Here is a 56,800-nt window from a genome sequence, read left to right as displayed (position 1 = left end):
TAGCAAAAGAGATAGGATTCCCTATCCTCATCAAGGCATCTGCCGGTGGAGGGGGTAAGGGAATGCGCATTGTTGAAAAGGAGAAGGACCTTGAAGATCAAATGAAGCGTGCCATTAGTGAAGCAGAATCTGCTTTTGGAGATGGCTCTGTTTTTATTGAAAAATATATTGGTTCCCCACGGCACATTGAGATACAGGTACTGGCAGATACCCATGGAAATATTCTTCACCTGTTCGAAAGGGAGTGCAGTATCCAAAGACGGCATCAAAAAGTAGTTGAAGAAGCCCCATCCTCCATACTGGATGATGCCTTACGGAAGGAAATGGGTGAGGCTGCCGTAAAAGTTGCAAGGGCTTGTGATTATGTGGGTGCAGGTACCGTAGAATTCCTGCTGGATGAGGACAGGAATTTTTACTTTCTTGAAATGAATACCCGCTTACAGGTCGAACACCCGGTAACCGAATTCATTACCGGCATAGACCTGGTAGAACAGCAGATAAATGTCGCAAGGGGGGAAGAATTGGATTTTACTCAAGAGGGCCTTACGATCAATGGTCATGCCATGGAACTCCGTGTATACGCAGAAGACCCTGAAGAGGATTTTATTCCAAGTGTGGGGACTTTGGAGGAGTATCGGGGACCTTCGGGAAAAGGAATTCGTCTGGACGACGGGTTTGAGGAAGGCATGGAAGTACCTATCTACTACGATCCTATGCTGGCCAAGCTTATTACTTACGGCAAAACCCGTGAGGAGGCGATCCAGCTTATGATATCGGCCATAGATAGCTATGTGGTCAAAGGAGTAAAAACAACTCTGCCCTTCGGGAAATTCGTATTTGAACATGAAGCCTTCCGAAGTGGGAATTTTGACACCCATTTCGTCAAAAAATATTATTCTGCAGAGAAGCTGCAGGAACAAAAGAGGGAAGAAGCCGAACTGGCAGCATTGATCGCCCTGAAACAATATTTGGAAGACCGGCAGCTGTTGAGGTTGCCAAATCACTAATTTCGATTACAACAGAATTTTCAATATGAGCGAAAATACCAGGAAATTACAGGATAAGATATCTCAGGCCCTTGTTGGGGGTGGGGAAAAAAGGATTGCAAAGCAACATGAACAAAAGAAACTTACTGCACGGGAGCGGGTGAATTACCTGCTGGATGAAGGCTCTTTTGAAGAGATCGGGATCCTGGTCACCCACCGCACCACAGATTTCGGAATGGAAGATCAGCTGTATTATGGTGACGGAGTGGTAACCGGATATGGCACCGTGAACGGTAGGCTGGTTTATGTTTTTGCCCAGGATTTTACCGTTTTTGGAGGATCTTTATCTGAAACCCATGCCGAAAAGATCTGCAAAGTAATGGATCATGCCATGAAAGTGGGGGCTCCTATCATTGGTCTTAATGATTCTGGCGGAGCACGCATCCAGGAAGGGGTAAGATCGCTGGGAGGATATGCCGATATTTTTTACCGTAATGTGCAGGCTTCCGGTGTCATTCCGCAGATATCGGCCATTATGGGGCCCTGTGCGGGAGGAGCAGTATATTCACCTGCCATGACAGATTTCACGATCATGGTACAGGATACCAGTTATATGTTCGTTACCGGTCCCAATGTGGTGAAGACGGTGACCAATGAAACTGTTACCTCAGAAGAGCTGGGAGGCGCAAGTACACACTCCACAAAATCGGGTGTGACCCATCTTACCGCTGCTAATGACCTGAGTTGCCTGGAAGAGATCAAGACCCTGTTGAGTTACCTCCCGCAGAATAATAAAGAAACTGCCCGGAAGCTCGATTATGAGATGGGGGACGAGATGCGTGACGTACTGGAAGGGATAGTTCCCGATAGTTCCAGCAAACCTTATGATATGCATGAGGTAATTACGGGAATTATTGATGAGGATTCCTTTTTTGAGATCCATAAAGATTATGCCAGTAATATTATCGTAGGATTTGCGAGGCTGGGCGGTCGAAGTATTGGTATCGTGGCTAACCAGCCTATGAGCCTTGCCGGAGTGCTGGATGTTGATTCCTCCAAAAAAGCAGCCCGTTTTACGAGGTTCTGCGATTGTTTTAATATTCCGTTGCTGGTGCTGGTAGATGTTCCGGGGTTCCTCCCGGGAACAGACCAGGAGTGGAACGGGATCATTTTACATGGAGCAAAATTGCTTTATGCCTTAAGTGAAGCCACTGTGCCCCGGGTAACCGTGATCACAAGAAAGGCTTATGGAGGCGCCTATGACGTGATGAATTCCAAACATATTGGCGCCGATCTTAACTTCGCCTGGCCAACTGCTGAAATTGCTGTGATGGGGGCTAAAGGTGCCAGCGAGATCATCTTCAGGAAAGAGATCCAGAAAGCAGAGAACCCCGAATTGAAACTTTCTGAAAAAGAAGCCGAATATGCCGAAAAATTCGCCAATCCATTCAAAGCAGCTCAACGAGGATTTATTGATGAGGTGATCATGCCGCGGGAAACGAGAAGAAAGTTGCTTAAGGCCTTTAGTATGCTCGAGAATAAAGAGGTGCTACGTATTGATCGCAAGCACGGAAATATCCCTCTTTAAGGTATAAGGATTAATGTTCACGGTTTACAGGTTTATATGGACAAAAACTGGTCTTTCAGCATCTTAAAAATCATAAGTAAGGGAAAACCGGACATCATGCCATAAACAGTAAATCTCACACCTCATTACTGCCTAACATCTCAGATCTGAAAACTAACGTCTAATAATGAAGTTCAAAAAGATAGTTTCTGTTGACCATACCAAGCTCCAGGACCGGGCACTGGAGGGACTTCAGCAATTAAGTGAACAAAAGATTGAAGTTTACGATGATTATCCTGATTCTGAAGAAGAGATCCTTAAAAGGATCGAAGGTGCCGATGCCGTATTAGTTTCCTGGCACACCAGGCTTGACGAAAATATTATTTCACAGTGTCCCGGGTTGAAATACATAGGAATGGCATGCAGCCTGTATGACGATTCTTCGGCTAATGTAGCTGTAAATTACGCCCGCGGAAAGGGTATAAAAGTGACCGGGATAAAGGACTACGGAGATCCCGGAGTAGCTGAATTTATAATTTCTGAAGTTATCAGGTTGCTTCACGGATTGGGAAAACATCAATGGCGGGAAATGCCGGAAGAACTCACAGGCAGGAAGATTGGAATTGTTGGATTAGGTACTACCGGAAAACTACTGGCTAAGTGCCTGCTTCCTTTTGGGCCAGATCTCTACTACTTTAGCCGTACCCGAAAAGAGGAGTGGGAGAAAAAAGGAGTAAAATACCTTCCTTTGCCCCAACTGCTGGAAAAGACAGAGATCATTTCTTTTCACCTCCCCAAAAATACGGTCCTGCTGGACAAACCCGAATTTTCAAAATTAGGAAAAGGAAAAATTCTTATTAATACTTCTCTGGGGCTACCCTTTAAAGAGGCTGCTTTTAAAGACTGGATCAAAGAACCGGGGAATTTCGCCATTTTTGACGCCGATGGTAAAAAACAACTCTCTGTGGAAGTTGAAAAATTTTTCAATGTGTTTATTTCGGATAAAAGTGCAGGCTGGTCTTCTGAAACTGAAAAAAGGCTATCTGAAAAAGTGATTAAAAATCTAAGAAATTATTTAGATCAATAAAGGCACGTAATTTGCCAATCGAATATCTGCTCTTCTAAAAAAGGATGCAGATTTTTATTTTTACAAAACCTAAGAAATGGAATCTATTTTTGATCCCTGGCCATGGTATATTTCAGGGCCATTAATTGCAATTGTCATGTTCCTGCTCATCCTGATGGGGAAGAAATTCGGGATGTCCTCCAACCTGGAGACCATGTGCGCCATGTGCGGAGCGGGCAGGCAATCGGATTATTTCAGGTTTGACTGGAAAGCCAACCGTTGGAATCTTATAGTGATCATTGGCGCTGCAATAGGAGGTTTTGCGGGGGCTCATGTTTTGTCTCATGATACTTCAGTCAACATAAACCCTGAAACTATAGAAAACCTTAACGAACTTGGATTTTCAAGTGCCGGGGAAGCATATTTGCCCGACCGCCTTTACGGGAATGAAGCTCTTACAGACCCTTTTGCTATTTCCATCTTGCTGATAGGCGGACTCCTTATAGGTTTTGGAGCAAGGTATGCTGCAGGTTGTACCTCGGGCCATGCCATTTCCGGACTGAGTAATTTACAACTACCTTCCCTTGTAGCAGTTACAGGATTCTTTATTGGGGGCCTCTTAATGGTCCATCTGTTATTTCCCCTAATTTTTTAAGTATGAGAACAACAGGATATCTTTTGATAGGAATAATTTTCGGGATCGTGATGTATAAATCTGAGGCAGCTTCGTGGTTCAGGATCTATGAAATGTTCAGGTTCGACTCGTTCCACATGTACGGGATAATGGGATCGGCTTTATTGGTGGGAGTGGGTGGTGTGCAAATCATTAAGCGAAAGAAAATAAGGTCATTCTCTGGCCAGCCGGTAAATATAGAGCCCAAAGATAAAGGATTTAAAAACTACCTCTTAGGAGGGATCATCTTTGGACTTGGATGGGCTTTGGCGGGGGCATGTCCCGGGCCTATCTATACTTTGATAGGCGCGGGATATGTGTCAATGCTGATTGTACTTGCCGGAGCATTGCTCGGGGCATTCCTGTACGGTTTGCTCCGGAAGAAGCTTCCGCATTAAAAATGTTCGATCAGCATGGCTTCAGAGTAGTCTACAGTGACTTCATAGATAACTCCTTCTTTCAGATCTTTCCCCATAATGAACCTGTTTTCAAGTTCCTTTTGCACGAAATAATTTACATCTTCATTTCCGGAGGCTACAGAGAGACACTGTATTTTATTATTTTCAGAGATTGAGAAGAAAATAGTAACGGTAAGGTCCTTGTCCAGGTTGTAATGGGATTCCTGAAGTATTTTTTCAATTTCCGAAGAAATAGAGCTCAGATCTGAAAAGGTATCAGATGGGTTGGCGAAAGATAAAGTGCTAAATGAAAAAGCACCTAAGAGCAAAAGCATTTTAAAAGTTTTCATAACCAAGAATTTAAATTGTTGAACTTTTTACCATGCGGGGGAAGATGGTTTGTTTACTATAAAGACTGCCTGGTTTTCAAAATGTTACACCAGGCACATAACTTTAACAAATAAATTTTTCATCTTCTGAAAGCACTTAAAAAAGCCTTTTTTGTATTCTAATTCTGACACAGCAAATTTTGCTCTTTAAGAGGTAGGAAACAATGACTTTAATCATGTAAATGAGGCATTTAACCTTGGTGGTCTTCCCCAGAGGAAAGGTAGAAGGAGGGGAGGGAAATATGATATTTTACCACAATAAGTCTTATGATGATCACTATTAATGAGGTTACAATATAGATGACATCTGTGTTTACACCCATTTCATAAAGGATCACGAAAGCAAGCCCTCCCATTATGGAGGCTGTGGCGTAGATCTCTTTTCTGAATATTACCGGGATCTCGTTACAAAGTATATCCCTTATCACACCTCCAAAGGTTCCTGTCATAGCTCCAATAGCGATGGAGATAATGGGATCCAGATTATTTTGTACGCCCAACTCTACACCGGTGATGGTAAACACGCCCAGCCCGATAGTATCGAAAAGGAAGAGTGATTTTTTCAGGTGATCCAGTTTATACCTGAAGACGATCGCAAAAAAGGTAACTACTCCTATAAGGTAGATGTATAAAGTATTTTCCATCCAGGTTACCGGGTTTCTTCCCAGAAGTATGTCCCTTAGAGTACCTCCTCCAATAGAAGTTACAAAAGCAATAATGAAGATCCCGAACAGGTCGAGCCGTCTGTTCATGGCTGCAAGGGCTCCAGAGATCGCGAAAGCTACCGTTCCCAGCAGGTCCAGAATATTAAATAGGGAAGGTTCGATCATGCAACAAAGGTAGAATTAAATAGGGTTTTGGTGAAATACACTTTTGTGCTTTTATTCCTGATTTGAAAGATTTTTGTTGTTTATAAACATATAACAAATCTATATCCTGTTTTCTGTAAGTTTTTATGGAAAGTTGCTACTTTTACAAGACATAAAAGTTATTACAATGAGCGAAAATACAGAAAGAGTAAAATGTCTTATTATAGGGTCTGGTCCCGCTGGTTATACGGCAGCCATTTATGCTGCCCGTGCAGATATGCATCCTGTGATGTACACCGGTCTTGAGCCCGGGGGACAACTTACAACTACTACGGAAGTAGATAACTTCCCGGGTTATCCCGATGGAATAGATGGACCGGCTTTAATGATAGACTTGCAGAAGCAGGCTGAAAGGTTTGGTACCCAGGTGAGAATGGGAATGGTGACTGAAGTGGAATTGAGTAAAGAAGTAGGAGGGATCCATAAAGCCTGTATTGATAATGCGACATGGATAGAAGCTGAAACAGTGATCATCTCGACAGGAGCGACTGCCAAGTATCTTGGTTTACCCAGTGAACAGCGGCTAAGAGGAGGTGGGGTTTCTGCCTGTGCAGTTTGTGACGGCTTCTTTTATAAAGGACAGGATGTAGCCATTGTTGGAGGGGGAGATACCGCCGCTGAAGAGGCTACCTATCTTGCAAACATTTGTAACAAGGTGACCATGCTGGTGAGGAAAGATGAAATGAAAGCTTCTAAAGCAATGCAGCACCGTGTGCTGAACACCGGGAATATAGAACTGCGATTCAATACTGAGGTTGATGAGGTATTGGGTGATCAGGTTGTTGAAGGTCTTAGAATGGTTAACAACCAGACCGGGGAAAAAGAAGAGATCGCTATTACGGGATTGTTCATCGCTATTGGACATAAACCAAATACCGAGATCTTTAAAGGACAGCTTGATATGGACTCTACCGGTTATTTGATCACTCAGGGAAAATCTACAAAGACCAATATCCCGGGAGTTTTTGCTTCTGGTGATGTTCAGGACAAGGAATACCGCCAGGCTATCACAGCAGCCGGTACAGGATGTATGGCTGCCCTTGATGCAGAACGTTACTTCACGACTATTGAAAGAAGTGAAGAAGTGACTACAAAATAAATAGAGACAGCTTTAAATAATACTGCCCGGAAAATCATTTTTCCGGGCAGTTCTTTTTGGGACCGTTTTAAACTTAAACGTGCTCCTTATTTTCACAATCCCCCTTCAAAGTTTCTGAAACCTGTTCAGTCTTTACTTTTTCAGGTGTTTGTTCCTTAACTTCCGGTTGGGGCGAAAGAAGTGCAGAGAACACAGTCGCGAGTAATATTTCATATAATATGCTCATGATTTCTGCAGTTTAAATTTAAGCGTGTCTTGATCTTATCTTAAGAACTTCCTTTTTTACCTCCACACCTTTTTTATTGATGTTCATTTCCTCTTCATTGAACTCTATTGAATCTTCTTCTACTTCCGGGGTAGGTTCAGTATCCCAATCCTCTTCCTCAGAATCACCCCATGGGTCTGCTTCATCTCCTTCTGAATCGCCCCAGGGGTCTGATTCATCCTCTTCGGGGCAATCCAGGCATTCTGTTCCGTTTCGTGTGATCAAAAGGTATTTTTCTTCATCTCCGTTGTGAAGAATGTCATTATACCAATCAGAATTACGGTGGAAGGAATAGGTGTTATCTGCTGCGTAAAGAACAGAACCTTCAGGAAGGAAAAGTGTTACCTGCACCTCCTGGTCACGATACTTATTTTGTGGGTCTGTGGTCAATTGACCTCCAAGTTCCAGTTTGTTGCCTGAAAAACCGGTAGTATAATTTATTTGCTCTGCCCGGCCTCTTGCCTCCTCAAAATTCTTTCCTTCTGCTTTTTTCAGGATCTCCATTCTTCCTATTGAATCGCTGGTTGATTTGACCACCAAACGAATATCTTCTGACCAGAGCACCTTCTGATTATTCTCATCATAGGAAACATGATAACTTCCCTGCCGGTATGGAGAGCTGTCGAGCAACGGGTTTCCTTTCATGGAAATATATAAAGTATCATTAGGTCGTACCTGAAGTGTTTCGGTGATGATCACTTCCCCGTCAACCGCTCTTTCAGTAGCCTGCTGTATTCCGAAGAAAATCAGGCCAAGAACAGAGATGATCCATACCCCCAGTAAAACCAGCTTGGCTGTACGGCCAATTGACTTTAATCCGGTCACCAGGATCTTAAGACCTAAAATGAACAGGAAGAAGAAAGGTATTCCTACTGCAAAGAACGTTAGTAGGGAAATGATCCATATACTGTTGGCATCGGGGCCCACCATTTCGAGATGATCTGTCCAGGGGGCTTCAATAATTCCGAAGGTGCCTATAGAAAACAATCCAATGAACAAGGCGATCAAAGTTGTTCCTGCGATCAAAAGTAAGAGTACCCCAATAAACTTAACGAACAGGTTCAACAGGAAGGTGATGACATCCCCAATGGCGGTAGCAGCAGAACTGGCACCGGCTTTGGCCTTGTATCCGTATTTTTCATAGTTGATGTCTTTTACCTTTCCCGAAACATCGTCGAACCCCTCTCTTATTTTTCGTTCAATGTTACTAATGGTGACCGGTTCCCCACGCATTGCCAGTTTGTCTGCAGTCGTTTTGGCTTCGGGAACAAAGATCCAAAGTGCAACATAAATCAGGATGAATGCACCTGTAGAAAAGATGGTTAACAAGATCCAGGCGAGACGTATCCATAAGGCATCTATGCCCGTATAATGCGCAAGCCCCGAAGACACACCTCCTACGTAGGAGTTCTCTGTATCCCTGAACAGTTTTTTTCCTTTGGTTCTGGTATACGAAGTTTCTTCTTCATAGAGTTCTTCATCAAGCATATAATCTTCCGGTTGCCCCATAACAGCTATCACCTCTTCTACTTCACGCATTCCTATCACCTGGCGTTCTGTCTTGATCTTTTCCCCGAATAGTTCAGCAATTCGTGCTTCAATGTCATTGATGATCTCATCCTTGCCATGAGTGTTGGTCAAGGAGCGTTTAATGGCTTCGAGGTAGTGTTGTAACTTGGCAAAAGCATCTTCATCAATATGAAAGAATATGCCTGCAAGGTTTATATTTACTGTTTTATTCATGATTCCTGGAATTTTGGGTGGTTACTATGGTTACTGCTGTTTGCAGTTCTTCCCAAGTATGGGTAAGCTCTTTTAGAAAAATTTTGCCCGTTTCTGTAAGGCCATAATATTTTCGTGGTGGTCCGCTGGTAGATTCCTCCCAGCGGTAATTGAGTAAACCTGCATTTTTTAACCGGGTGAGCAAAGGATAAATGGTTCCCTCCACTACCAGCAACTTTGCGCTCTTGAGGGTTTCAAGGATTTCGGCCACGTAGGCATCGTTATCCTTTAATACTGATAGGATACAGTATTCCAGGACACCTTTGCGCATTTGAGCCTTTGTATTTTCAATCTTCATGGCGTTGGGTTTTGTGTGTTGTTAAACTGTTCATTTTTTGATTGATTGATTCCGGAAGGATCCGGAGTGATGAAATTAATAGTTAATGGATACTGATAATATTTTCCTTCTGAAGCTTTGATGGTGGCCGAGATCACCCCGTATAGATTCAGGATGAAAAGGGAAAGCCCTAAAAGAAGGATGATCACAGCAAAAATTATGATCGGGATGGCCTCGGAAGGATCCCCGGTTAGGTTAAAATGCTCCCCAAAATAGAATGGCTTATCAAAGTCGAGGTTCAGTCCAATAAGAACTACCCCGGCCACACCTACTGTAAAGAGGAATACCATATAAAGGTAAAGGCTGATCTGAAAGTTGAGCGCCTGTTTTCCATGCTCATCCACGAAAGGATCATTCTTTTTAGCCATCCAAAGAATAAGGGGAAGAATGAAGTTCCCGAATGGAAAAAAGAACTGGGAGAAAGTAGACAGGTGAATGAGAGCTGCTACTGTTTTGTCTGGATTTTTTATTTCTGAGGTCATTTGAGAATTCCTTAATGGGTTCATATCATTTTTGATGAAAAGTTGCTTCTTCAACTTTGTTATCAGACTCATATATGGTCAGTGTTCGGGGATCTTCATTGTTGAAGCTGAAGCTAAGATCACGGTCTTTCGTGAAGAAAGTGTGTTCATCTTCAGGGTAAAGAATAAAAGTTTTTCCCAAGGCCCGGAGTTCAAGATTGCCCCCGTCGAATAGAACTGTTATGGGATCCTTGGAGTCGGTGAGATATTGGCCGGTCAATTCCAGCAATTTTTCCTTAGGTAATTCTACTACCTGTTTGGAAATCCCGAAGGTGGCGGGGCCGTGATCAAAACTATAAACCCTGTGCATTTTCCAGTCTCCAGGCTCCTTTAGCCATAAATGACTGAATTTCGCCTGTCCATCCAGTTTCTCTGAATCCTCTTCTATAATATAAAAGAGATGTTCCCCTGTTATTATTGCTCCATAAACAGAGTCTTTATCTTTAAGGGGATAGATCGAAACACTTCCGGGAACAGCTTCTCTACGTAAATAGTTCCTGCCGGTTTTGCACAATCCCTGTCTCAGGTCGTCGCTAAGGTCTTTTCTTCCATAGGTGATCCCGCCCTTATCATGGTAGAATTCCAGATCTTCGGAAAGATGCTTCTCCATTCCGGCTATGTCACAGGTGTTGTAAGCTTTCCAGAAAGACGCATCTTTTTTAGTGATAAGTTTCTGAAGCCCGGTATCCTGAGCCTGTGCAGCAGGAGATGAGACAAATATTATTGCTACCAGTAAAATGATCTTTTTAAAAAGCCTTTCAGGTTCCCGTGTAAATCGTTGTTGATGCATGTGATTGATTTTTTGATTGATTGTCTTATGCAAATATATATCTTAAAGATGGTATTATGCAAAACAAAGTACTATATTTTTTTTGCCAATTATTAATTTTAACATTTTACGATGTTTAAAAAATTGAATACATTTAGAAAAAATCCCCGGTACATATGGAAATCACGACCCGCAATCTTAATAGGTTTTTAATGTTCAAGCTACCCAGTGCCTGGCTTTGCGGGGTAAGAGTCAAAAAACTGACTGACAGAATTTGTGTCACAGGGGTGAAGCACCGGTGGATCAATCAGAATCCTTTCAACTCCCTCTATTTCGCTGTTCAGGCAATGGCTGCAGAATTGAGTACAGGTGCTTTGGTAATGGCCGGTATCAAAAAGAGCGGGAAAAATATCTCCATGCTGGTGGCGCAGAATAACTCCCGGTTCACTAAAAAAGCCACGGGAAGGATCACTTTCGAATGTGCAGACGGGGCAGTGATCAGTGAGGCTATTGAAAAGACAGTAGCCACAGGTGAAGGGCAGACCTTCTGGATGAAGTCTGTAGGACTCAATGAAGAAGGGCAGGAGGTTTCTGTTTTTGAATTTGAATGGACCATTAAATTAAAATCAGGAAGGAAAAAGATGGTTTCAGCTGAATCAGATATGTAAGGAAATTAATCAATAACATCAATAATTATGAACTCACACGAAATAGACTACGAGATCTTTGGGGAAGAGATGCAGTATGTAGAGCTGGAGCTTGATCCGCAGGAAGCAGTCATAGCTGAAGCCGGAAATTTCATGATGATGGATGACGGTATTAAAATGGATACCATCTTTGGTGACGGTTCAAAACAAAACGAAGGTTTCCTGGGGAAAGTCCTGGGAGCTGGGAAAAGATTATTGACTGGGGAAAGTTTGTTTATGACCATCTTCAGTAACCAGGTACAGGGCAAGAAAAAGATAAGTTTTGCTTCCCCTTATCCCGGAAAAGTGATCCCACTTGATCTTCGTGAGTACGGCGGGAAATTCATCTGCCAAAAAGATGCCTTTCTTTGCGCGGCTAAGGGAGTTTCAATAGGGGTGGAATTCAGCCGCAAACTGGGCCGGGGATTCTTTGGCGGAGAAGGTTTTATCATGCAGAAACTCGAGGGGGATGGTCTGGCTTTCGTGCATTCCGGAGGTACAACGGCGAAAAAATACCTGCAGCCAGGAGAAAAGCTAAAGGTGGATACCGGTTGTATTATTGGGTTCACTAAAGATGTAGATTACAATATTGAATTTATAGGAGGTATAAAGAACAGCCTGTTTGGAGGGGAAGGCCTGTTCTATGCAACCCTTACCGGACCGGGTACTGTTTTCATTCAATCCTTACCATTTAGCAGGCTCGCCGGCAGAATTCTTGCAGCAGCTCCACAGGGAGGAGGCAAAGATAAAGGCGAGGGCAGTATCCTTGGAGGCTTAGGTGATATGGTTAGGGGAGACAACAGATTTTAACAGTGTTAAAATTGGGTTTCTGTTCCTGAACAGGGAAAAAATTTGTACTTTTAAAAGGTCTAACGAAAACGTTTGCGCCTATAGAAAATCACTACTTTTTCTAACCAGGTTTCTTTAAATTTATTGTTATTATGGCGAGAGCGATGTTTGAATACACCAAAACAGTGCTTAATAAAGTGAGTTTTGATGTAACGCTTTTCTGCAAGGAGGTAAAAAAAGCTTTACAGCGGTTATTACCTTACGAGATCNAAAATAGAAAAGCGGCTGAAAAGCCGCTTTTTTTATTAGCTTCAGGACTGGTCCTTTTTATGTAAAGGACTTATGATCTTGACATTCTGAAAAGCTATAGCTCCTTTTATCACCCCTGCAATAGTAGAGCGCAAAGCTTCTATGATCTGCATCTTCAATTCACTTTTATTGTAGATAAGGCTTACCTCCCGTGCCGGGCTGGGTTCATTGAACATTCGTAAATTCTTTTTTTCTTCATTTGTTAGTTCCAGGGTATGGAGGTATGGCAAAAGGGTCATGCCTAAACCTTCATTTGCAAGTTTGATAAGGGTCTCGAAACTTCCGCTTTCAAGTTGAAAATGATCATTTCCCGTTACCCTGGTAGCTTTACACAGATTTAGGATACCTTCTTTAAAACAGTGGCCGTCTTCAAGTAACAGAATATCATCTAAGTCGAGATCGTCTACACCTAACGTGCTTTTTGAACTGAGGCGATGACCTTGTGGAATGTAACCCACAAAAGGTTCATAATAAAGTGGGGCTTCCTTTATATGAGACAATTCCAGCGGCGTTGCTGCAATGGCCGCATCGAGATGTCCTTCCTGCAACTTTTCTATTAAAGCCTCAGTGTGAAGTTCCTCGATCTTTAATTTAACCTTAGGGTATTTTTTGATGAAAGATTTTAAGAACATAGGTAACAGGGTAGGCATAATGGTAGGAATCACCCCTAAACGGAACAATCCACCTACAAAACCTTTTTGCTGATCAACAATATCCTGGATTCTGTCACTTTCATTAACTATGTTTCTTGCCTGTTGAACGATCTTCTTTCCCGTTTCGGTCAGTTCAATAGGTTTCTTACTTCGGTCAAAGATCAGCACATCAAGTTCATCTTCCAGTTTCTGAATCTGCATGGAGAGGGTTGGCTGGGTTACAAAAACTTTTTGTGCAGCTCTGGTGAAATTTTGATGCTCAGCAACGGCCAGAACATAATGTAATTGTGTGATGGTCATAGATCGTATTTTTCGGGAAACAAAAGTATCAATTTTTCTTATGAAAAAGATAAAAAAAACCCTGCTTATCTATTAGATAGCTTTTTCCATGACTTGTCGGTTTTAAAATAAAGATTAATATAAAACTGGTGGAGTTAAGGAGATAATGTTCAAAAAAAAGAGCCGGAAATTAGATTTCCGGCTCCTGTTTATTTTAAAATATTCAAGTTACCTGTCCAGAATACTGTTCAGGGTGGGGCTTGGCCTCATTGCCCGGCTTACTTTTTCTTCTTCAGGTTTATAGTAACCTCCAATATCAACAGGCGATCCCTGAGCATCTATAAGTTCCTGCAGAATCTTTTTCTCCGCAGACTTCAGGTCTTTTGCGATTGCATCGAAATGATCCTTCAGCTCACGGTCCCTGTCTTGTTCAGCAAGAGCCTGAGCCCAATATAGTGCGAGGAAATAGTGACTACCACGATTATCGAGCTCATTCACCTTTCTGGAGGGGGATTTATCATTTTCGAGGAATAATTCGGTCGCTTTATCCAATGCTTCAGACAGCACCAGAGCCTTTTGGTTACCGTACTTTTCGCCCAGGTGTTCCAGCGACACAGCAAGTGCCAGGAATTCCCCGAGGGAATCCCATCTTAGATGTCCTTCTTCCACGAACTGCTGTACATGTTTAGGTGCAGATCCCCCTGCGCCGGTCTCAAATAGACCACCGCCATTCATTAATGGAACGATAGACAACATTTTTGCACTCGTTCCCAATTCCAATATAGGGAACAGGTCTGTAAGGTAATCACGAAGCACGTTTCCGGTAACAGAAATGGTATCTTCTCCTTCCTTCAGGCGTTTTAAAGTAAATTCAGTGGCCTCTTCAGGAGACATGATCCTTATATCCAGATCTTCAGTGTCATGCTGGGGCAGGTATTGATTTACTTTTTTAATAATCTCAGCATCATGTGCGCGGCTGCGGTCCAACCAGAATATCGTAGGGATCCCAGTAGCGCGTGCTCTGTTTACGGCAAGCTTTACCCAATCCTGTACGGGAGCATCTTTGGTTTGACACATTCTCCAGATATCACCTTTTTCCACCTTGTGGTCCATAAGGACCTCTCCGTTTGCGGCGATCACCTGGACCGTTCCTTCTTCAGATATTTCAAAGGTCTTGTCGTGAGATCCATACTCTTCAGCTTTTTGAGCCATCAAGCCTACATTAGGAACAGTTCCCATAGTGGTAGGATCAAAAGCCCCGTATTTTTTACAGAATTCAATGGTTGTCTTATAAACTCCTGCATAACTACTGTCTGGGATCACTGCTTTGGTGTCCTGCGGTTTTCCATCTGAATTCCACATTTTCCCCGATGTTCTTATCATTGCCGGCATAGAAGCATCAATGATCACATCACTGGGCACATGCAGATTGGTGATCCCTTTGTCGCTGTTCACCATAGCGAGATCAGGACCGTTCTTTAGGTCAGCCTGAATGGCCGTTTCTATCTCTGTTCTCTTATCCTCGGGAAGTTTGCTGATTGCAGAGAGTACATCTCCAAGTCCGCTATTGGGATCAGCCCCTGCCTCTTCAAGAGTAGCAGAATACTTGTCAAAAATATCTTTAAAAAAGACTTTAACCGCATGTCCAAAAATGATAGGATCTGACACTTTCATCATGGTTGCTTTCATGTGCAGTGAGAACAGTAAATCTTTCTCTTTGGCATCCTTTACCTGTTCCTCCAGGAACTTTACCAGGGCCTTCCTGCTCATGAAGGTTGCGTCTATGACCTCACCAGCTAATAAATGCAAGTTGTCTTTCAGTATGGAGATATTTCCTTTGTTATTGACCAGCTGGATCTTTACATCCATCTCTTTGGGAACGGTGACAGATTTCTCATTAGAATAGAAATCGTCTTTTCCCATAGTAGCCACATGGCTTTTGGAATCTGCACTCCATTCGCCCATAGAGTGCGGATGTTTTTTAGCGTAGTTCTTTACTGCCCTTGGGGCCCGCCGATCTGAGTTCCCTTCACGAAGGACAGGGTTCACGGCACTCCCTTTTACCCTGTCATATTTTGCTTTTATTGCCTTTTCATCATCTCCTGACGGTTCATCGGGATAATTGGGAAGGTCATAACCCTTCTTTTGAAGTTCTTCAATGGCAGTTTTTAATTGAGGGACAGATGCACTTATATTGGGAAGTTTGATAATGTTGGCCTCCGGTTGTTTTGCAAGTTCCCCAAGTTCTCCCAGGTCATCAGAAACCCGTTGGTCTGCCGGTAATATGTCAGAAAACTGCGCCAGTATTCTTCCGGCAAGAGATATATCTTTGGTTTCAAGTGCAACGTTTGCAGGTTTTGTGAAAGTCTGGACAATAGGAAGAAACGAATAGGTAGCAAGGGCCGGTGCCTCATCTGTTTTGGTATAGATGATCTTTGTTTTCTGTGTCATATAATTGGGTTATTTATTGTTCTAGGTAAAGTGTGTGCAATTTACCATTTTTCAGCCTTTTTTCATAGATAATTGAGGTAAGAAGAGGAGAAAAGACAATAAAAAAAAGCCATTTCACTATAGCTTTATAATGAAATGGCTTCTAACGAAATAACAATGGTTGCTGAACTTTTACATTCAATTGCAAGATTTTTCATCATCTTACAGGCAAGTTGTTATTTCATCTGAAACAATTTACATGTCCCAAAAGAGTGTGTGTAAATTGCTCCTAACGTTTTTACCGAATTAAATTACTTTTTAAGGTAATTAAAAAAGGCAAAAACCTATGTAAAGATCGTTACTCTACAAGAACTTTAAAAGAAGAATTCCTTGCGACATTCTTTTACCTTTTAAAATCCATGTTTAAATTTAAGAAGAAAAAAAATATCGTGCAAGTAATTTGCAGACAATTGCTTGTGAAAAATAGCATAAAATTTCCGGACCTAAAGAACAGTTCAATACAGGTATTTATCAGGTGCGTATAAATGAAAAAACCTCCGGTAAGACCGGAGGTTTTAATACAATATCTGAAAAGATTATCTTCTTCTTTCTTTGATACGGGCTTTCTTACCGGTAAGTTCTCTAAAGTAGTAGATCCTTGCTCTACGTACTTTACCACGTTTGTTGACCTCGATCTTTTGAAACGCAGGAAGATTTAACGGGAAAATACGCTCCACACCTACAGTACCGCTCATTTTTCGAATGGTAAAGGTTTGGGAAGCCCCGGTTCCTCTTTTTTGAATAACTACCCCGCGAAAGAACTGTGTACGGGTTTTAGCACCCTCAGTAATTTCATAGTAAACAGTGATGGTGTCTCCGGCTGCAAATTCAGGAAAATCCTTCTTTGTAACAAACTCATCCTGTACAAATTTAACTAACGATTCCATGTTTATATGGTTTAAAAGTAAGTCTGAAGCAACATTTACGGTTTTCGCCAGAGGTTGGTCCAGAAACGTGTGCAAAATTATAAAATTAAATTAAATGAGAGACAGTCTTTGTAGATTTATTTTTCTTCTTCTGAAAGCAGATCCGGACGTAATTTTTTAGTACGTTCATATGCCTGATCCTCCCGCCATTCCTCGATCTTCTGAAAATTTCCTGAAGTGAGGATCTCAGGGACCTTCCATCCTTTGTATTCCGAAGGTCGCGTATAAATGGGAGGAGCCAGTAAATTATCCTGAAAAGAATCGGTGAGGGCAGAGGTTTCATTCCCCAAAACCCCCGGTAGTAATCTTATCACAGCATCGCACAAAACCGCAGCTCCCAGTTCGCCTCCCGAAAGTACATAATCACCAATAGAGATCTCCCTGGTGATAAAATGTTCACGCACCCGCTGGTCCACTCCTTTATAATGTCCGCAGAGAATAATTAGATTCTCTTTTAAAGATAGTTCGTTCGCCATACCTTGTTTCAAGGTGTGGCCGTCTGGGGTCATGTAGATGATCTCGTCATACTCCCGCTCAGCCTTTAGCGCTGTTATACATTTATCAATAGGCTCTATCATCATCACCATCCCTGCTCCGCCTCCAAACTGGTAATCATCTACCTGTTTGTAATTATCGGTAACATAATCCCGAAGGTTATGAAGATGGATCTCTACCAATCCTTTATCGATGGCCCGTTTCAGGATAGACGCTTCAAAAGGGCTTTTCAGAATATCAGGGACAACGGTGATTATATCTATTCGCATAAAAAGTGGATTGGAACGGGAAGATTGCTGCCCGAAATGCAAAAATAGTTTTTTTTAAAAGACCTATTTGGCCATCTTCATTTGCTTGTTCTTTTCATCCTGGAGCAGTCTTCCAAGACGCTGTTCTTTTTCCAGTGCTTTTACACGGAAAGCTTCAAACTCCTTCTCAGTTTCTGCCAGATTCTTTCGGGCTTCTTTGGTGTGGATATGACTTTTCTTGAAACGTACCACAAACAGGGCAAGTGCAAGAACCAATACTCCAACAATTCCCCACATCATACCTTTATATGAGGCTTTACTGAAAGGCATCCCCAAAAAGGCAAGGGCATCCTTTTCTGCCGTTACCGTTTCCAGGTTGGCCTGAAGGGTTTCCAGTTCTGCATTAAGTTTTGCGATCTTTTGTTTTTGGGCCAGGGCGGCTTCCTTGTTAGCAGCGATCTCTTCTTTTAGTTCTGCGATTCGATTAGAGGTAAGACCTTGCAGTCTTCTCAATTCCTCTGCATCAACCACCTTATAACCTTTAAAGTTATTGGAAGTGGTGATCAATTCAGAGAATTTTTCATCTATAGTTGATTCAGATGAAGTTTGGGCGGCTCCTGTTAAGACCAGGGAAAAAATGAAGAGGGAGGAAAATAGAAATTTTTTCATAGTAGATTTTTTATCACTACCAAAACGAGCATCAAAACCTGATATTGTGAAAAAATTATATTTTTTTTCAACACCTAACTTCCTGTTTATCTGCACTTGATTTGGTTAAGAGGCTGCAAAATTACGAATAAAAAAACCTTCCTGACCTCCTATAAAAATATATTTTGGAGATGGAAATTGTTAATCTTTTGACTCTTCCTGTGCTTCCTTAAAATTAATGTCTTCATCAACATCTGAGGTGAAAGCTTTAATCCAGGCATTCTTAAAAATATTCAGGATCGTAGGTAGAACTTCAGTATCTACGTTATTGAGATCACCTTCGAAGGGTGCTTTGGTGGCGAGGGTATCGGTTTTCTGGTTCTTTAAAAGGAATTTGAAGACCCCCACAAAACCCTCCCAGAGTTTTTCAAAAAAACCTTTATCTTCTTCCCCAATGAGCTTGGTATCAATGAACATGGGTTTTAAATATCCCTTCATGTAGCCATCTGCAATAGCGGCTTCTGCAAAAAGTTCAAAGGTACCGCGCTCAAAATCCACACCGACAAATTTCTTTGTCACAGCGTTCAGAGCCGTGACGTTTGCTTTCACCAGGGAGAATTCCATGTCCATATCAGGGATCCTTTTCATTAGGTTCATCCTACCTTTAAGGGTGGCAGAACCTTCTCCAAAAGAAACTGCAGTTGCAAGAAGGGTTGATGGAAGTGCTTCTTCAGTTTTGCGCACATTCCGCAGGTTGGTGGCCTGCAACATAATATGGCGTAAAACCAGATCGATATCAGGGTCTTCTGTGAATTGCACAAAATTTATTTTTCCTCCGTGCACTTCTAAATAGTTTATTTTAATGGGCACCAGGTCTGTTAGGGCATCTGTCCAGTCCTTCACCTTAGGTTTTCCCTCGGGGGTATCTTTCTTTTGGTCCTCTAAAATGTAATTCATTTCAGGCTCGTGAAGAATGATCTCACTTACGATCCTTCCTTTAAAGAGGGACTTCCATTCTATGGAAATATCAGCTTTCGGAAAATATAGGAAAGGTTTATCGAGATCTGCATTGATCTTGTCAAGATGCAAACCTTCTATCACGTAAGCCCCACGAATAAGAGCCACGTCCACATCTTCCACATAGCCTTCGTAGCCGGGAATATCATTAAGGGTTTTATTGACATATTTTTCAAGAAAATATGGCAGTAACAGCCTGGCTACAACAAGCAGCAGAACAATGAGAAGAAGAAGGCTCCTTTTCTTTTTCTTCATTAAATAAGGATTGAACCTTAAAATTCTAATTAAAAAGTTTGATCTTCAGTTAATAAAGTAATAAAAAACCCATCCTTTTGAGATGGGTTTTGAATCATTGAAAGTGGTCATTAATAATATGTGAACCTTCTTACTTTGGCAATGTATTTTGCAAGTCTTATCACCTGGTGACTGTAACCATATTCGTTGTCATACCATACATATAAAACCACATTCTTACCGTCTTTGGTGACAATGGTCGCATTGCTGTCATAGATAGATGGCTGGGCAGAACCAACAATGTCTGAAGAAACCAGCTCATTATCCAATGAATATTTTATTTGCTCTACCAGGTCGCCTTCAAGGGCATATTTTTTAATAATATTGTTTATACCCTCTTTAGATGTTGGTTTTTCCACCTCCAGATTTAATATGGCCAAAGAACCGTTAGGTACGGGAACCCTTATGGCGTTAGAGGTAAGTTTTCCTTCAAAGACGGGAAGGGCTTTTGAAACTGCCTGTCCTGCTCCTGTCTCTGTGATCACCATGTTAAGAGCGGCTGCACGGCCACGGCGGTACTTACTGTGCATGTTATCTACCAGATTCTGGTCATTGGTATATGCATGAATAGTCTCAAGATGACCATGTACCACGCCAAGTGAGTCCTGTACAGCTTTTAGAACAGGAGTAATGGCATTGGTAGTACAGGATGCTGCAGAGAAGATTGAAACTTCATCAGGATTATACTCCGTGTGATTCACTCCATGCACAATGTTGGGAACCCCTTTTCCGGGGGCAGTCAAAAGTACCTTGCTTGCTCCTTTTGAAGAAAGGTGCCGCGTTAATGCTTCCTTATCCCTGAAAGCACCTGTGTTGTCAATGATCAAAGCATCCTTAATGCCATAACTGGTGTAATCTATATCTTCCGGCTTGTTGGCAGAGATCATATGAACTGTGGTACCATTGATGACCAGGCACTTTTTTTCCTTGTTTACTGAAACGGTTCCTGAAAAATCCCCGTGAACTGAATCATTCTTTAGAAGGGAAGCCCTTTTTTCCAGTACGGTAGTATCGATCTTTCCGCGGGTAACAATAGCCCTTAGGCGCAACTGGCTACCCTTACCAGTTCTTGTCATTAACTCCCGTGCCAACAGGCGTCCAATCCTTCCGAAGCCATAAAGCACGACATCCTTAGGGGTAACTTCATCAAATTCTTTAGCCTCTCTCAGTTTATCTGAAACAAATGCAGTTGCATTGGCATACTTCTGGTCTTCCAGGTGATATTCAAAAGTAAGTTTTCCAATATCAAGTTTGGCAGGAGGAAAATCGAGATTCTTAATAGCCTCAGCGATCTCCACGGAGTCAAAGATGGAGATGGGTTTTTGAACAAATTCTCCCGCGTATTCGTGCAGGTCAAGAATGTCGCTAACGTTCCGGTCGATAAGCTGGTTTCTGAAAAGGACCAGTTCTATGGATTTGTCATACCAAAGATCACTAACGGTCTTGATAAATTGGACCGCAGCACGACGCCGGTCTGCCTGAAAGGCCAGTTCTTTTTCGTAAACTTCGTTTGAGTTCATTTTACAAGGTTGTGTTGTTTGTTAAAATCGGTGCAAAAATATATATTTCAAACGTTTTCGTAAAGGTATTGGGAAAAAAAAATCCCTGCCTTTTTTCTAAGGCAGGGATCGTAAATAATTTATTGGAAACTTATCTCCAGACGTATTTTTGTTTTTCCCCGTTTGGTGCCACAAAGGTCACGCTAATAGGATCTGATGGATCCCGCTGGGACATAACTCGTTTTACTTCTTCGATATTGTTAACAGGAATATTATCAATCGCTGTGATGATGGTTCCGGCAAGGCTTTCGCTCTGCATTTGGGGAGTTATTCCCCGGGTTATCTTCACGCCATTTTCGGTGTTGTTTTTCTTCAGGTCTTCAGGCGTAGCATTAGTCACCTCCAGGCCTATTGCTTTGATCTGAAAGGTCTCATATTTGGTGAGCCGAACATTGAGTTCTTTATCTTCCCCGTCTCTAAGGACCGTAACCTTCAATACGTCATCTGGCCTTTTGGAACCAATGTAACCTTTAAGATCGGAAAATTTCCTGATCTCTACATTGTCGATTTTTTTAATTATATCTCCTTTTCTCATACCGGCTTTTTCTGCACCGCTTCCCTGTTCCACTTCGCTTACATAAAAACCTTCAGTAGTGCTTACCTCAATCCCGGCAGGTAGCCTCGACACCTGGTCTCCGCGTATTCCCAGAATTCCCTGTTGCACATCCCCGAATTCCAGAATGTCTTCTACGATCTTACGGGCGTTATTGGAGGGTACGGCAAAGGCATACCCTACATAGGTTCCGGTCTGGGAAGTAATGGCAGTATTGATACCTATAAGTTCCCCTTGTACATTGACAAGGGCGCCTCCACTATTTCCGGGATTCACTGCGGCATCGGTTTGTATAAATGAAGATATGTTGGAATCCATTCCCAGATCTCTCGATTTGGCGCTTATGATCCCAGCTGTTACCGTTGAAGTAAGGTTGAAGGGATTGCCCACGGCCAGTACCCATTCCCCGATCTCTGCATTATTTGAATTTCCGAAGGGAAGATAATCCAGTTCCTCTGCTTCAATTTTGATTAGGGCAATATCGGTTGTAGGATCAGCACCTATGATCTCGGCCATGTAATTTTCATTGTTATTCAGAGTCACCTGGATCCTGCTGGCGTTTTGGATAACGTGATTATTCGTGACGATATACCCATCTGGTGAAATAATCACCCCAGATCCCGTTCCCTGCAAAGCGATTCCTGCCCGGGCATTTGAAAAAGGCGATTTTGTAATGGCCATATTCTTAACGTGAACTACAGAGTTCACCGACTTCCTGGCCGCTTCCCTGAAATCGGCCATAGTAGAGCCCGGAGTGGCCGTAAAATTAACCGGGGTATAAGCGGGAATACTTCCTTTTTCTTCTATCAATAGAGGCTCTTCTTCAAAGAACGCCAGGTAACTGCCCAGGGTAAGAAATCCTCCCAGGACAGAAACTATTAGTAAGCTTGCAAATTTTTTCATGATCCTTCTATGTTTCTTAAAATTAAACTGTTTTAAAAATTAATTTAGTATGTTGAATTCCATATTTAATCGGACTTTAACGTCCGCTCTTTTATGGGTTTTATTGTATCTTTGATCCCTTAATTTCACCTGATGGAACTTTCATTTTATAAATACCAGGGTACGGGGAATGACTTTATTATGGTTGATAACCGTACTAATAAATTATCCAAAAACAATACCAATCTTATCAACCGTCTTTGTGACAGAAAATTTGGCATAGGTGCTGACGGGCTAATTCTTCTTGAGGAGCCCGAAGCTGAAGGGGATGACTTTAAGATGGTATATTTTAATGCAGACGGTAACGAAAGTTCAATGTGCGGTAATGGTGGCAGGTGTATTGTGGCCTTTGCAGAATTTCTTGGAATTATAAAGAAGGAGGCCGCTTTTACAGCTATAGATGGATTTCATGAAGCGGTGATTGACAATGATCTTATTAGTTTAAAAATGAGCGATGTGGACAGAGTGGAGGAGAAGACAGATTCTTTTTTTCTCAATACCGGTTCTCCTCATCACGTGATCTTTACTGACAAGATTGATGAAATAGATATAAAAAAGGTAGGTGCAGCTATAAGATACTCAGAAGAGTATAACAGTATTGGGGGTACCAATGTCAATTTTGTGGAACAACTGGATAAAGTCTCATTTAAAGTGAGGACCTATGAAAGGGGTGTTGAAGATGAGACACTCTCTTGTGGTACAGGGGTGACAGCTGTTGCCCTGGCAGCTTTTGCCGCTGGTAAAGTGAATACCACTACAGTACACCTGAAAACTCCGGGGGGACGACTTGCCGTGTCTTTTGATAGTAGAGAGGTAAGTTTTCGAAATATCTGGTTAACAGGTCCCGCGGTACAGGTTTTTAAAGGAGTTATTGAATGCAAACTTTAAAGGGAGACATAGTTTACCTGAGGGCACTTGAACCTGAAGATCTCAGTTTTCTGTTCAGTGTAGAGAATGATGAGGAATTTTGGGAGGTAAGTTCCACCAGCACTCCATATTCCAGTTATATTCTTAAACAATACCTGGAAAATTCCCATAAAGATATCTACGAGGTCAAACAGCTGAGACTGGTGATCTGTGAAACAAACGGTGACCTGGCCGGTTTTATAGACCTTTTCGATTTTGACCCAAAAAATCGCAGGGCGGCCATTGGAATTATTATCAAGAATAAGAGGCATCGACATAAAGGTTATGGTAGTGAGGCCCTGTCTCTTCTTTGCGACTATTGCTTCACTCATCTCGGTCTGCATCAGGTTTATGCCAATGTTGGTATAGAAAATGCAGCGAGCAGGTTGTTGTTCGAGAAGGCAGGGTTTATACGAGCCGGTCAAAAAAAAGACTGGATCTTATCAAACGGGACATACAAAGACGAAATATTATACCAGTTGATCAACAAAAATGTACATTAAAAAAATATTAGTAGCGGTTGCTGTTTTAGGGATAATAGGTTTAGGAATCTTTTCCTATATCATTTATGACATGATCTTTTCTCCAAATACGGCATTTTCCGAAGAAAATGCCAGTGTCTACATCCCTACAGGAGCAGACTATACAGAAGTGAGGGAGCAGTTAAGCCCTTTGGTCAGGAACCTCGAGGAATTTGACCAGGTTGCAGAGAAAAAAGGTTATCATAATAATATAAAGGCGGGACATTTTATTATCGAACGAGGGATGAACAACAATGAGATCATCAATGCACTTCGAAGCCGGAATGTTCCGGTTTGGGTCGTTTTCAACAATCAGGAGCGGCTGGAGGATCTTGCAGGTCGTGTGGCAGGACAGATCGAAGCAGACAGTGCTGCTCTGATCAGGGTCATGAAGGATTCTGGGTATCTTGCTGAAAATCAATTTGAGGAGAGAAATGCCCTGGCTATGTATCTGCCTAATAAATATGAATTCTACTGGAATACCTCTGCGGAAGATTTCAGGGAGCGAATGAAGAAAGAGTATGACCGTTTCTGGACAGAAGACCGGTTAAAGAAAGCTTCAGAAATAGGCCTCACTCCCCTTGAGGTGATGGTAGTGGCTTCTATTGTTCAGAAGGAAACCGCTAAGGTAGATGAGAGAAGGCGTGTTGCAGGGGTATACATGAACAGGATAAAAAACGGGTGGAAACTTGATGCCGATCCCACTGTGATCTATGCTTTAAAAGATAGATACCAAAATTTTGATACCATTATAAAAAGGGTTTTATATAAGGATCTTACCCTTGATTCTCCTTATAATACTTATCTCTATAAAGAGCTACCGCCGGGACCCATTACCATGCCCGACATTTCTTCTATTGATGCCGTTCTTAATTATGAGGATCATGATTATTTCTATTTTGTTGCCGATGTTAAGAATTTTGGATATCATAAATTTTCCAAAACTTTAGCACAACATAATGCTAACAAAAGACAATATGTTAAATGGATCAATGAGCAAAAGATAAACAGGTAATTATCTGAGAATTTGTTTTTTACCCTCCCCCCGGTCTTATACTTATTTGCACTTTGGCACGTTCTATGCTTAAAACAACCTATCTGAAGCAAAAATTGCCTTAAGATTTGTTTAACATGCTGAAAATTAGATTATTAAAATTAATCTTATATTTGTCGGCCGAATTGGGATAATCTTTAGGATTATTTCAAAGCAAAAAACTAAATAGGATGAAAAAGAAAATTGCAAAATTTTCCGTTTTACCGGTTTTAGGAGCGTCTATATTTTTTTACAGCTTCTCCACCAAGAAAGCACTTGAAGCACAGAATATTTTGATATCAGAATTTTCTACAGTAGGACAGGAATTGTTCTATAATGTTCCCGAGGCACCTCTGATTACCATACCCGAACCCGAAGTTATTATCTATCCCGAACTTGGGAAATCTTATCTCGCATTTAAAGAAGCTCTTGGTTTTAAAGAATCAGGTGGGGATTACAAGATCATCAATGAGTTTGGGTACATGGGAAAATACCAGTTTGGAAGGGGAACCCTTAAAATGATTGGAATAAGGGATGCCAATCTTTTTTTGAATAACCCTGATCTTCAGGAAGCTGCTTTCTACGCTAATGCTTCCCGGAACAAATGGATCCTGAAAAGGGATATCGAACGTTTTAAGGATAAAGAGATCAACGGGATCAAGATCACAGAATCAGGTATCCTTGCTGCGGCCCACCTTGCAGGAGCCGGAAATGTGAAAAAATACCTTAGAAGCGGTGGTGCCAACAGTTTTAGTGATGGCTTCGGAACTTCTATAAAACACTACTTTAAAAAATTTGCGGGGTACGACACCTCTTTTGTGGTCCCCGACAAAAAAGCGAAGGTTAAATTTCCTTCTGCAGTATAAAAATAGTGGGTCTTTTATGAAGGTCCACTTTTGTTTTAGCCCATTCTGAAACAGGCTTTGTCAAAATGAATTCAGTAGGCAGGGTAATATCACAGGCGATACAGAGTCTGGTGGCAGGATGTAGTTGCTGTACCAGATCTTCAAGCATTTTATTGTTCCTGTATGGCGTTTCAATGAAAGACTGTGCCTGGCCCTTTTCATAGGAGATCCTTTCCAGGTTCTTCAGTTCAGTTTTCCTGGCCGCTTTGTCAATAGGCAAATACCCGTTAAATGCAAAGTTCTGACCGTTCATACCCGATGCCATCATGGCCAGTAAAATAGAGGAGGGGCCTACCATGGGGATTACCTGGATACCATCCCTGTGTGCGATCTTAACAACTTCTGCCCCCGGGTCTGCTACACCAGGACATCCTGCTTCGCTAAGCAATCCAACATCTGCTCCATTCTTACAGGGATCCAGGAAACCAGGAATATCTGCAGGGTCTGTATGCTTGTTAAGCAAAAAAAGTTTTAATGAGGGTTGTGACTTTTCAGGCACCAGCTTTTTTATAGCCCGTCTTGCCGTTTTTTCATTTTCAACAATGAAAGTTTCTAACCTCTCAACTTCTCGTTGAACAGAAGCAGGTAGAACCTCCATCGGGTCATTGTCACCAAGGGTCGTGGGGAGCAGGTAGAGTTTCCCGGAGTGTCGAAAAGGATTATTCACGATCTTCTTCCAGTTTTTTGGCAATGATCTCGCAAGCTTCATTCAGCATCTCATACACATTGTGAAACCCGTCATGTCCTCCATGGTAAGGATCGGGAACTTCGACGTTCTCGCCGGGAAAAACTTCGTTAAGGATAAGGGAAACTTTCTCACGGTCCTTTTCATTCCGCGCCAGCGAAAGCACATCGCGATAATTAGACATATCCATTACATAGATCTTGTCAAACTCATCAAAATCTTCTGCACGAAACTGCCTGCCTTGCTGATAAGTGATGTCGAGTTCGTTTTTTCTGGCGATAGCAACAGAGCGTTCATCGGGTGGGTCACCTACGTGGTAATTCCCCGTGCCGGCAGAATCAACATGTACTTTTTGAGGATCTACTTTAGATTTAAGAATGCCTTCGGCGAGGGGTGACCTGCAGATATTTCCAAGACACACCATCAAAACCCTGGTTTTCATAGGATCTTATCTTTAAAGCGTAAGTTTTTTATTGATGTCGTCCACAAATTTATTGAACTGCTTGTCTGTAGAGGCAAGGTTATCTACCGTTTTGCAGGCGTGGAGAACCGTTGCGTGATCTCTCTTGCCTATTTGTGAACCAATACTGGCCAATGAGGCTTTGGTGAATTTTTTCGCAAAGAACATCGCAAGTTGTCTTGCCTGTACGATATGTCTCTTTCTTGTCTTGGACTGGAGTGTTTCTACGTCCATCTGGAAATATTCGCTCACTACTTTCTGGATGTAGTCTATAGAGACCTCCCGTTTGGTGTTCTTAACGTAATTGTCAACGATCTTCTTTGCCAGTTCAAGAGTGATGTCTTTCTTGTTGAAAGAGGAGTGGGCTATTAGCGAAATGATCGCCCCTTCCAGTTCCCGGATATTCGTTTTGATGTTATTTGCCAGGAATTCTACTATTTCCTCGGGCATATCCACACCGTCACGGTAGAGTTTATTTTTGATAATAGAAACCCGGGTGTCATTATCTGGTTGTTGTAATTCTGCGGAAAGTCCCCACTTGAAACGAGATAGCAATCTTTGTTCAATATCCTGCATATCCACAGGGGCTTTATCACTGGTAAGGATCACCTGTTTCCTGTTCTGGTGCAGGTGGTTAAAGATGTGGAAGAATACGTCTTGTGTTCCCGCCTTACCTGAAAGCAACTGGATGTCATCTACGATAAGCACATCAATGATCTGGTAGAAGTGGATAAAATCGTTACGATTATTCTTCTTTACAGATTCAATATACTGCTGTGTGAATTTTTCTGCGGAAATATATAATACCGTTTTTTCGGGGTATTTATCTTTGATCTCGATACCAATAGAATGTGCAAGATGCGTTTTCCCTAATCCTACTCCGCCAAAGATCAGCAGTGGGTTAAAAGAAGTTTCACCAGGTTTGTTTGCCACAGCCAGTCCCGCAGATCTTGCCAAACGGTTAGAATCTCCTTCCAGGAAGTTGTCAAAATTATAACTGGGGTTTAGCTGGGATTCAATTTTTACATTTCTGATCCCCGGAATTATGAACGGATTCTTTAACTCGGGATTCTTGTTCTTTATAGGCACATCAACCTCCTGGGAGCCGTGGTTCGTTCGGTTGGTACTCGGTATCTTTTCGGTGAAAGGTTGCTTGTTTCCGTAGGTGTTTTCCATACGGATCACATAGACCAGTTTTGCTTGATCTCCCAACACCCGGTTTAACGAAACTTTAAGAAGTTTAACATAATGTTCTTCAAGCCACTCATAGAAGAATTTAGACGGTACCTGGATACTCAAAGCTTTATCAGAAAGTTTAACTGCCTGTATAGGTTCAAACCAGGTCTTGTAAGCCTGGGGGGTAATATTATCTTTGATGAAAGCTAGACAGCTGTTCCAAACTGATTGCGCAGTTTCTGACATTCCTGATTCTAAATTTTTAATGCGTGTGTTAGTAGTGACTTCCATAAGAAAAAGAGAAAATTTTCTTTCCCCCGGGTTTATTAGAGCAACAAATATGTGAACAAAATATGTAAAAAAAAAACGTTCTACCTATTGAATTTTAACAAAATTTTTAGCATACTTAGTTCCTGTGATGAAAGTACAAAACCGATTCAAATAAATCCATAAAAAAATCATGAAAAGCCATTCCACCTATGTTAAAGTTCGTTACTCAGAGACAGATCAGATGGCTGTAGTTTACCATGGGAATTATGCTCAATACCTTGAAATAGCCCGTATTGACTGGCTTTCCATGATTGGAATCTCCTACAAAAGGATGGAAGAAGAGGGGGTCATGCTGCCGGTTTACGAGCTGAAACTCCGGTTTAAAAAGTCGGCAAAATTTGATGACGACCTTAAAATTATTACAACGCTGGTGAAAAAACCGGGTGTCAGGATCGAGTTTCAATATGAAATTTTTAATCAGGACGGGGAATTATTGACGGAGGCTGAAACTACTCTTATATTTATGGACATTGAGAAGAATAAACCCATTAAATGTCCCCAATATGTGTTGGAAAAACTGGGCTTTTAGTCTGAATTTTTTTTTAAGTAGTACAGGTTTTAATCCTCCAGCTCTGAAATTTTGACTTTATAAGTTGCATCAAATTTTTCATAGATCCTTTCGGCTTCCTTTTTTCTAACTGAGATCAGGATCCTACAATCCAGTTCCAGTTTTTGCTCCAGTACATTCAGGTTATTTTCCTTGATCACCCGCATCACCTTGTTCATTTCTGGATAATCAAAGGCGATCTCGAATCTTTTGTCTATAGTGTGCTCTACAATATTAGAAGCTTCGAGGGCCATTTGTGCCGCCGTTTTATACGCATTAATGAGTCCGCCCACACCCAGTTTCACCCCTCCAAAATACCTTACCACCACAATCAGGACATTGGTCACTTCAAATGACTGGATCTGGCCATAGATGGGCATCCCGGCAGAGTTTGAAGGTTCGCCGTCATCATTTGCCCTGTACTGGTAGTCCTCTTTTCCAAGTTGCCAGGCATAGCACCAGTGCCTTGCGGCATGATGCTTCTTTTTCAGGTCCTCCAGATGTTCTTTGACTTCCTCTTCTGAAGTCACCGGAAAAGCATATCCGTAGAATTTACTGTTCTTGTCCTTAAAAAGGACTTCGGGAGAATCTTTCGTCAGGGTCTTATAAGTGTCCTTTGGCTCTTCCATTACTTATGTAGTTGCGATGAGAATGATACTGATCACTGCAAGTAAGATCCCTATCCAGTTCTTTGTCAGCATACGTTCCTTGAAGAGCAGGAGCCCTAAAAAGGTAGAAACCATAACAATGGCTACATTATTCAGGGGGAAGATGACTGAGCTTTCCACTCCCTCACTTCTTAACGCCATTACCAGGAAATAGATGGAAAAGAAATTCGGGATTCCCAGGGCTATCCCGCCCAGGATGTTCTTAAAGTTCACCTTTAAAGTTCCTCTTATACCCTGGAACAGCAAAATTGCAGATCCAATACAGCCGGCAATGGCAAAGATAGTGGAGGAGAAAAGGGCTACGTCAACTTCAGCCACATAAGTCGTTTCAAGATATTTAAGGGTGGTGTCAATTATTCCGCTTCCGAAGAAGACCAGCAGGGGAAAGATCAGGTTCCTTTTTCGAATGGCAATCCCTTCCTTCTTTTTAATTGAGGTGAGGTAAACCGCCACCAAAGCCAGAATGATCCCGATGACTTTAATGAATCCCGTACTTTCGTTGTAGAGAAATATTCCGAAGAGAACAGGAATGGCAACCGACATTTTGGTGGCCACCGAAACTACCGAGAGGCCGCTGCGCTGGGTGGTCAGCGCCGCCAGGTAGAATACGGCGATAAAGAGAAAACCAAGGATGACCGTGCCCGGAAACCAGGTCTCTCCCGGGATCCTTTGAAGATCAAGCGGCTGGTCATCTATTATCATTCCTGCAGAAAAAGCGATGAAATAATTAAAGATTATAGCCTGCAGCGTATTGACGCCAAAGCGGTTGTATAGCTTGAAGATCACAAAGATCACACTGGAGGAGAGTACGCTTAGTAGCAGGTAAATCAAAACATTTCCTTTTTAACGCGGAACAGATCTACTACATCCTCTTTGGCAGGATCAATATTCCAGGTGTGAATGTTCAACTCGGCTGCCGCGGCAGTGTTTTCCGGGGTGTCATCAATGAACAGCGTTTCTTCAGGATTAAGGTTATGTTGTTTTAAAACAAATTCATAAATAGAATGATCGGGTTTTCTAAGATTGATCTCCTGTGAAAGGTAAAAGGCATCAAATGACTTCCTGAATTCTTCAAAAAAGGGAATATTCTGCTTCACCCACTCAATATGAATGTCATTGGTATTGCTTAACAAAATGAGTTTATATTTTCCCTCTTTAGCCAGCTGCTGCAAAAAACGCAACCGGTGTTCGGGGAATCTTAGCAACATGGCATTCCATGAGCTTGTGAAATCTTCTTTTGAAAGTCGGGGGAAAGTACTGCAATAGCAATCTATGATCTCTTCTGAAGTGATAAGGCCTTTTTCATACTTGCGGTTGTTCTCCAATATTTCTTCGGAAAGTTCTTTTGCCTCAAGACGTTCTAACTCTCGTATGGTAGCCGTCTTGTCCAGATCAAGGAAAACATCCCCAAAGTCAAAAATGATATTTTTAATCATTACTGTAAATTTTTAAAATGTCTGAAGAGATGATTTCCTGGGAGAGAAGCCTTCCGGAAAGATCCGGAGCTTTCGTTCCCTCTTTGAAATGCACTTTTCCCGTAAAAACCCGTGCTTCATCCCAGCAGTTTGCATCAATGAATGCCTGAAGTGTCTGCCTGCCACCTTCAATGATAACCGACTGGATCTCGTGTTTATAAAGTATTTCACAAATCTGTACCGGAAGCTCCCTGCTAAAATCTACTGTCTCGAAAATCACATTTTCAGAACTTCTTCTTTCCGAAGAATTTTCAGAGAGGATAAGGGTTTTGATACTGTCATCGAATAAATGGGAGTCCTTTGGAATACGTAGCTGCCTGTCTAATACTACCCTTACAGGATCATTCCCTGCCCAGAGCCGGGTGTTCAGTTTTGGATTATCGGCCACTGCGGTATTTGTGCCTACCAAAATGGCCTGCTCTTCAGACCGCCACTTGTGCACCAGTTGTTTTGAGTAATTAGTGGAGATCCAAACCGGCAGCCTCTTTTCTTCGTCGTTAGTAATGCTTTGAGGAACGGGACTTAAAAACCGGTCTGCGCTTTCTGCCCATTTTAAGATGACGTATGGGCGGTTCTTAGTGTGAAAGGTGAAGAAACGTTTATTCAGGTCACGACAAGCCGCTTCCCGCACACCAACGATGACTTCACAGCCTGCGTCAAAAAGCTTTTTGATCCCTTTTCCTGAGACTTCAGAAAATGGGTCAACAGTACCAATGACCACTTTTTTGATCCCGCTGTCTATGATAAGATTACTGCAGGGCGGAGTTTTACCATAATGGCTGCAAGGTTCGAGACTTACATAAATGACAGAAGTCTTCAAAAGGCTCTTGTCTTTTACAGAATTCACCGCATTTACCTCTGCATGAGGTTCTCCCGCTTTGCGGTGCCAGCCTTCTCCAATTATCCTGTCTTTATGAACAATGACGCTGCCTACCACAGGATTGGGATAGGTACGGCCCAGCCCGTTTTGCGCCAGTTGAATACAGCGATTTATGTATTTTTCGTGTATCTTCACGCCACAAAAATAGTATTTAAAACACAGAATGAACAGCTATAAAATACGGGAGATCCAACCCAAAGATAACCAACAGGTTAAAAATGTAGTGCAAAGTGTACTGGTAGAAATGGGAGTCCCAAAAGTGGGAACTGCCTATGAAGATGCTTCCCTTGATAATATGTATGCCGAATATGACAAGCCGAAAATGGCATATTTCGTAGTGGAGGAGTCAGGAAAGATCATTGGGGGCGCAGGGATCGCGCCCCTGGCCAATTCAAAGGAGAATATCTGTGAACTTCAAAAAATGTATTTTCTGCCACAGATCCGTGGGAAAGGTGCCGGGGCCGAAATGATGCAAAAGTGTCTTGAATTTGCAAAGGAGCAGGGTTACGAAAAATGCTATCTGGAGACCATGCCTTATATGGAGCACGCGCAGAGACTTTATGCCCGCAGTGGATTCAGGTCACTTGACAAACCCATGGGGGATACGGGGCACTATAACTGCCCGGTATGGATGATAAGGGACCTTTAGATCTATTAGCTTATAATTGTCGATTCAATGACGGTAACCGTTTTTAAAAAACACTTTTTTGAGACTCTTGAAGGAGAATATTCCAAAGAGGAGACCAGTTCCTTCTTTAATATCCTGGCAAACGAATATCTCAAAATGTCACGGTTGGATCTTGCACTGCAGCCTCAAAAAGTTCTTTCTGACACCGAATTCCGGAAATTCGGGGAAGCCCTGGATCGTTTGAAGCAACATGTTCCCATTCAATATATCATTGGGGGAACAGAATTTTTCGGACTAAAATTCAGGGTAAATTCAGAGGTACTTATTCCCAGGCCGGAAACAGAGGAGCTGGTGCAGTGGATCCTGGAGGATCTCAAGGAACAGGGGAAAAAGGAAATCAAGATCCTGGATATTGGCACGGGTAGCGGTTGTATTGCTATCTCCCTGGCCAAAAACCTACCCTGGGCAAGGGTGACGGCAATTGATATTTCTGAAAAGGCTTTGGAGGTCGCAATGGGAAATGCAGAACTTAATAGAGTAAAGGTAGAATTTCTTCCAAAAGACATTCTGAAAACGGAAAGTCTGAAAGAGAACTTTGATATCATAGTTTCAAATCCGCCTTACGTGCGGGAACTTGAAAAAAGAGATATGCATCGCAATGTCCTGGAACATGAACCGGAAACCGCACTTTATGTGAAAGATGAGGATCCTCTACTTTTCTACCGGCAGATCACCCGACTTGCCGCCCGGTCGTTAAAACAGGGTGGACATCTTTATTTTGAGATCAATCAGTACCTGGGCCCGGAAACCGAAAAACTTTTGATTGAAAAAAATTTCATTACCAGCTTAAAAAAGGATATTTTCGGGGTAGACCGCATGCTCAAAGGTATTAAACGATGAAAATAGATCACCTTAAAATATTCACCTCAAACCTTGAGAGGCAGCTGGATTTCTACGAGAAGATACTTGGGCTTCCGGTAAAAAAAGTTTCCGACACTACTATTATAATTCATCTGGGGTATTCTGTGCTCGAAATGGAGCAGGAACCTTCGGCCACACCATACCATATTGCTTTTCACATCCCTGCGCAGCAGGAGGAGAAGGCGCTGTCATGGCTGGAAGAAAAACTCGAGATCCTGGAGGATGACGGAAACAGGATAGTTGATTTTCCTGCCTGGAAGGCAAAATCAGTATATTTTTATGATGCCGATAAAAACATTTTGGAATTTATCTCCCGCAGGGATCTTTTTCCGCCGGTTTCCGAAGAATTTTCAGCAGATAGCATATTGGGAATAAGTGAAATAGGTTTGGCTACAGAGAATGTGGAGGAGAAATTCCGGTTTTTGAACACTAATTTTGGCATTGAAAAATTCAGTGGTGACTATGAAAGATTTTGTGCTTCCGGAGACGATGAAGGCCTCTTTATCATCATAAACAGGAACGAAAAGGACTGGATACCCACGGGAGTTAAGGCTTTTGCCTCTCCCTTTGAAATAAGCCTAACCAGGGAACAAGCAAGCTTTAGCGCTGTTTTCAAAAACGATACATTACAACCTAAATGAAGGCCGAAGAAAAAATAAAAGCGCTGCGGGAAGAACTGCACCACCATAATTATCTTTATTATGTGCTGGATAAACCGGAGATATCTGATTATGACTTTGATCAAAAATTAAAGGAGTTACAGAAGCTGGAGGAAGATCATCCCGAATTTCATGATGACAATTCCCCAACCCTGCGGGTAGGAGGTGCCGTCACCAAGAATTTTGCTACGGTTGTTCATGAACATCGCATGTATTCACTGGATAATTCGTATTCTCAGGAAGACCTCGAAAATTGGGAAAAAAGGATAAGGAAGCAGGTGGACGGGGAAGTAAATTATACCTGTGAATTAAAATATGACGGGGCTTCTATTAATCTTATCTATGAAAAAGGCCGGTTTAAGCAGGCCGTTACCCGGGGCGACGGGGTGCAGGGGGATGATGTTACCAATAATGTAAGGACTATACGCTCGGTCCCTCTTAAATTACAGGGCGATTATCCTCCAAAATTTGAGATAGGCGGGGAGATTGTGCTGCCATATGAAGGTTTTGCACATCTTAATGCAGCCCGGGTTGAGGCAGGAGAAGAACCTTATGCGAATCCGCGAAATACGGCCTCGGGCAGTCTGAAATTACAGGACAGCGCCGAAGTTGCCAGGAGACCCCTTGATTGCCTGCTATATGGTATTAAAGGAAACAATCTTGGAATAAAAACACAATTTGAAAGTCTTGAAAAGGCGAGATCCTGGGGTTTTAAGGTTCCTGAAGAAGCTGTTTTGGCCAAAGATCTTAAAGAGGTCCTGGCCTACATAAATTATTGGGATAAACACCGTCATGACCTGCCCTATGAGACTGATGGGGTGGTGGTAAAGGTAAATGATCTGCATCAACAGGATGAGTTAGGATATACTGCCAAGGCTCCACGGTGGGCGATGGCCTACAAATTCCAGGCAGAGCAGGCGGCGACCAAACTTAAAAAGATCACTTACCAGGTGGGAAGGACCGGTGCGATCACTCCGGTGGCCAATCTCGATCCTGTTCAACTGGGAGGTACGGTAGTCAAAAGGGCTTCCTTACACAATGCAGACCAGATAGAGAAACTGGACATTAGGGAAGGGGACGAGGTCTATGTGGAAAAAGGAGGAGAGATCATCCCCAAGATCGTAGGGGTGAATTTTAAAAAAAGGGATCCACATTCTGAGCCTACAAAATATATTAGCCGGTGTCCTGAATGTGATACACCATTGGTGCGAAATGAAGGGGAAGCAATGCATTACTGCCCTAATTTCAATGGGTGCCCACCCCAGATCATTGGCCGCATTCAGCATTTTATTTCCCGAAAGGCCATGGATATAGAAGGCCTGGGTGGGGAAACGGTAGCTTTACTGGTTAATGAAGGTTTGATAGGCAACTATGCCGACCTGTATGAGCTTAAAAAAGAGCAAATTTTGCCCCTGGAACGTATGGCAGAAAAATCTGCTGAAAATCTGATCTCCGGGATACAGAATTCAAAAAAAATTCCGTTTGAACGGGTGCTGTTCGCCCTGGGAATAAGATACGTGGGGGAGACAGTGGCAAAAAAACTGGCAAGGCATTTCAAGAATATTGATGCGTTAAAGAAAGCTTCCCAACAGGAACTGGAGAATGTTGATGAGATAGGTAGCAGGATCGCAGAAAGTGTGGTTGAATTCTTTGCTTCCGAAGAAAACATTGAAAATATTGAGCGTCTTAAAGGGTACGGATTGCAGCTGGAGATCTCTGCGGAAAAACTGGCAAACCAAACCAATAAGCTGGAAGGACAGACCTTTGTGGTATCAGGAGTTTTTAATATGTCCCGAAATGAGCTGAAAAAACTAATTGAAGACAATGGAGGCAAGGTCTCCGGTTCGATCTCTTCAAAAACCGGGTATGTGGTTGCAGGTGAGAATATGGGCCCCAGCAAACTTGCAAAAGCTGAAGGACTGGGGATTCCCATTATTAATGAAGAAAAATTTCTGAAAATGCTGGATTAGCGAGCTCTAAAAATCTGCACTTAAAATAGCCGAAAGAATAACAGCCAGGATAAGAATGATGGCAAACATTGACTTTTCCTGATAGCAAAGACGGTTATATTTTTCGTAAATCAGTTTCCTTATCATGTGATCTTTTTAAGACATTACACATATTTCTACAGCAGCAGAGGCTGCGGCCCAAAACTACTGCATTGGATAGATTGAGTTCATAATTGACAGAAGTTTAACCCAAGTTTGAGAAATCTCCCGGGTTCTTTAACCGAATTTTAAGTTCTCCTCCTGCACCCTTGGAGATGTTTCCGAAGATTAATTTGAACAATAAAAACTTTTACCTGTTGATTTCCAGGCAGTAAATTTTACAGCAGGAGTGAGAGTCGGTTTTAGACCAGGGTAGCATTCAACCTCTTCCTGATTTCTTAAAATTTTATGGTGCATTTTACAGAAAAAAGGATGCGGAAGGATCATTCTTCGGTCCCGGCCTGTTTTTCTTCTGTAGTCAATAGATTGATAATAGTAGTGAAAAATAAGGAAGTTAATTAAATTTCATCTTTTTCAGATAAAGCTACCGGAGAACTTATGTATAAGGCTCAATAAACGTTTTTTACTTATAGGTTTGGTGATGTAATCATTGCAGCCTGCTTCAAAAGCTTTTTCCTGGTCTCCGGGGGAAGAGTAGGCACTTTGGGCGATGATAGGTACCAGGGGATTAAATTCCCTTATTTTTTTGGTAGCATCTATCCCATTGAGCACGGGCATCTTTATGTCCATCAGGATAAGGGAAAGATCGGGATTTTCTTTGGCGAGGTCGATCACCTGTTTTCCATCTTTTGCCCGCAAAAGAGTGATTTCGGGCTTGTTTAATAATTGCTGAATGAATAAATAACTTATGTTATCATCTTCGGCGATCAACATCTTAATTTTTTCTCCGGATACTTCGGGCATTTCCTTATCGGAATCTATGGGGAAATCTTCCTTTTTGGCAGGGATGAAAGGGATAGAAAAAAAGAAGGTGGTGCCTTTTCCGGGATGAGATTCCAGCCAAAGTTTGCCCTTCAAAACTTCCACGTATGCCTTTACGATAGCGAGACCCAGTCCAGAACCTTCATGCGGCCGGGTTATATTAAGATTGGCCTGCACAAAACGTTCAAAAATCGCTTCCTGGCGCTCCTCCGGTATTCCCACCCCTGTATCTTTGACGTAAAAGACCAGCATTTCCTCCTCCCGGTAAACTCCGAATTCTATAAATCCTTTAGTGGTGAATTTAATGGCATTATTAAGGAGGTTTGTCAGTATATTATCCAGAATGAACTTATCGGTAATTACCGGTGAATCTTCTTCCCCAAGATTGACAGAGAGTTTTAGCTGCAATTTTTTTTCCTCAGCCTGTTGATGAAAGAAATGGAAGTAAAAATCGGTCACCTCAAAGATATCAACTTCAGAATAATGAACGGCTATTTGCCTGGAATCGATCTTGGAGATTTCTATTATGTTATTAATGGTGGCCAGCAATCTTTTTCCGCTTTTGTTGACTATGTCAATATACTTCTGCCGGGAATCAGAATCAAGGTCAGGTTCCTTTAGGAGGTTGAGGAATCCAATGATCCCGTTCATAGGGGTGCGGATCTCATGCGACATGTTCTGCAGAAAAATTGTCTTGAGCCGTTCATTTTCTTCAGCTTTTTCTTTCGCCAGCGTGAGCTGCCGGTTCTTTTGCCAAAGCGCTCGTGTTTTCAGCTTTACCTGATACCGTAACAGGAGTGTGAAAGCAATTATGATCAGGAGAAGTATTATGATGGTCACAAGGAGCCAGAGTACATAGGGAGGAATTCCGGTTCGAAGTACAGGGTCGAACCAGGAATGAAGGATACCATAATATTCGGAGTGTGGATCATTTTTAAGCTGGGCAAGTTTCCTGTCGAAAATTTCTGTCAGAACCGGGTCCACTTGTTTTGGGAAAGCAAAATACAGTTCCGAAGGCCGGAAGATGATCCCGGTGGGGCTGATCATTTTTTCTGAGAACTTCGAAAAATAGAAGAACCTGGAAGCGATCAGTACTTCAATTTCCCCCGATTTTAAAGCACGGACAGATTGTGGATACCCCGGGTATGCCTTTATCTCGTACTTGAGGTCTAGGTTCTCTTTAATGTAACCCCTGAAGAAATCCTCCTGTACGGAGCCGTTAAGAACCCCTATTTTTTTGTTTTCAAGACCTGCCAGGGTATAGATCCTGTTGTCCTTACGGGTATAAGCCTCAAGCCAGGAGTTAAGTACGGGTAAAGAATTAAAAGTGAACAGGGAATCACGTTCCTTAGAAAAGGCTACATCAGGAAGCACATCGATCTTTCCCCGGGAAAGCATCTCTGTCAACTCCTCCCATCTTCCGGGAACATATTTTACTTGCAGATTTTCATCTTTCAGGATACAATCAAGAATATCAATAAAGATTCCGTCAGCTTTTCCCTGTTCATTAATGAACACTTTGGGAGGATTGTGGTAGATCCCAACTCTTATCAATGAAGGTGCTTCTTCCTGTGCCGTGATATTTACCCCGCACCCCAGAAATATCAGAAGAAGTAGCTTGCTGACAATCTTATTCATGTTACATATTCCTGTTCCCCCGGTAGAAAAAAAGCCGGTAGGGTTCCCTTTAATTTAAGGATAAAAAAGAAACTTTTCAGTTTAGCCTGTTCAAACAGAAGAAGGGGGAGGATCATCTCTGTTCTCTATAAAACTACAGAAATTATTAATAACACGCTTATTTGATGCGATTATTAAAAAATATGAACAAATGGCGAATTTTAAAAGAACCATTCATGGATAATGAATCTATACGATAATAGTGGTCCCGTTTTCCATAGTCTTTCCGGTCCTGTCAAAAAAGAAATCTATTCTGCCCAGGTTAACCCCGGCCCAACCCACCTGGTTCACCAAAACATTTTTGCCTTCACTATTTTGGGTTACCGTTGGTTTTTTGAGGAAAGTGTGGGTGTGGCCTCCAATGATCAAGTCAATATCTTTGGTTAATGCGGCAAGTTTGAGATCACTGATTTTCTCGTGCCGGTAATGATAACCAAGGTGGGACAGGCAGATTACCAGGTCACATTTTTCCTGCTTCAGCTGGGTTACGGTTTCCTTTGCCATTTCTACGGGATCAAGATATTGGGTTTCCTTGTAGAGTTTTTTGCCAACCAGGCCTTCCAGTTCTATTCCCAGACCAAACACGCCCACCTTCACACCGTCTTTAAAGAATATTTTGTAAGGTTTCACCTGTCCATCCATGACAGTGTTGGTGAAATCGTAGTTGGCACTTAAGAAAGGAAATTCTGCGTGTGGCAATTGGGCAAGAAGTCCGTCAATGCCATTATCAAAATCATGATTGCCAATAGTTGCGGCATCATATTGTAATTTGCTCATAAGTTTAAACTCCAGCTCCCCGCCATAAAAATTGAAATAAGGAGTTCCCTGGAATATATCCCCGGCATCCAGGAGAAGGGTATTTGGGTTTTCCTTTCTGATGCTTTGGATAAGGCTATATCTTCGGGCAATTCCTCCCTGGTTCGGGAAATCTGCATGGTCGGCATCAAAAGGTTCTATATGGCTATGAACATCGTTGGTGTGAAGAATGGTGATATGTTTCTTTTTTTCTTCCGTAGAAAAGGACATTAGCCCCATACTTCCTATACCGGCTAATGTTCCTGCTGCTGCGGTTTGTTTTATAAAGCTTCTTCTTTTCATTTTATCCTGATAAATCGTTGATCCCTCGCCGGTGCAATAGTATCTTTTTCCCTGAAATAATCAATAAGCAGATTTCTAATCTTGTAATCAAGACTTGTGACAGAGACCGCCCTGGAAAAGAAAACCATATTGTCGCCGCCGTTATACAGGTAATCGTTTGTGGCAACATAATAACTTTTCTCTTTTACAATTGGTTCTCCCTGAATCAAGACTTTCCTGATCTTATTCTCACTGTCTATTTCGAGTTCCAGTCCTGCCACAGGGTGCGCGGTACCAGCATCAAGCAGGTAAGTGATCATTTCATTGATGTGCGTTCCTTTCATTTCAGCCACAACTACTTCATTTTCAAAGGGCATGACCTGGAAAGCCGTACGGGTGGTGATCTCTCCTTTATTGACCGAAGATCTTATTCCGCCATGGTTCAGTAATACGGCATCTATACTTTTACCAGTTCTTTCTTCAAACACAGGGGAAGCTAATTCCATAACGGCATCTGCCATCATGTTCCCTATAGCTGTATTTAGTTCTCCGTCTGTCTTTTGAAGATTATAGGGAGTATAGGCAAGTACAGCGTTCATTTCCCGGTCTATATGTTCCTTGTAGGGGGTTATGAAATTAGTTATGGAGGAATCTGCGGGAATGGAATCTGATATGTTCAGTTGTTTTCCGTTTATTTCTGAAAGTTCCAGATTCCTGCTGTTCCTGCAGGACGAAAGCAGAAGGGGAAAAAGGAGGATGATGACACTTAGGTTTCTCATGCGGAGGCTTGTTCGTGATCTACAAAAGTAATTTTTTCTTCTCCTTTCTTTGGAGTGAAGATCTAATTTTTTTGAATTTTCTGCCGGAATTTCCTACTTTTCAGAACAAAAGGAGGGTGGTAATAAAAATTATCTTATTTTTCACCTAATTTTGATCGCCCTACAGATCAGGAAAAATCGAACATTACTTTATATAGATTCTGTTGAAAGCGAGGCAAAAGGTTTTTGTTTTATTCATTCTTATTGCAGTTCTTTTTATTGTAGGGGCATTTATGGAAATTAAACCCCTTAAGATCGGGGCCAACTACCTGCTTATTCCTACACTCATACTGTATTACAGGTTAAAGACCAGAAAATGGTTCGTGACCATAGTGGTAGCCCTGCTCTTTTTTTACCTGCGGGATATTTTCCTTTTCTATGGTTTTCCCAATTACCCTAATATAGTTATGAGTACTTTTATGATCGGTCTTGCGATCATTTATCTTCTAGCAATTACAGGTTTTCAAAAATCGGAAGTGCATATCGTTGAATGGGTATCCCTATCCATTATGTACCTATTCCTGGTGTTTTTATTTATTACTATTGCAGACCTGGTGCCCCAGGTTATTTCTCCGTATAAATATTCGGCATATACCTACCTTTTCCTTTTAACCCTTTTACTCGCCATTACTTTCACGGGATACCTGCTTAAGTCTCATTATGCTTCGCTGTGGCTGATGCTTGCTTCGGCTTCCCTGCTGGTCTCAGAGCTTTCCCTGTTCTTTAAATTATATGTGGTTGATGATATAAGTGTAAACATGTTCTTTCCATTATTCCATGTGATCACCTACTATGCATTGGTGCAACATGCACTTCACAGAAGAAGGTCGGCGGTCATTCCCCTTGTTTAAAATTTGTGTATTTCATCTGTTTTATTCGCAGTTAATCTTCTCACAGGATATGAGTTGATTTCTGTACAGGTAAAATTTATATATTGCCAATATTTTTAGGGAAAATGAAACAAAAATACTTTTTTGCCTTCCTGGTGATCGCAGCTATTGTGGCAAATTTTATTGGAGTTTTGAAGGATGATTTCTGGCTAAAAAAGAGTGGAGAGTTCCTTTTTATCTTGCCTCTTTTGGGGTATTACCTACGGGACCTGCCTATAAAAAATCTAAACTTCCTGGCTTTCCTTATTTGTGTTGTGGCCGCAAATGGTATGGCTTTTCTGCAGGATTCCTGGTATTTTAATCACATCATTCTGGGACTCTGGCTTGCCTCCTACATTTTTCTGGTAAGGGAGGCGATCAAAAATACCGAATATGAAAGGGGGAGCAGGTTCATGTCTCTTTATTTCATGGTGGTCGTAGCGATCTATACCTACCTCCTGTTCCTTCACATCATGGAAATAGAACGCAGCCTTTCAGATGGACTAATGTTCTCCCTGTATATACTTTACTATCTCAACATCCTTATTTTCGCCATAACGGCACTGGTCTACTACCTGAATTCTTTTTCCCGAAAATCGGTTTTTTTCATGTGTCTTACCCTTTCCTTTATATTTTCTGATGTTTTCAGGGATATGGAAGTGTTTTACTTCAGGGACCTAAGTGTTGAATTGGTGGGATCTCTAATAAGGTTTGCTGCCCTAAAGCTCGTGTTCCTGTTTTTCGTGACAAAGGAAAAGAAACTTCGGCTTTTACATCTGGTCTAGTTAAAAATTCTCTTTCCATCTCTTCTTTTTGTGTTTTAATAATACCTAATTTTGTCCCGTGATAATTTCAGATTTAAAGATAGGAGCCGCCTACAGAAAAGGTGAAGGCAAAAGTGATTCCATCCCGTCCACTATAGATGTGAATATGATCACCAACATAGGGGTGATCCTCGATCATGAGGCTGACGCCCCAAAAGATAGCTTCTTAAAATGGCAGGAGGAGCTGGGAATCCCAGACCGGGATTTCACTATTTTAACCTGTAAAGATAAAAGGCTTAAAACTGATGTTTTTGAGGGTCTGGTTTTTACCATGCAGGACCTGGGGTGGAATGGAAAGATCAAAAATGGGGAAGTAGAGGAGTTCCTTAAACGTCCTTTCGATGTATTGGTCTCTTTTACAAAACATGATAATAAACTGGCAGCTTTACTCGTTTCTCTTTCCCACGCCCGACTCAAAGTAGGGCGGAATACAGAAAAATACAGTGATATGTTCGACCTGATGATAAGTACTGATGCCGATGAAGCTGCTGTTTTCCTGAAAGAACTTAAAAAATATTTACAATACTTAATCAAACAGCATAATGAACAAATTCATAGGCACGGGAGTAGCTTTGATCACTCCTTTTACTGAAGACCTTAAAGTAGATACAGAAGCCCTGAAGAAACTGGTGAATTTCCAGGTGGAGAACGGGATAGATTATATGGTTGTATTGGGAACCACGGGAGAAAGTGCGACCATGAATTCTGAAGAAAAGAGACAGGTCATAGATACTGTGGTTGCCGGGAACAATGGCAGGATTCCTCTTGTTCTTGGGGTTGGAGGAAACTGCACTGGTAAGGTAGTTGAAGAGCTTGAAAAAACAGATCTTTCTGCCTTTGATGCTGTACTTTCAGTTTCCCCTTATTATAACAAACCTTCACAGGAGGGTATCTACCAGCACTATAAGGCTGTGGCGGCTGCTTCAAAGAAACCGGTCATCCTTTACAATGTGCCGGGAAGAACAGGTTCAAACGTGCTTCCCGCCACGGTTAAAAGACTGGCAACAGAAGTGGAGAACATCATAGGAATAAAGGAAGCTGCAGGAGATATGGTGCAGGCAATGAACCTGATCTCTATGGTGCCAAAGGACTTTCTGGTTATTTCGGGAGACGATATGATCACTTTGCCTATGGTGCTTGCCGGGGGGCACGGGGTGATCTCGGTAATAGGACAGGGGTTTCCTGCTGAATTTTCTGAAATGGTGAGACTGGGACTTGACCGGAAAGTAGATGAGGCCTACAAAATACATTATGAAGTTGCTCCATCTATTGATATGATCTTTGCTGAAGGTAACCCTGTGGGAATTAAGGCTCTGCTGGCAAAAAGAGGTATTTGTAAGAATACTTTAAGGCTTCCGCTGGTAAAGTCTACGCAGGAATTGACAAACAAGATCAATTCTTTCGTTGATAATTTCTAGAAATTGACCTGGATATCAAGTGTGCCGAAGGGTGATAAGCCCACCAAATACTGCTGAAACTAAAGTTTTTATAATATGGCAGAAAAGAGTATTTTTGCCAGATGTTAATACCAATAATGAAAAGATTTATCCTCTTATTAAGCCTTGTTTTTGTTGCAACCTCCTGCAGCCAGTATCAAAAAGTTCTCAAGAGCTCAGATACTGCGGTTAAGTATTCTACTGCAGAAAAATTGTACAACGAAGCAAAAGCCGGAGAAGGAAATACTAAAAAGAAGTTCAGGAAGGCGCTACGTCTGTTTGAACAGATCATGCCCGAGTACAGGGGAAAACCCCAGGGGCAGAGACTTAGTTTCCTTTATGCCGATACTTACTATGAGTTAGGAGATCATTACCTGGCAGGTTACCAGTTTGAAAGGTTCACCGAGACCTATCCCCAGAGTGAAAAACTGGAGGAGGCTGCTTTCAAGGGAGCCAAAAGTTATTATAACCTTTCTCCGCGGTATGATCTTGACCAGACAGAAACCCATAAGGCGATCGAAAAATTGCAGGCATTCATCAACCGTTTTCCTGAGAGTGAAAGACTTGATGAAGCTAATGAGCTAATCACAGAGCTACGGGTGAAACTAGAAAGAAAGGCCTATGAAATTGCAAAGCAATATCATCATACCCTTAATTACAAGGCTGCAATAACGGCTTTCAATAATTTCATCCTGGAGTATCCAGGTTCTCCGTTCAGAGAGATGGCTTTCTATTACAAGTTTGATTCTGCTTATCAATATGCTATAAATAGTTATGCTTATGCTATGCCTGAAAGGTTAACTGCCGCCCGTTCTTATTATGAAGATTACAAGCGATACTATCCGCAGGGAGAGTTCACTGCTGAAGCGGAAGCTGCTTTTTCAGATATTGAGGAAAAACAACAAAATTTATAATCAAGAGAAGTAACAATGATAGATTTAAAAAAGACTGATGCGCCTGTGAACACCACAACGCTGGACAAAAATTCAATTGATGCGCCTACCAACAACATTTACGAGGCGATCTCAATTATTTCCAAAAGGGCCACGCAGATCAACTCTGAAATCAAAAAGGAGTTGTTGGAGAAGCTTGATGAATTTGCTACTTACAATGACAGCCTTGACGAGATCTTTGAGAACAAGGAACAGATCGAAGTTTCCAAATTCTATGAGAAACTGCCTAAGCCCCATGCTTTAGCAGTTCAGGAGTGGCTGGATGATAAAATTTACTACCGCAATACCAAAAGCGAAGAATAACCTATGTCTGTATTAAGCGGCAAGAAAATATTACTCGGCGTCACTGCCGGAATTGCCGCTTATAAAACAGCTTTTCTTGTACGTCTTTTCATAAAGGCCGGGGCAGAAGTAAAAGTCATCATGACACCTGCTGCCAAAGAATTTGTCACCCCTCTTACTTTATCCACGCTTTCCAAAAATGAGGTAATTTCATCCTTTACCAGGGAAGAGGATGAAAACGGCATGTGGAACAATCATGTTGAGCTCGGGTTGTGGGCAGATCTCATGCTGGTAGCACCTGCAACAGCGAATACCCTTTCCAAAATGGCGGCCGGCAACAGCGATAACTTCCTGCTGGCCACTTATCTTTCGGCTAAATGTCCGGTATATTTCGCTCCTGCCATGGATCTTGATATGTACAGGCATCCCTCTACCAAAAACAGTTTTGACAGTCTTGTTTCCTTCGGAAATATTATGATCCCTGCAGGAACAGGTGAACTTGCCAGTGGCCTTGTAGGCGAGGGCAGAATGGCAGAGCCCGAAGAGATCGTGCAATTTATTGAAGACCATATTTCTGAAAATCTTCCGCTCAGGAACAAAAAGATACTCATAACTGCGGGTCCTACATACGAAGCCATTGATCCCGTACGTTTTATAGGAAACCATTCCAGCGGAAAAATGGGCTTTGAACTGGCGGCTGCGGCCAATGCCGCGGGTGCTAAAGTAACCCTCATCGCGGGCCCTACACATCTTGAAAACCCAGATCCTGCTATCAATTTGATTCGGGTTCAAAGTGCCCAGGAAATGTATGAGGCTGCTATGGAAAATTTTCCTGAAGTGAATGCAGCAATTGCAGCAGCTGCGGTTTCAGATTACAGGCCAAAGAACGTGGAAAACCAGAAGATCAAAAAAGAAGCAGGGAACCTGCATCTGGAACTGGAACCCACACCGGATATTCTTGCGGCACTGGGAAAAGAAAAAAAGGAGCAGATCCTGGTTGGTTTTGCCCTGGAAACAGAAAATGAAGTGCAGAACGCCCGGGGGAAACTGGAAAAGAAGAACCTGGATTTTATAGTGCTGAATTCGCTCAACGATCCGGGAGCCGGTTTTAAAACCGATACCAATAAAATAAGCATTCTTTTTAGTGACGGCAGAAAAATGGATTTCGGTCTCAAGTCAAAAAAAGAAGTGGCGGGTGATATATTGAAGGAATTAATCGTGGTACTCAATGAATAAGCTGTTTTTTGTTCTCGTCTTCCTTTTGTCAGGTTATTTAAGTTTTGGCCAGGAGCTCAATTGTCAGGTTGTGGTGAATGCCGAACAAACGGGAAGGACCAATGTCACCGTCTTTAAAACCCTGCAAAATTCACTAACCGAATTCATCAACCAGACCAGCTGGACCAACCTTCAGCTTGCTCCGCATGAACGCATCAACTGCAGTATGTTTATCAATATTAGCAGCTATGATGCCGATTCTTTTACAGGAACGATACAGGTGCAGTCTTCCCGGCCGGTTTTTGGATCAACCATGGTAAGTCCTGTCTTCAATTTCAATGATGAACAGTTGGGATTCACCTACACCGAATATGCTCCCTTCACCTTTAATCCCAATAATTTCGATAATAACCTGGTCTCAGTAGTGGCATACTATGTCTACACCATTTTAGGGCTTGATGCAGATACCTTCGAAGAACAGGGAGGGACAAAATATTTTCAGGAAGCAAATAAGATCGTAAACCTCGCACAACAGAGTGCCCGGGTAGGCTGGAAGAGTACAGATGGGAATGCATCCCGGTACAGGCTAAATCAGGATCTTTTATCCAATTCCTTTTCTGAATTTAGAACGGCCATGTACACTTACCACCGCGATGGTCTTGACCGTATGCATATGTCTCCTGCCGAAGGGAAGAAAGGTGTGGCGAAAGCCATTCTGGACCTGGAAAGAATGAATTCCCGCAGACCAAATTCTTTGCTGCTTCGAACCTTTTTTGATGCCAAATCTGATGAGGTCGAACAGGTCTTCAGTGGAGGACCTTCTGTGCAGATCAAGGAGGTAGTGGACGCCCTGAACAACCTGGCACCCACTTTCTCTCACAAATGGGCAAACATTAGGTACTAACCTGAAGTTGTATTTGGGAAGATGGCCCCGAATTTTTAAAAAGCAGGGTCGGGAATAAATCTTTGTATCTTTCTATACAGGTTTGGATTCGAAAAGAATTCTCATGTATCTTTACCTTAAATTTCAATTCTCTTGCTAACAACGCTTTCCATTAAAAATTACGCCCTCATTGAAGATATTCAAATGAATCTTCAGGAAGGTTTTACCATAATTACCGGGGAAACCGGGGCCGGAAAATCAATCATGTTGGGGGCTCTTTCCCTGCTTCTTGGTAAACGTGCCGACTTTAGTGCCATACGTGATCTGGAGAAAAAATGTGTGATAGAAGGAACTTTCAACCTTGCAGCTTATGATCTTACGTCGCTTTTTGCTGCTGAAGATCTTGATTATGAAACTCAAACAATAATTCGCCGGGAGATCCTGCCTTCGGGGAAGTCCAGGGCTTTTATAAATGACACCCCGGCAAACCTTTCTTCCCTTCAGGCGTTAGGGGAGCAGCTGCTCGATATTCACAGTCAGCATGAGACCCTGAGTCTTGGAGACAATGATTATCAATTCCTCGTGATAGATTCTCTGGCTAACAATTCGGGAAACCTTATATCTTACCAGAAATCACTTCAGCAGTTAAAACTGCTTCAGAAGAAACTGCATAATCTTAAAGAGGAGCAGGCGCAGGCGGCAAAAGAATACGATTATAATCTTTTTTTACTGAACGAACTTCAGCAGGCAAAGCTTGAGGAGGGGATGCAGGAGGAACTGGAAGAACGGTACGAAGAACTAAGCAATGTTGAGGAGCTCACAGAGCAACTGGGAAGCGCGGTGAATCATATTCAGCAGGAAGAGATAGGAGCTGCGGCATCTCTGAAAGAGGCGCGAAACAACCTGCAGCGCATCGCTAACATTTCATCTGGTTATCACCAGCTTTTTGATCGTCTGCAAAGCGTCAACATAGAACTTGACGACATCGCCACCGAACTGGAAGCTACACTTGAAAAAGTAGAGGCCAATCCTGAAGAACTGGCAAAGGTAAATGACAAATTACAGGTTTTGTACAACCTTCAGAAAAAACACATGGTTTCCACAGTTACCGAATTGAAGGAAATTCAGGAGACCCTGACTGAGAAGGTAAGTCTTTCAGAAAACGCTGAAGAAGAGATCGCGAAGGCAGAGAAAGCCATCGCTGAACAAAGAAAAGAGCTTACAACATTTGCCTCTGAATTACATAAATCCAGGAAATCTGTCATTCCGGTATTCATTAAAGAGGTAGAACTTATTCTCGCAGACCTTGGGATGCCAAATGCTACGCTGAAAATTGAACTTAAGGAACAGCAGGAGTTTTTCCCTAACGGGCAGGATAAAATGAACTGGCTGCTTTCAGCCAACAAGGGCGGAAGTTATAATGATATTAAAAAAGCAGCATCAGGCGGCGAATTATCCAGGATCATGCTTGCCGTAAAGAGTATCCTGGCCACCTACAGCAAACTTCCTACGATCATTTTCGATGAGATAGATACGGGGGTTTCAGGGGACATTGCTCAGAAAATGGCCGTGATCCTGCAGAAGATGGGTGAGGTGATGCAGGTAATTGCGATTACCCACCTTCCGCAGATAGCCGGAAAAGGGGATTCCCATTTTAGGATCTATAAAGAAGATGCAGCTAACAGTACCATTACCAATATAAAGGAATTGAAAAAGGAGGAGCGGGTAGAAGAACTTGCGATGATGTTGGGCGGCAAAAACATTACCGATTCCGCCGTGGCCCACGCAAAAGCGCTGTTAAATTAAAAGATGTTTATTATATTTACCCGCTTAACAGAAACCAAAAAAATAAACCATGTCTTATAATCTACTCAAAGGAAAAAAAGGGATCATCTTTGGTGCCCTGGATGAAAACTCGATCGCCTGGAAAACCGCCATGCGTGTGCATGAGGAAGGCGGACAGTTCGTTCTTACCAATGCCCCTATAGCGATGAGAATGGGTAATATAAAAGACCTGGCTGAGAAAACCGGGGCTGAGATCATTCCGGCCGATGCCACCAGCGTTGAAGACCTTGATAACCTGGTAGAGAAAGCCATGGAAATTCTTGGAGGAAAGCTTGATTTTGTTTTGCATTCCATCGGGATGTCTGTGAATGTGAGAAAAGGAAACCACTATACCAATATGAACTACGACTATACCACGAAAGGTTGGGACGTGTCGGCAGTTTCTTTCCATAAGACCATGCAGAGCCTTTATAAAAAAGATGCAATGAATGAGTGGGGAAGTATTATGGCCCTTTCCTATATCGCCGCCCAAAAGGTTTTTCCAGATTACAATGACATGGCCGATAACAAAGCTTATCTTGAATCTATTGCCCGTAGTTTTGGATATTTCTTCGGAAAAGAGAAAAACGTACGGGTAAATACCATTTCACAATCTCCAACTCCTACTACAGCAGGTACCGGAGTAAAAGGTTTTGATGGGTTTATCGCTTACGCAGATAAAATGTCTCCCCTGGGAAATGCTACGGGAATGGATTGTGCAAATTATATCATCACCCTTTTCTCAGACCTTACCAAAAGAGTGACCCTGCAAAATCTCTATAATGACGGAGGTTTTTCAAATATGGGCGTGAGCCAGCAGGTGATGGAGGCCTTTATTAATGGCCAGGAAGAGTAGCTAATTCAAACTATATATGTTGAGGGAGGCCGTGAAGTATTAATATTCACGGCCTTCTTTTATTTATGCCATGCCCGGCTCATTTCTTTCATACATTTGTGACATGAAGCTTAATTATTCCTTTGTCATCCCCGTCTATAATCGGCCTCAGGAAATCAAGGAACTGCTGTTGAGTATGCAGCAACTTGATTTCCCGCGTTCATTTGAGATCGTGATCGTGGAGGACGGTTCTACAGAGACTGCGGCAGAGGTAGTGCAGAATTTTGAGGATTCGCTGAATATTACCTACCTGACTAAACCCAATTCGGGACCGGGGGATTCCCGAAACTACGGAATGAAAAGGGCGAAAGGAGATTATTTTTTAATTCTTGATTCTGATGTCATTCTTCCTGAGCCTTATCTCACAGAGGTTGACACAGAACTTACCGCCGGTTTCGTTCACTGTTTTGGCGGGCCCGACGCTGCACATGAGAGTTTTACGGCTGTTCAGAAAGCCATTAACTTCACCATGACCTCATTTTTAACCACGGGAGGCATTCGGGGTGGGCAGAAAAGGGTAGGTTCCTTTCAACCGAGGAGCTTCAATATGGGTCTTTCAAGGGAGGCATTTGAAAAAAGCGGTGGCTTTGGCAGGATCCACCCCGGTGAGGATCCAGATCTGGTGCTGCGGCTTTGGAAGATGGGTTATAAGACCAGGTTGTTTCCCGATGCTTTTGTGTACCATAAGCGAAGAATAGACTGGAAGAAATTCTATACCCAGGTTAATAAATTCGGATTGGTGCGGCCTGTTTTAAACCAATGGCATCCAGAGTCGGCTAAGGCCACCTATTGGTTTCCTACTTTGTTTACTTCCGGTTTATTTTTGAGCATTGTGCTAATGGGGTTAGGCTATTCTCTCTTTTTATTTCTCTACCTGGGGTACTTTTTATTGATCTTTCTGGATTCCTTCAGGAGTAATCGTGATCTTAAGATCGCGGTTTATTCAGTTTGGGCAGCTCTTTTGCAATTTTTAGGATACGGGCTTGGTTTCTGCAGATCTACCTGTTATATTAGGTTTTTTAATGAACCCCCTGAAAAGAGGTTTCCGAAACTATTTTTTCAGCATGCTAAAAAAGACTAAATCCGGGACCAGGAGAAGGTTTAAAAAGACCGATATCAACTCCTTCATCTTCTTTCTCGTTTTTGCTGTGGTGATCTGGATTTTTGTGCAGTTCTCAAAGCAGTATAATGAAGTGATCAATATACCTGTGCAGTATGTAAATATACCGCCAGACATAATGCTGGCTGATGACAACCCACGCATTCTAAAACTCAGAATGGAGAAAACAGGCTTTAAGATCGCCTGGTATTCCCTTTTTCCACCAACCTTAAATGTAGATGTTTCCAGAGCCGCTGAACAGGATGGGAAACTTCTGTATTTCATTGATGAGAACCGGAGTGATATCATTTCCCAACTGGACATTGATTTTGACGACAGCCGGTTTGTGAAAGATGTGCTGGCCATCAATTTTCAGCAGAAAAAGGAAAAGAAGCTAAAGGTAATTCCCAGGGTTGAGATCGAATTCGCAGTTGGTTATTCGGCAAGGGAGGCTTTGCAAACAGAACCTGATTCGGTGGTGGTGAGCGGCCCTGATGGCCTGCTCGATACCCTTTCTGTACTCTATACTGAAAAATTGAGTCTCAGTAAGGTCAAAAGTGATGTATCAGGAACAGTAAAGATCGATACCAGCGGAATGAGGGGACTTACCTTATACAGACCTTCCATAAACTATGAAGTTGAGGTAGAAAAATTTACCGAAGGTAGTGTGAGGGTACCCATAGAGCTTATAAATGTGCCCGAGGATCTCAACGTGGTCATATTTCCCAAAGAAACCTTGTTGTTCTTCCAGGTGAACCTACAGGATTACTCAAAAGTAAGTCCTTCCGATTTTAGGGTGGTGGCGAACTTTGATGGTTTGCAGAAAGACCAGGACTTCCTGATTCCCGAGATTGTTCAAAAACCTGATTTTACAGCCAATTTGCGCATTAACGAGAAAAAGATCCAATTTATCATCAAGAAATGAAAGTACTGGGCTTGACCGGGGGAATAGGAAGCGGAAAAACAACCGTAGCAAATTTTTTCCGAGAATTGGGGGTTCCGGTCTATATTGCAGATGATGAAGCCAAAGAATTAATGAATTCCGATCCCGGGGTTAAGAAGGCAATAACCGAAATATTTGGAGAAAATTCCTACACTTCGAATGGCCTGGATAGAAAATATTTAGCGGATAGGGTTTTTAAAAGTAAAGAATTGCTGGAGAAATTAAATGCCATTGTACACCCGGCAGTAAACAGGCATTTTGAGGAGTGGAAGAGTAAACAACAATCTGCATACGTCGTCTATGAAGCAGCTATTTTATTTGAGAAAGGGGGATCTGAAAAATGTGATTTCACCCTTTTGATCACCGCCCCGCATGAAGTGAAAATCGAGCGGCTCCTGCAGAGGGATAACTCAAGTCTTGAAGAAATAGAAGCAAGAATGGAGAATCAATGGAGCGACGAAAAAAAAGCTGCATTGGCAAACTTCATTATAGAAAATAATGATCTTTCCCGCACCCGTCAGGAGGTGCGAAATATTCACTTAATTATGCTGCAGAGCGCGTAAATTCTAGGTTTCTTTTGTTAACATTTGGTTAAATGCTTAAAAGGCTAAATGTTAAAATCATACTTTTGAGATATGAACAAAAAGATATTTTTTCTTTTGGTGGTACTCATGAGTCTCTCCCTAATAGGAATCATATTTGTTCAGGGATATTGGATAAAAAACACCGTTGAAAGTAAGGAGGAACAATTCTCTTTTAACGCCAAGCAAATATTACGCAGAGTAGCGAGTGAAGTGGAGAACAAGGAGCTTGAGAATTACTACTTTGCCCTGCAGGAGGTTGTCGATAGTCTGGGTGTAGAACCTGACAGTTCGATAATGAGTGAGATCTTCCAGGTACAGCGAGACGAATTTTCAAACGAAATTCAGGTTTATTCGCATGGTATCATTGAAGAAGATTATAAGCTCTCTACTGCATTTTTGGATGCAGCCATAGATACCATACATTTCAAGAAATTGATAAACAGTAAGGTGTCTAAGCTTGTGAAAAACGATAGTCTGAACGAAAATTCGCTCTCCACCCCCGGCAGGATCAACCGCATGTTTAGAATGGAGGATGTGGAGAAGGAATTTATTAGGTCAACAGTTAGTGAGTATACCAGTAGAATACCAATTCATAACAGGGTTTCCGGAGAGTATCTGGAAAGTCTTATTAGTAAGGAATTGAGCAACAGGGGAATGAATACCTCTTTTGAATACGGGGTCTATGGAAATGGTTTGGCGACAAAAGTAAAATCTGAGGATTTTAAACTTAATTCCAGGACAACCTACAGGGTGCCCTTGTTCTCAAGAGATAATGGGACCAACAATTACCAGCTTTTTGTGAATTTCACAGAGAAGAAACAGGTAGTATTGTCTTCTATTACCCTTATGGCTGCATTGTCTATCATATTTACATTGATCATTGTGATAGCATATTCCAGTGCCCTATCTCAATTGATAAGGCAAAGGCAGATATCTGAGATCAAGACAGATTTCATCAATAACATGACCCACGAGTTCAAGACCCCTATTGCGACAATCAACCTGGCCCTTGATGCCATCAAGAATCCTAAGATCAAGAATGATCCTGAAAAGGTTGAACATTATCACAGGATGATACGGGATGAGAACAAAAGGATGCATGCACAGGTTGAGAATGTACTTAGGATCTCAAGACTTGAAAAGAACGAACTTGATCTTAAAAAGGAGCGTCTTGACCTCCATGAAATAATTGAAGAGGCGATCACGCACATAGAATTGATCGTAGAAGACAGGGACGGATATATACAGACGCATTTTGCTGCGCTTAAATCCTCCATCCTGGCTAACCAGATGCACTTTACAAATGTAATCGTAAATATTCTGGACAACGCGGTGAAATATTCCCCGGAGGAACCCAAGATTGACATCTATACAGAGAACGTCAAGAATTACATTGTAATGAAGATAAGAGACCAGGGAAGTGGAATGACAAGACCGGTCCAGAAAAAAGTTTTTGAAAAATTCTATCGCGAACACACCGGTGATATCCACAATGTGAAGGGTCACGGTTTAGGCTTAGCCTATGTGAAGCGAATCCTTGACGACCACCACGGAAGTATTAGCGTGGAAAGTGAAAAAGGAAAAGGAAGTACATTTATAATCAAATTACCATTAATATCTTAAAAATTAACTACCACTAATATCTTACTTTATGGAAACTGAAAATAAAAAGATTTTACTAGTTGAAGATGATCCAAACTTCGGAACGGTATTGAAAGATTACCTCGCAATGAACGATTATGAGGTAACCCATGCTAAGAACGGAATGGAAGGCTTTGAGAAATTCAAGAAAGATGACTTTGACCTTTGTATCCTTGATGTGATGATGCCTTATAAGGATGGGTTTACCCTTGCTAAAGAGATCAGGGAGAAAAATGAAGATATTCCTATTATCTTCCTTACGGCTAAAGCCATGAAAGAAGATGTTCTGAAAGGATATAAAGTAGGGGCAGATGATTACCTGAATAAACCTTTTGATTCTGAGGTACTGCTTATGAAGATCAAAGCCATTATGCAGCGTAAAGCTACAGATAGCGTGGCCGATAGTAAGCAGTTTGAATTCCAGATAGGGGATTTTCATCTTAATTCAAAACTCAGGTTCCTTACTTTTAGAGATGAAGAACCATCTAAACTCTCACCTAAAGAGAACGAATTACTGCGTCTTCTGGCTTTACATGAGAACGATCTTATGCCAAGGGAACTAGCTCTTACCAAGATCTGGAGAGATGACAACTACTTTACTTCCAGAAGTATGGACGTATATATCGCCAAATTGAGAAAGTATCTTAAGAAGGATGAGAACGTGGAGATACTGAATATCCACGGGGAAGGTTTCAGGCTGGTTATACGAAACAAGGAAGAAGCCGCGAGTTAATTCCCGGTAAGTAATATTTCAGTTTCTAACAGGACCTGGTCCCGGAAAATTTTCGGGATGAGGTCCTGTTTACGTATGTTAACAATTTCTTGTAGGGGTCTGCGTTAACTATTTTTATATTTACTACTTAACCGTCATTCAATGAGGGGATTCCCCAACATACACCTGCAACACCTGCTTGCCGTACTATCACGGCATTTTTTGGGTTGTGGGGGTAGGAAAGGAGTCTTTCTTCTATTTCTTCTTTTATTTTCAATTGTTTCGTTTGGACAGGATGGTGTGAACATTACAAGCACCGAATCACCTGGCCCTACATCCTCTAATCCCATACCTATTGACATAAGATTTGAAGAAGCAGTTAATTCTATAGACGATTCTGCACTTGAAATTATCAATGGTTCTTTAGGAAATCTACAGAGGGTTGATCCAACTTTCAAGTTTAATGGACCAAAAGGAGACTTAACAAATTTTAGAATTGACAAAACCTTAAACGAAATCCTGGATGACATTGGAGGTATTTTAGGTTTAGGAAACCTTGGGCCATATCTTGAGGAACAATTATCTGAAGCCGTTATAAGTATTGATTTTAACGGAAATGATAATCTTTTTTATTTAACCTATGGCAATGGTCTGTATGAATTTGGAAATCCTGTTCCTGTTATCTCTGCCGATAAATTTGAAACACCTTTAGATTTTGTAATTAATAGAGCAAATGGGAATATCTACGTGGCAGATCATGGAAAGAAACAAATTTTAGTTTTTAATAATTCTTTTGAGTTAATAAACGAAATAGGAGCAGGTACAGATGCCGAAAGTAATGATCCACGTGGTACATCTGGACTGGCTCTGGATAGTGATGGAAATATTTACAATGCAGACAATTACACGGGTAATAAAACTGGGAATTTCGATGCTATCAAGATTTATTCTCCAGATGGTAATTGGATTCATACTATCGACAACTTTAAAGGAGACCCCATCAGGGATCCGTTAAGAATTGCTGTTGATATTAATGGAAATATCTTTTTAAGTGATGCGGGTGGAAATAATGGCAGGGTATTAATATATGATAAGAACTACAATCCAGTAACGATAATAAATCAAGAGGTACAGGGCAGTCCAGGAAGTTTAATGACAGATGCCTATGGATATTTATATGTGGCAGATTTTGCTGATGATTTTGATTTGAATGCTCTGTTCAACGATCCATTAGATTTGTTAGATAGTTTTGCAGGAATTGATAGCGGAAATTTTGATATTAAAGTCTATGACCCTCAGGATAACTATAGTTTAGCCGGCAGTTTTTCTTCAGAAAACCTTGATCTCCCGATTGATTTAGCCATAAATGATTGTGGAAGAATTTATGTCAACAATATGGATTTGGTCATAAGATCATTAGATATAGGAAAAATTGGTAATTATCCTATCCCAAATGATGTTGATGTGGAGTTCCATTTTTCACTAAAGGAATTTAAGAGACAGGATAATTTTACTGCCAATATAATACCTGAAGAAGAGGGACTGGTTGAAGTTAAAATAAATAAGCCCTTATTTCTTTGTGATCCACAGCCTAATGGAGAATTTTCAATTGAGTATCAAAAGGAACAGAAAAACACGGCACCTGAAGCTGAGCCCGATGATTTCTATACTACACAGGAAAATGTAACACTTTCAGTTTCTAAAACAGATGGAGTTTTAGCGAATGACAAAGATG

58 protein-coding genes (1 of these 58 cut by a window edge) are annotated in these 56,800 nt (G+C 41.9%); 33 read left to right on the top strand and 25 right to left on the bottom strand.

What is annotated here, in order from left to right; translation table 11 throughout:
- The 5 genes from accC to ACFSTG_RS14810 all read left to right on the top strand — a co-directional run.
- Window positions 1-1,007 carry the 3' portion of an acetyl-CoA carboxylase biotin carboxylase subunit gene (accC, locus tag ACFSTG_RS14830; protein WP_380754975.1) on the top strand. 436 nt of this gene lie to the left of the window's left edge, so the window shows 1,007 of its 1,443 coding nt (coding positions 437-1,443); its start codon lies off the left edge, out of view; its stop codon occupies window positions 1,005-1,007.
- 25 nt (window positions 1,008-1,032) lie between these two features.
- Window positions 1,033-2,574 carry an acyl-CoA carboxylase subunit beta gene (locus ACFSTG_RS14825; protein WP_380754972.1) on the top strand — a complete coding sequence of 514 codons (1,542 nt, stop codon included), beginning with the start codon at window positions 1,033-1,035 and terminating at the stop codon, window positions 2,572-2,574.
- Between the two features lie 166 nt (window positions 2,575-2,740).
- Entirely contained in the window at window positions 2,741-3,640 is a 900-nt protein-coding gene (locus ACFSTG_RS14820; RefSeq protein WP_380754969.1) for an NAD(P)-dependent oxidoreductase, read from the top strand.
- 76 nt (window positions 3,641-3,716) lie between these two features.
- A complete protein-coding gene (locus ACFSTG_RS14815; protein WP_380754966.1) occupies window positions 3,717-4,274 on the top strand; it encodes a YeeE/YedE family protein in 558 nt (185 codons plus the stop codon).
- A gap of 2 nt (window positions 4,275-4,276) precedes the next feature.
- Window positions 4,277-4,690, top strand: coding sequence for a DUF6691 family protein (locus tag ACFSTG_RS14810; protein ID WP_380754963.1), 414 nt, complete (start codon window positions 4,277-4,279; stop codon window positions 4,688-4,690).
- On the opposite strand, the gene ACFSTG_RS14805 is transcribed toward ACFSTG_RS14810, so the two are convergent.
- Both ACFSTG_RS14805 and ACFSTG_RS14800 read right to left on the bottom strand, forming a co-directional pair.
- Complete coding sequence (locus ACFSTG_RS14805) at window positions 4,687-5,040, bottom strand: hypothetical protein (RefSeq protein WP_380754960.1); 354 nt, start codon at window positions 5,038-5,040, stop codon at window positions 4,687-4,689. The two genes, ACFSTG_RS14810 and ACFSTG_RS14805, sit on opposite strands and share 4 nt — an antisense overlap.
- A gap of 230 nt (window positions 5,041-5,270) precedes the next feature.
- The gene (locus ACFSTG_RS14800; protein ID WP_380754957.1) at window positions 5,271-5,909 is read right to left on the bottom strand and encodes a trimeric intracellular cation channel family protein; all 639 of its coding nucleotides are present in this window, start codon (window positions 5,907-5,909) and stop codon (window positions 5,271-5,273) included.
- A 166-nt stretch (window positions 5,910-6,075) separates the two neighbouring features.
- Between ACFSTG_RS14800 and trxB the strand changes: the two genes are divergently transcribed.
- The gene (gene trxB / locus ACFSTG_RS14795) at window positions 6,076-7,047 is read left to right on the top strand and encodes a thioredoxin-disulfide reductase (RefSeq protein WP_380754954.1); all 972 of its coding nucleotides are present in this window, start codon (window positions 6,076-6,078) and stop codon (window positions 7,045-7,047) included.
- Between the two features lie 73 nt (window positions 7,048-7,120).
- Here trxB and ACFSTG_RS14790 read toward each other — a convergent pair whose 3' ends face one another.
- The 5 genes from ACFSTG_RS14790 to ACFSTG_RS14770 are packed head-to-tail and all read right to left on the bottom strand — an operon-like array spanning window position 7,121 to window position 10,742.
- Window positions 7,121-7,273, bottom strand: coding sequence for a hypothetical protein (locus tag ACFSTG_RS14790; RefSeq protein ID WP_380754951.1), 153 nt, complete (start codon window positions 7,271-7,273; stop codon window positions 7,121-7,123).
- An 18-nt stretch (window positions 7,274-7,291) separates the two neighbouring features.
- A complete protein-coding gene (locus ACFSTG_RS14785) occupies window positions 7,292-9,055 on the bottom strand; it encodes a PspC domain-containing protein (RefSeq protein WP_380754948.1) in 1,764 nt (587 codons plus the stop codon).
- Complete coding sequence (locus ACFSTG_RS14780) at window positions 9,048-9,392, bottom strand: PadR family transcriptional regulator (protein WP_380754945.1); 345 nt, start codon at window positions 9,390-9,392, stop codon at window positions 9,048-9,050. The genes ACFSTG_RS14785 and ACFSTG_RS14780 overlap by 8 nt, the downstream gene beginning before the upstream one ends.
- Window positions 9,389-9,913, bottom strand: coding sequence for a DUF4870 domain-containing protein (locus ACFSTG_RS14775; RefSeq protein WP_380754942.1), 525 nt, complete (start codon window positions 9,911-9,913; stop codon window positions 9,389-9,391). The genes ACFSTG_RS14780 and ACFSTG_RS14775 overlap by 4 nt, the downstream gene beginning before the upstream one ends.
- Window positions 9,914-9,938: 25 nt before the next feature.
- A complete protein-coding gene (locus tag ACFSTG_RS14770; RefSeq protein WP_380754939.1) occupies window positions 9,939-10,742 on the bottom strand; it encodes a nuclear transport factor 2 family protein in 804 nt (267 codons plus the stop codon).
- Window positions 10,743-10,897: 155 nt separating this feature from the next.
- On the opposite strand from ACFSTG_RS14770, the gene ACFSTG_RS14765 reads away from it, so the two are divergent.
- Both ACFSTG_RS14765 and ACFSTG_RS14760 read left to right on the top strand, forming a co-directional pair.
- Window positions 10,898-11,389, top strand: a complete 492-nt coding sequence (locus tag ACFSTG_RS14765; RefSeq protein WP_380754936.1) for a DUF4442 domain-containing protein — start codon at window positions 10,898-10,900, stop codon at window positions 11,387-11,389.
- Between the two features lie 27 nt (window positions 11,390-11,416).
- The gene (locus tag ACFSTG_RS14760; RefSeq protein ID WP_380754933.1) at window positions 11,417-12,217 is read left to right on the top strand and encodes a TIGR00266 family protein; all 801 of its coding nucleotides are present in this window, start codon (window positions 11,417-11,419) and stop codon (window positions 12,215-12,217) included.
- 290 nt (window positions 12,218-12,507) lie between these two features.
- Here ACFSTG_RS14760 and ACFSTG_RS14755 read toward each other — a convergent pair whose 3' ends face one another.
- The 8 genes from ACFSTG_RS14755 to ACFSTG_RS14720 form a co-directional block, all read right to left on the bottom strand.
- The gene (locus ACFSTG_RS14755) at window positions 12,508-13,458 is read right to left on the bottom strand and encodes a LysR family transcriptional regulator (protein ID WP_380754930.1); all 951 of its coding nucleotides are present in this window, start codon (window positions 13,456-13,458) and stop codon (window positions 12,508-12,510) included.
- Window positions 13,459-13,665: 207 nt separating this feature from the next.
- The gene (locus ACFSTG_RS14750; RefSeq protein WP_380754927.1) at window positions 13,666-15,888 is read right to left on the bottom strand and encodes an NADP-dependent isocitrate dehydrogenase; all 2,223 of its coding nucleotides are present in this window, start codon (window positions 15,886-15,888) and stop codon (window positions 13,666-13,668) included.
- Between the two features lie 575 nt (window positions 15,889-16,463).
- Window positions 16,464-16,814: a 50S ribosomal protein L19 gene (gene rplS / locus ACFSTG_RS14745; protein ID WP_380754924.1), complete on the bottom strand. Its 351-nt coding sequence runs from the start codon at window positions 16,812-16,814 to the stop codon at window positions 16,464-16,466.
- A 116-nt stretch (window positions 16,815-16,930) separates the two neighbouring features.
- Window positions 16,931-17,617, bottom strand: coding sequence for a tRNA (guanosine(37)-N1)-methyltransferase TrmD (gene trmD, locus ACFSTG_RS14740; protein WP_380754921.1), 687 nt, complete (start codon window positions 17,615-17,617; stop codon window positions 16,931-16,933).
- A gap of 63 nt (window positions 17,618-17,680) precedes the next feature.
- Window positions 17,681-18,265, bottom strand: a complete 585-nt coding sequence (locus ACFSTG_RS14735; protein ID WP_380754915.1) for a hypothetical protein — start codon at window positions 18,263-18,265, stop codon at window positions 17,681-17,683.
- Between the two features lie 180 nt (window positions 18,266-18,445).
- Window positions 18,446-19,516: a DUF748 domain-containing protein gene (locus ACFSTG_RS14730; protein ID WP_380754908.1), complete on the bottom strand. Its 1,071-nt coding sequence runs from the start codon at window positions 19,514-19,516 to the stop codon at window positions 18,446-18,448.
- A 110-nt stretch (window positions 19,517-19,626) separates the two neighbouring features.
- The gene (locus ACFSTG_RS14725; protein ID WP_380754903.1) at window positions 19,627-21,075 is read right to left on the bottom strand and encodes a glyceraldehyde-3-phosphate dehydrogenase; all 1,449 of its coding nucleotides are present in this window, start codon (window positions 21,073-21,075) and stop codon (window positions 19,627-19,629) included.
- 130 nt (window positions 21,076-21,205) lie between these two features.
- The gene (locus tag ACFSTG_RS14720; RefSeq protein ID WP_380754897.1) at window positions 21,206-22,570 is read right to left on the bottom strand and encodes a S1C family serine protease; all 1,365 of its coding nucleotides are present in this window, start codon (window positions 22,568-22,570) and stop codon (window positions 21,206-21,208) included.
- A gap of 132 nt (window positions 22,571-22,702) precedes the next feature.
- Between ACFSTG_RS14720 and dapF the strand changes: the two genes are divergently transcribed.
- From dapF to ACFSTG_RS14700, 4 genes are all read left to right on the top strand, one after another.
- On the top strand, window positions 22,703-23,497 hold the full coding sequence (gene dapF, locus ACFSTG_RS14715) for a diaminopimelate epimerase (RefSeq protein ID WP_380754889.1): 795 nt from the start codon (window positions 22,703-22,705) through the stop codon (window positions 23,495-23,497).
- Window positions 23,485-24,018 (top strand): GNAT family N-acetyltransferase, encoded by a 534-nt coding sequence (locus ACFSTG_RS14710; RefSeq protein ID WP_380754881.1) that lies wholly within the window; start codon window positions 23,485-23,487, stop codon window positions 24,016-24,018. The genes dapF and ACFSTG_RS14710 overlap by 13 nt, the downstream gene beginning before the upstream one ends.
- A complete protein-coding gene (gene mltG, locus ACFSTG_RS14705; protein WP_380754875.1) occupies window positions 24,008-25,051 on the top strand; it encodes an endolytic transglycosylase MltG in 1,044 nt (347 codons plus the stop codon). Before ACFSTG_RS14710 ends, mltG begins: the two co-directional genes overlap by 11 nt.
- Window positions 25,052-25,260: 209 nt before the next feature.
- Complete coding sequence (locus ACFSTG_RS14700) at window positions 25,261-25,935, top strand: peptidoglycan-binding protein LysM (protein WP_380754870.1); 675 nt, start codon at window positions 25,261-25,263, stop codon at window positions 25,933-25,935.
- Here the strand turns inward: ACFSTG_RS14700 and ACFSTG_RS14695 are convergent.
- From ACFSTG_RS14695 to dnaA, 3 genes are read right to left on the bottom strand one after another with little or no spacing between them, the layout of a single operon-like run.
- Window positions 25,913-26,644, bottom strand: coding sequence for an SAM-dependent methyltransferase (locus ACFSTG_RS14695; RefSeq protein ID WP_380755140.1), 732 nt, complete (start codon window positions 26,642-26,644; stop codon window positions 25,913-25,915). The two genes, ACFSTG_RS14700 and ACFSTG_RS14695, sit on opposite strands and share 23 nt — an antisense overlap.
- Window positions 26,634-27,101 carry a low molecular weight protein-tyrosine-phosphatase gene (locus tag ACFSTG_RS14690; RefSeq protein ID WP_380754863.1) on the bottom strand — a complete coding sequence of 156 codons (468 nt, stop codon included), beginning with the start codon at window positions 27,099-27,101 and terminating at the stop codon, window positions 26,634-26,636. The genes ACFSTG_RS14695 and ACFSTG_RS14690 overlap by 11 nt, the downstream gene beginning before the upstream one ends.
- Before the next feature lie 12 nt (window positions 27,102-27,113).
- On the bottom strand, window positions 27,114-28,541 hold the full coding sequence (gene dnaA / locus ACFSTG_RS14685) for a chromosomal replication initiator protein DnaA (protein WP_380754860.1): 1,428 nt from the start codon (window positions 28,539-28,541) through the stop codon (window positions 27,114-27,116).
- Window positions 28,542-28,755: 214 nt separating this feature from the next.
- Here dnaA and ACFSTG_RS14680 point away from each other — a divergent pair, with 214 nt between their 5' ends.
- Window positions 28,756-29,154 (top strand): acyl-CoA thioesterase, encoded by a 399-nt coding sequence (locus ACFSTG_RS14680; protein WP_380754857.1) that lies wholly within the window; start codon window positions 28,756-28,758, stop codon window positions 29,152-29,154.
- Between the two features lie 29 nt (window positions 29,155-29,183).
- Here ACFSTG_RS14680 and ACFSTG_RS14675 read toward each other — a convergent pair whose 3' ends face one another.
- The 4 genes from ACFSTG_RS14675 to ribD are packed head-to-tail and all read right to left on the bottom strand — an operon-like array spanning window position 29,184 to window position 32,330.
- Window positions 29,184-29,801, bottom strand: coding sequence for an IMPACT family protein (locus ACFSTG_RS14675; protein ID WP_380754854.1), 618 nt, complete (start codon window positions 29,799-29,801; stop codon window positions 29,184-29,186).
- A gap of 3 nt (window positions 29,802-29,804) precedes the next feature.
- Window positions 29,805-30,671 (bottom strand): EamA family transporter, encoded by an 867-nt coding sequence (locus tag ACFSTG_RS14670; RefSeq protein WP_380754851.1) that lies wholly within the window; start codon window positions 30,669-30,671, stop codon window positions 29,805-29,807.
- Window positions 30,668-31,276, bottom strand: a complete 609-nt coding sequence (locus ACFSTG_RS14665) for an HAD family hydrolase (protein WP_380754848.1) — start codon at window positions 31,274-31,276, stop codon at window positions 30,668-30,670. The genes ACFSTG_RS14670 and ACFSTG_RS14665 overlap by 4 nt, the downstream gene beginning before the upstream one ends.
- Window positions 31,269-32,330, bottom strand: coding sequence for a bifunctional diaminohydroxyphosphoribosylaminopyrimidine deaminase/5-amino-6-(5-phosphoribosylamino)uracil reductase RibD (gene ribD / locus ACFSTG_RS14660; RefSeq protein WP_380754846.1), 1,062 nt, complete (start codon window positions 32,328-32,330; stop codon window positions 31,269-31,271). The genes ACFSTG_RS14665 and ribD overlap by 8 nt, the downstream gene beginning before the upstream one ends.
- Before the next feature lie 28 nt (window positions 32,331-32,358).
- On the opposite strand from ribD, the gene ACFSTG_RS14655 reads away from it, so the two are divergent.
- Genes ACFSTG_RS14655 through ligA form a run of 4 tightly spaced genes read left to right on the top strand, consistent with a single transcriptional unit; the run spans window position 32,359 to window position 36,373 of the window.
- A complete protein-coding gene (locus ACFSTG_RS14655; protein WP_380754843.1) occupies window positions 32,359-32,844 on the top strand; it encodes a GNAT family N-acetyltransferase in 486 nt (161 codons plus the stop codon).
- Window positions 32,845-32,871: 27 nt separating this feature from the next.
- Complete coding sequence (gene prmC / locus ACFSTG_RS14650) at window positions 32,872-33,723, top strand: peptide chain release factor N(5)-glutamine methyltransferase (RefSeq protein WP_380754841.1); 852 nt, start codon at window positions 32,872-32,874, stop codon at window positions 33,721-33,723.
- Window positions 33,720-34,385 (top strand): VOC family protein, encoded by a 666-nt coding sequence (locus ACFSTG_RS14645; RefSeq protein WP_380754839.1) that lies wholly within the window; start codon window positions 33,720-33,722, stop codon window positions 34,383-34,385. Before prmC ends, ACFSTG_RS14645 begins: the two co-directional genes overlap by 4 nt.
- Entirely contained in the window at window positions 34,382-36,373 is a 1,992-nt protein-coding gene (gene ligA / locus ACFSTG_RS14640; protein ID WP_380754836.1) for an NAD-dependent DNA ligase LigA, read from the top strand. Before ACFSTG_RS14645 ends, ligA begins: the two co-directional genes overlap by 4 nt.
- 552 nt (window positions 36,374-36,925) lie before the next feature.
- Here ligA and ACFSTG_RS14635 read toward each other — a convergent pair.
- From ACFSTG_RS14635 to ACFSTG_RS14625, 3 genes are all read right to left on the bottom strand, one after another.
- A complete protein-coding gene (locus tag ACFSTG_RS14635; protein ID WP_380754833.1) occupies window positions 36,926-38,971 on the bottom strand; it encodes an ATP-binding protein in 2,046 nt (681 codons plus the stop codon).
- A 228-nt stretch (window positions 38,972-39,199) separates the two neighbouring features.
- Window positions 39,200-40,108, bottom strand: coding sequence for a bifunctional metallophosphatase/5'-nucleotidase (locus ACFSTG_RS14630; RefSeq protein WP_380754829.1), 909 nt, complete (start codon window positions 40,106-40,108; stop codon window positions 39,200-39,202).
- Window positions 40,105-40,866, bottom strand: a complete 762-nt coding sequence (locus ACFSTG_RS14625; RefSeq protein WP_380754824.1) for a 5'-nucleotidase C-terminal domain-containing protein — start codon at window positions 40,864-40,866, stop codon at window positions 40,105-40,107. The genes ACFSTG_RS14630 and ACFSTG_RS14625 overlap by 4 nt, the downstream gene beginning before the upstream one ends.
- Before the next feature lie 272 nt (window positions 40,867-41,138).
- Between ACFSTG_RS14625 and ACFSTG_RS14620 the strand changes: the two genes are divergently transcribed.
- From ACFSTG_RS14620 to ACFSTG_RS14545, 16 genes are all read left to right on the top strand, one after another.
- Window positions 41,139-41,756: a hypothetical protein gene (locus ACFSTG_RS14620; protein ID WP_380754820.1), complete on the top strand. Its 618-nt coding sequence runs from the start codon at window positions 41,139-41,141 to the stop codon at window positions 41,754-41,756.
- A gap of 104 nt (window positions 41,757-41,860) precedes the next feature.
- Window positions 41,861-42,559: a hypothetical protein gene (locus tag ACFSTG_RS14615; RefSeq protein ID WP_380754813.1), complete on the top strand. Its 699-nt coding sequence runs from the start codon at window positions 41,861-41,863 to the stop codon at window positions 42,557-42,559.
- Window positions 42,560-42,617: 58 nt separating this feature from the next.
- Window positions 42,618-43,190, top strand: coding sequence for a DUF6913 domain-containing protein (locus ACFSTG_RS14610; protein ID WP_380754806.1), 573 nt, complete (start codon window positions 42,618-42,620; stop codon window positions 43,188-43,190).
- Window positions 43,141-44,016 (top strand): 4-hydroxy-tetrahydrodipicolinate synthase, encoded by an 876-nt coding sequence (gene dapA / locus ACFSTG_RS14605; protein ID WP_380754800.1) that lies wholly within the window; start codon window positions 43,141-43,143, stop codon window positions 44,014-44,016. The genes ACFSTG_RS14610 and dapA overlap by 50 nt, the downstream gene beginning before the upstream one ends.
- Window positions 44,017-44,132: 116 nt before the next feature.
- Window positions 44,133-44,948, top strand: coding sequence for an outer membrane protein assembly factor BamD (locus ACFSTG_RS14600; protein WP_380754795.1), 816 nt, complete (start codon window positions 44,133-44,135; stop codon window positions 44,946-44,948).
- Between the two features lie 15 nt (window positions 44,949-44,963).
- Complete coding sequence (locus ACFSTG_RS14595) at window positions 44,964-45,290, top strand: DNA-directed RNA polymerase subunit omega (protein ID WP_380754791.1); 327 nt, start codon at window positions 44,964-44,966, stop codon at window positions 45,288-45,290.
- Window positions 45,291-45,293: 3 nt separating this feature from the next.
- Window positions 45,294-46,505: a bifunctional phosphopantothenoylcysteine decarboxylase/phosphopantothenate--cysteine ligase CoaBC gene (gene coaBC / locus ACFSTG_RS14590; RefSeq protein ID WP_380754788.1), complete on the top strand. Its 1,212-nt coding sequence runs from the start codon at window positions 45,294-45,296 to the stop codon at window positions 46,503-46,505.
- Window positions 46,498-47,388 (top strand): type IX secretion system protein PorD, encoded by an 891-nt coding sequence (porD, locus tag ACFSTG_RS14585; RefSeq protein ID WP_380754785.1) that lies wholly within the window; start codon window positions 46,498-46,500, stop codon window positions 47,386-47,388. The genes coaBC and porD overlap by 8 nt, the downstream gene beginning before the upstream one ends.
- 132 nt (window positions 47,389-47,520) lie before the next feature.
- Window positions 47,521-49,173: a DNA repair protein RecN gene (gene recN / locus ACFSTG_RS14580; protein ID WP_380754782.1), complete on the top strand. Its 1,653-nt coding sequence runs from the start codon at window positions 47,521-47,523 to the stop codon at window positions 49,171-49,173.
- Window positions 49,174-49,222: 49 nt separating this feature from the next.
- Window positions 49,223-50,047 carry an enoyl-ACP reductase FabI gene (locus tag ACFSTG_RS14575; protein ID WP_380754779.1) on the top strand — a complete coding sequence of 275 codons (825 nt, stop codon included), beginning with the start codon at window positions 49,223-49,225 and terminating at the stop codon, window positions 50,045-50,047.
- Between the two features lie 103 nt (window positions 50,048-50,150).
- Window positions 50,151-51,167 carry a glycosyltransferase gene (locus ACFSTG_RS14570; protein ID WP_380754776.1) on the top strand — a complete coding sequence of 339 codons (1,017 nt, stop codon included), beginning with the start codon at window positions 50,151-50,153 and terminating at the stop codon, window positions 51,165-51,167.
- Window positions 51,151-52,110, top strand: a complete 960-nt coding sequence (locus ACFSTG_RS14565; RefSeq protein WP_380754773.1) for a YbbR-like domain-containing protein — start codon at window positions 51,151-51,153, stop codon at window positions 52,108-52,110. The genes ACFSTG_RS14570 and ACFSTG_RS14565 overlap by 17 nt, the downstream gene beginning before the upstream one ends.
- Entirely contained in the window at window positions 52,107-52,691 is a 585-nt protein-coding gene (gene coaE / locus ACFSTG_RS14560) for a dephospho-CoA kinase (RefSeq protein ID WP_380754770.1), read from the top strand. Before ACFSTG_RS14565 ends, coaE begins: the two co-directional genes overlap by 4 nt.
- A gap of 72 nt (window positions 52,692-52,763) precedes the next feature.
- Window positions 52,764-54,335, top strand: coding sequence for a sensor histidine kinase (locus tag ACFSTG_RS14555; protein ID WP_380754767.1), 1,572 nt, complete (start codon window positions 52,764-52,766; stop codon window positions 54,333-54,335).
- Window positions 54,336-54,363: 28 nt separating this feature from the next.
- On the top strand, window positions 54,364-55,086 hold the full coding sequence (locus ACFSTG_RS14550) for a response regulator transcription factor (protein WP_380754764.1): 723 nt from the start codon (window positions 54,364-54,366) through the stop codon (window positions 55,084-55,086).
- 141 nt (window positions 55,087-55,227) lie between these two features.
- Window positions 55,228-56,800 (top strand): NHL repeat-containing protein (locus ACFSTG_RS14545; protein WP_380754761.1); only part of this gene is annotated, 1,573 nt, incomplete at its 3' end.

The organism is Salinimicrobium flavum, from assembly GCF_042684505.1.
Classification (GTDB): domain Bacteria; phylum Bacteroidota; class Bacteroidia; order Flavobacteriales; family Flavobacteriaceae; genus Salinimicrobium; species Salinimicrobium flavum.
This window is presented reverse-complemented; position numbering and strand designations above follow the sequence as displayed.

Excerpts from the sequence above, each read along its gene's own strand:
- ACFSTG_RS14620 (WP_380754820.1), top strand. The coding sequence starts at position 41,139 with ATGGAAATTAAACCCCTTAAGATCGGGGCCAACTACCTGCTTATTCCT.
- trmD (WP_380754921.1), bottom strand. The coding sequence starts at position 17,617 with ATGCGAATAGATATAATCACCGTTGTCCCTGATATTCTGAAAAGCCCT.
- ACFSTG_RS14700 (WP_380754870.1), top strand. The coding sequence starts at position 25,261 with ATGAAAAAGAAAATTGCAAAATTTTCCGTTTTACCGGTTTTAGGAGCG.
- ACFSTG_RS14815 (WP_380754966.1), top strand. The coding sequence starts at position 3,717 with ATGGAATCTATTTTTGATCCCTGGCCATGGTATATTTCAGGGCCATTA.
- rplS (WP_380754924.1), bottom strand. The coding sequence starts at position 16,814 with ATGGAATCGTTAGTTAAATTTGTACAGGATGAGTTTGTTACAAAGAAG.
- prmC (WP_380754841.1), top strand. The coding sequence starts at position 32,872 with ATGACGGTAACCGTTTTTAAAAAACACTTTTTTGAGACTCTTGAAGGA.
- ACFSTG_RS14720 (WP_380754897.1), bottom strand. The coding sequence starts at position 22,570 with ATGAAAAAATTTGCAAGCTTACTAATAGTTTCTGTCCTGGGAGGATTT.
- ACFSTG_RS14595 (WP_380754791.1), top strand. The coding sequence starts at position 44,964 with ATGATAGATTTAAAAAAGACTGATGCGCCTGTGAACACCACAACGCTG.
- ACFSTG_RS14790 (WP_380754951.1), bottom strand. The coding sequence starts at position 7,273 with ATGAGCATATTATATGAAATATTACTCGCGACTGTGTTCTCTGCACTT.
- ACFSTG_RS14645 (WP_380754839.1), top strand. The coding sequence starts at position 33,720 with ATGAAAATAGATCACCTTAAAATATTCACCTCAAACCTTGAGAGGCAG.
- coaE (WP_380754770.1), top strand. The coding sequence starts at position 52,107 with ATGAAAGTACTGGGCTTGACCGGGGGAATAGGAAGCGGAAAAACAACC.
- dapA (WP_380754800.1), top strand. The coding sequence starts at position 43,141 with ATGAACAAATTCATAGGCACGGGAGTAGCTTTGATCACTCCTTTTACT.
- ACFSTG_RS14780 (WP_380754945.1), bottom strand. The coding sequence starts at position 9,392 with ATGAAGATTGAAAATACAAAGGCTCAAATGCGCAAAGGTGTCCTGGAA.
- ACFSTG_RS14750 (WP_380754927.1), bottom strand. The coding sequence starts at position 15,888 with ATGACACAGAAAACAAAGATCATCTATACCAAAACAGATGAGGCACCG.
- ACFSTG_RS14710 (WP_380754881.1), top strand. The coding sequence starts at position 23,485 with ATGCAAACTTTAAAGGGAGACATAGTTTACCTGAGGGCACTTGAACCT.
- ACFSTG_RS14625 (WP_380754824.1), bottom strand. The coding sequence starts at position 40,866 with ATGAGAAACCTAAGTGTCATCATCCTCCTTTTTCCCCTTCTGCTTTCG.
- trxB (WP_380754954.1), top strand. The coding sequence starts at position 6,076 with ATGAGCGAAAATACAGAAAGAGTAAAATGTCTTATTATAGGGTCTGGT.
- dapF (WP_380754889.1), top strand. The coding sequence starts at position 22,703 with ATGGAACTTTCATTTTATAAATACCAGGGTACGGGGAATGACTTTATT.
- ACFSTG_RS14785 (WP_380754948.1), bottom strand. The coding sequence starts at position 9,055 with ATGAATAAAACAGTAAATATAAACCTTGCAGGCATATTCTTTCATATT.
- ACFSTG_RS14820 (WP_380754969.1), top strand. The coding sequence starts at position 2,741 with ATGAAGTTCAAAAAGATAGTTTCTGTTGACCATACCAAGCTCCAGGAC.
- ACFSTG_RS14675 (WP_380754854.1), bottom strand. The coding sequence starts at position 29,801 with ATGGAAGAGCCAAAGGACACTTATAAGACCCTGACGAAAGATTCTCCC.
- ACFSTG_RS14735 (WP_380754915.1), bottom strand. The coding sequence starts at position 18,265 with ATGAAAAAATTTCTATTTTCCTCCCTCTTCATTTTTTCCCTGGTCTTA.
- ACFSTG_RS14725 (WP_380754903.1), bottom strand. The coding sequence starts at position 21,075 with ATGAACTCAAACGAAGTTTACGAAAAAGAACTGGCCTTTCAGGCAGAC.
- ACFSTG_RS14760 (WP_380754933.1), top strand. The coding sequence starts at position 11,417 with ATGAACTCACACGAAATAGACTACGAGATCTTTGGGGAAGAGATGCAG.
- ACFSTG_RS14680 (WP_380754857.1), top strand. The coding sequence starts at position 28,756 with ATGAAAAGCCATTCCACCTATGTTAAAGTTCGTTACTCAGAGACAGAT.
- dnaA (WP_380754860.1), bottom strand. The coding sequence starts at position 28,541 with ATGTCAGAAACTGCGCAATCAGTTTGGAACAGCTGTCTAGCTTTCATC.
- ligA (WP_380754836.1), top strand. The coding sequence starts at position 34,382 with ATGAAGGCCGAAGAAAAAATAAAAGCGCTGCGGGAAGAACTGCACCAC.
- ACFSTG_RS14825 (WP_380754972.1), top strand. The coding sequence starts at position 1,033 with ATGAGCGAAAATACCAGGAAATTACAGGATAAGATATCTCAGGCCCTT.
- ACFSTG_RS14690 (WP_380754863.1), bottom strand. The coding sequence starts at position 27,101 with ATGAAAACCAGGGTTTTGATGGTGTGTCTTGGAAATATCTGCAGGTCA.
- ACFSTG_RS14800 (WP_380754957.1), bottom strand. The coding sequence starts at position 5,909 with ATGATCGAACCTTCCCTATTTAATATTCTGGACCTGCTGGGAACGGTA.
- ACFSTG_RS14555 (WP_380754767.1), top strand. The coding sequence starts at position 52,764 with ATGAACAAAAAGATATTTTTTCTTTTGGTGGTACTCATGAGTCTCTCC.
- ACFSTG_RS14770 (WP_380754939.1), bottom strand. The coding sequence starts at position 10,742 with ATGCATCAACAACGATTTACACGGGAACCTGAAAGGCTTTTTAAAAAG.
- ACFSTG_RS14600 (WP_380754795.1), top strand. The coding sequence starts at position 44,133 with ATGAAAAGATTTATCCTCTTATTAAGCCTTGTTTTTGTTGCAACCTCC.
- ACFSTG_RS14730 (WP_380754908.1), bottom strand. The coding sequence starts at position 19,516 with ATGAAGAAAAAGAAAAGGAGCCTTCTTCTTCTCATTGTTCTGCTGCTT.
- coaBC (WP_380754788.1), top strand. The coding sequence starts at position 45,294 with ATGTCTGTATTAAGCGGCAAGAAAATATTACTCGGCGTCACTGCCGGA.
- ACFSTG_RS14550 (WP_380754764.1), top strand. The coding sequence starts at position 54,364 with ATGGAAACTGAAAATAAAAAGATTTTACTAGTTGAAGATGATCCAAAC.
- ACFSTG_RS14765 (WP_380754936.1), top strand. The coding sequence starts at position 10,898 with ATGGAAATCACGACCCGCAATCTTAATAGGTTTTTAATGTTCAAGCTA.
- mltG (WP_380754875.1), top strand. The coding sequence starts at position 24,008 with ATGTACATTAAAAAAATATTAGTAGCGGTTGCTGTTTTAGGGATAATA.
- ACFSTG_RS14655 (WP_380754843.1), top strand. The coding sequence starts at position 32,359 with ATGAACAGCTATAAAATACGGGAGATCCAACCCAAAGATAACCAACAG.
- ACFSTG_RS14810 (WP_380754963.1), top strand. The coding sequence starts at position 4,277 with ATGAGAACAACAGGATATCTTTTGATAGGAATAATTTTCGGGATCGTG.
- ACFSTG_RS14575 (WP_380754779.1), top strand. The coding sequence starts at position 49,223 with ATGTCTTATAATCTACTCAAAGGAAAAAAAGGGATCATCTTTGGTGCC.
- ACFSTG_RS14665 (WP_380754848.1), bottom strand. The coding sequence starts at position 31,276 with ATGATTAAAAATATCATTTTTGACTTTGGGGATGTTTTCCTTGATCTG.
- ACFSTG_RS14755 (WP_380754930.1), bottom strand. The coding sequence starts at position 13,458 with ATGACCATCACACAATTACATTATGTTCTGGCCGTTGCTGAGCATCAA.
- ACFSTG_RS14570 (WP_380754776.1), top strand. The coding sequence starts at position 50,151 with ATGAAGCTTAATTATTCCTTTGTCATCCCCGTCTATAATCGGCCTCAG.
- ACFSTG_RS14775 (WP_380754942.1), bottom strand. The coding sequence starts at position 9,913 with ATGACCTCAGAAATAAAAAATCCAGACAAAACAGTAGCAGCTCTCATT.
- ACFSTG_RS14565 (WP_380754773.1), top strand. The coding sequence starts at position 51,151 with ATGCTAAAAAAGACTAAATCCGGGACCAGGAGAAGGTTTAAAAAGACC.
- ACFSTG_RS14630 (WP_380754829.1), bottom strand. The coding sequence starts at position 40,108 with ATGAAAAGAAGAAGCTTTATAAAACAAACCGCAGCAGCAGGAACATTA.
- ACFSTG_RS14615 (WP_380754813.1), top strand. The coding sequence starts at position 41,861 with ATGAAACAAAAATACTTTTTTGCCTTCCTGGTGATCGCAGCTATTGTG.
- ACFSTG_RS14635 (WP_380754833.1), bottom strand. The coding sequence starts at position 38,971 with ATGAATAAGATTGTCAGCAAGCTACTTCTTCTGATATTTCTGGGGTGC.
- ACFSTG_RS14805 (WP_380754960.1), bottom strand. The coding sequence starts at position 5,040 with ATGAAAACTTTTAAAATGCTTTTGCTCTTAGGTGCTTTTTCATTTAGC.
- porD (WP_380754785.1), top strand. The coding sequence starts at position 46,498 with ATGAATAAGCTGTTTTTTGTTCTCGTCTTCCTTTTGTCAGGTTATTTA.